The organism is Streptomyces sp. NBC_00178 (genome assembly GCF_036206005.1).
In the GTDB taxonomy this organism is placed as follows: Bacteria; Actinomycetota; Actinomycetes; order Streptomycetales; family Streptomycetaceae; genus Streptomyces.
Map to the genome: position 1 here is coordinate 4,218,335 of NZ_CP108143.1, position 56,791 is coordinate 4,275,125.

Sequence of the window (56,791 nt, forward strand, 5' to 3'; positions counted from 1 at the left end):
CTCCCCCGACGGCGAGGAGCTCGTGCTGCGCTCCTACTTCAGCGCCCGGCGCTACGCCTTCGACAAGGGCCGGCTCGGCGCCGACCACGCCGTGAGCGTGCCGCTCCAGGGACAGGCCGAGTCGGTGACCTACACGACGGACGGCTCGGCGATGATGTTCGGCTCCGAGGGCGAACGGAGCGAGGTGCTGCGCGTCGACGTGGAGGGCGGCGGCAAGGCCTCGCCGAACAGCGGTGGCGGCGGCACGTCCTCGGGTGACGGCGGCGAGGACGGCGGCCCGGGGAAGAGCACCGTGACCGGCGGGGCTGTGGCGGTCGTCGTCGTCGTGCTGGCCGTGCTCATGGCCAAGCGCAGGCGCGGTCACTGAGGTTTTCAAGCTCTGCGCACGAGTGACCGGACGGCCTCGACGGGATTGAGGTCCGGTGGATAGGGCGGGAGCCGGACGGTGGTGAGCCAGTCGTGTTCGGCCTGGGTGCCGGGTATCGGGGCTCCATGAGGTCGCGGCCTGGGCTCCGTCGTCGACGTCACACCCGAACTTCCCAAGCCTGACGCCTGACGCCCGACGCCCGACGCCTTGAGACGGTTGACGGTGCGTCCGGGTGTCTGTCCCGGGCCTCGTGGGGGACCTGTGGCGGAGAGCCGCGCAATCCGGAGCATTCACGCGTCGCGCCTGAAGCGCTCAGGCCGGCCTTCTGCGTGATGATTGCGGCCAGAGTCATCGCCGCGGCAGACATGAGCCGACGAGGCAGACACGAGCCGACGCGGCACAGCCGACTCGAAAGGGGACGGCAGTCATGCCCACCTCCAGAACGGAGCGGTCGGCCGCCGCCGTGCTCGCCGTGCTCACGCTCGTCATCACCGCGGCCTGTGGCAGCTCGGGCGGCGAGAAGGCAACAGCCCCACCACGGGCCGAGGTTCTCGCCGTAAAGATCGACAACGTGGCCGCAGCCCGGCCCCCGACCGGGCTCGAGAAGGCCGACATCGTCTATGTGGAGCAGGTGGAGGCGGGCCTCAGCCGCATACTCGCCGTCTACTCCTCTGGCCTGCCGCCCGTCATCGGCCCCGTCCGCAGCGCTCGCGAGACGGATCTGGAACTGCTCCGTCAGTTCGACGAGCCCACGCTCGCGTACTCAGGCGCCCAGTCCGCCCTCCGGCCGTTGATCGAAGCTGCTCCCCTCGACGCGCTACCGCCGTCGAAGGCACCGGACGCCTACTTCCGCAGCGGGGACCGCGCCGCGCCGCACAATCTGTACCTGCGCCCGGGGAAGATCCCGCACGCTTCCACAGGGGTGAACGCGGCCCAGGACATCGGGCTCCGCTTCGCCGCGCCGCCTGCGGGTGGCACCCCTGTCGGCGAGCGCACCGTGTCGTACCCATCTGCACGGTTCACCTTCACCTGGGCCACGGACCCGGGAAAGTGGCTGGTGGGCATGGACGGAACCCCCGCCCGTACGGCCTCAGGGGACCGGCTCGGAGCTGCCACGGTGGTCCTGCAGGACGTGGACGTGCAGCCCTCGCGTTTCCGGGACCGAGGAGGGAACGCCTCGCCGTTCAGCTCGACCGTGGGGTCCGGCTCGGCTGTGGTCCTGCGTGAGGGCAAGTCGTACGCCGCGGCATGGCGACGGAGCACCGCGGAGTCGGCGACACGCTTCACCACCGAGGATGGCGAGCCGATGACGTTCGCGACCGGTCAGGTCTGGATCGTGCTCGTACCGAACTGACGCGAGGGCGGTCGCCAATCCGGACCGGCGGTGATCCAGGGCCTGTCTGACACATGATCATGCTGCGGTGTCGCGGAGCCACAAGACGCGCGAGGCCAGGTGAGGTGAGGCCAGGTGCAGTCCGGAGTCGCCACCGCACCCCATCGATCGCCTCCCGAGGATCCCGCCACGGCCGCCCCCGACTATCCGACGCCCGCCGACTATGCGGGCATATTCGTCGCCGAGCCGTTCAGCGAGTACATCCTGGACGACTACGCGGCAGGCACCGGCATCGACCTGAGCGTCGCGCGAGGCGTCATCGCCGAACCGCGGTGACGGCGCCGGTTCGCGCAACACGAGAAGGACGAGAGGGCCCCCTCGTGTCACGAGGGGGCCCACCCGCGGTCGCCGGATCACTCCGTCCGCAGGCCCTCCGGCCTCATCATCCGCAGCAGCGGCGGGATGCTGAGCAGCGTGACTCCCGCGACGACCGCCGCGCCCGCGCCGACCATGGCCAGCACGGCTCCCAGGTCGACGGTCACGGGTACGGCCGTCATCTTCAGCAGGACCGCGCCCAGTGCCAGGCCGACCACCGTGGCCAGGGCCAGCCCCAGCAGGACGGGAATCGCGGTCTGCCAGAGCACCGACATGCTCAGTGTCCGGCGTCGGGTGCCGAAGGCGACCAAGGCCGACAGCAGCTTCTTGCGCTCACGCAGCTGCTCCAGCTGCGTGACCAGCAGGCTGAGTCCGATCAGGGCCAGCACACACGCCGCCCCGACCAGCAGACCCGACCGGATGCCGGCGTACGTTCCGTCGATTCCCGAGCCCCGGCGCACCGTGGTGACCGCCCGCGGATCGATGGTGGCCACGGTGTTCCGCACCAGTTCGCCCGCGTCCTTCACCGAACCGTCGACGCGGACGTAGGCGTGCCCGATCATGGTCGACACGGTGTCGTCCGGCAGTGCCGCGCGGGTGATCAGGATGCCGCCCGACTCCCATGTGCCTGCCAGACCGGACCGGGGCTGCCCGGTCTTGACGGTCCTGGGCAGGGACCAGGAGGCTGCCTTCGAGGTGTGCGGGGCGCCGGGGAAGGCCGGATCGAAGTACAGCCGCTTGCCCGGCCGGGCCAGCTCCGCCGCGTCGGGCGAGGCGAACTCGGTGTGCCCGGGTGCGAGGAGGAAGGCATCGCCGGGGCGGCACGAAGGGAGCGTGGCGATCTCCCGCAGGTCCGCGCAGTCGCCCACCGACACCTGTGCGTAGCGACGTGGGTTGTCGGCGCGGTCGCCGACGTTGCCCTCGTTGAAGGTGACCACGGCCTTGACGCCCTCGGTCGCGCGCAGCTTCTGCGTGGCCGGTGCGAGCGGCACGTCGCCGGGCACGGTGACTTCCATCTGCGCCCGCGAGGTGTCCAGCCCGGTCGAGTGCGTGTAGGAGGCTTCGACCCCGCCGAAGAGCATCTGCAGCGCGATCGCTCCGGCCACGGCCACGGCGATCCCGTTGACCATGCTGGTCGCCGCGCCGCTGTTCATCTGGAGGCGCCGTACGGCCAGTTGCTGTGCGACACCACCCCCGGAGCCGAGCCGGGCGACGACCGCACCCACGACCCACGGCAGCAGCGCTGTCACACCGATCAGCAGCAGGATGACACCGAACCCGGTCTGCGGTCCGCTGAACTGTCCGTTGTCCCTGCCCTTGCCCATCATCGGCGCCAGGAGGGCCAGACCGATCAGCGACGGCAGCAGCCGCCACCACAACCGGCCCTTCGCCTGCCGGCCCGAACGCACCACACCGAGCGGCTCGATGGCGACGTTGCGCAGGGCGAGCACCGTCACCGCGACGGCTGCCACCGGCACGGCCACCACCACCAGCAGCGCCAGGAAGGGCGAGGGGGACAGATAGTCCGGGAAGACACTGATGTTGCGGATCTCGAAGGAGCCTGCCGCCTGCCGGCCCGCCACGAAGAACCCGGCGCCGACGAGCAGCCCCAACAGCGCACCCACCAGCGCCTCTCCGGCCGCGACCCGCCGGACACTGCGACTGTCCGAGCCCACGAGCCGCAGGGCCGCGAGCCGCCGGTCACGTCGCTCGCTGCCGAAGCGCACGGCCGTGGCGATGAAGACCGCCACGGGCATGAGCAGGACCACGAGCATGACGAGAATCAGCAGTGCCTGGATCGGATCGAGCTTCTGCGCGTCCGGGGACGGGTCGCCGAACTCCTTGATCCGGTGGACGCCATCTCCGTCGATGTGAGAGGCCAGCCCCTCGGCACCACGGTAGAAGGCGAGTTCACGCGGACCGGCCAGACCGTTGTCGCCGATCGTGGCGACGATCCGGCCGGGCAGCCGCTTGCGCAGCAGCGCACCGGAGTCCGATGCCAGCAGGTCCTTCAGCGCGGGGGAGACCACCATCTCGCCCTGCGCCGGGAACTTCGCCACACCCGGCGGCAGAGGCGCGCCCGGCCCCTCGGCCTCCAGTTCACGGCCCCTGACGCCGTGACCGCGGAATTCGGTGTCGGCATGCGCGACCACCACCGTGGCATCCGACGTGTGCACCGTGGACGACGTGCTGATGTCGGCCCGCGCGTTCTCGTGCGCGTCCCGCAGTTCGAGCGCGTGCGGAATCGCGGTCGTGAGCAGCAGCATGGCCACACCCAGACCGACGCCGACAGCCGTCAGCAGAGCCCGTACCCAGCCCTCGCGCCCGCCGGACACGGCGAAGCGGACGCCCATGGTGAGATCCCGGGCCCACACGCGGGCGCTCATACGGCGTGCTCCATGTCCCGCGCCCGGCCGTCACGGACGACGACCTCCCGGTCGGAGTACGCGGCGACACGTGACTCATGGGTGACCAGCACGACGGCCGCGTTGGTGGATCGTGCGGCTTCCGTCAGCAGCTCCATCACGCGCTCGCCGTTGAGGGAGTCCAGTGCGCCGGTCGGCTCGTCGGCGAAGATGAGACGGGGGCCGGTGACCAGGGAGCGTGCCACCGCGACCCGCTGCCCCTGACCGCCGGAGACCTCGCCGGGACGCTTGCGGGCGAGACCTTCGACCTCCAGGCGCTCCATCCAGCTCAGTGCCGTCTGCTCGGCCGCCTTGCGCGGGGTGCCGTTCAGACGAAGGGGCAGCGCGACGTTCTCGACGCAGGTGAGTTCCGGCACGAGCTGGCCGAACTGGAACACGAACCCGAACTCGCTGCGCCGCAGTGCACTGCGCTGTGAGTCACTCATCGCGGACAGCTCGCGTCCGTCGTAGCGGATCGTTCCGGAGTCGGGGGTCACGATGCCCGCGAGGCAGTGCAGCAGCGTCGACTTGCCGGAGCCGGACGGGCCCATCACAGCGACGACCTCGCCGGGGTGGATGGAGAATTCGGCGCCGTCGAGCGCGAAGGTGGGACCGTAGGCCTTGCGGAGGTCCTCGGCGGAGAGGAGCGAGCCAGCGGGGGGAGTCATCGGGTTACCGTCTCTCGGAGCTTGTCGAGGCGGGCTGCGGTGAGTTCCAGCCATCGCAGGTCGGCCTCCATGTGGAACAGGGCGTGGTCGCAGATGAGCTGGTCGGCCAGGTCTCCGTCGCGCTTGCGACCGGTGAGCACGCGCATGCCGCGCAGGTGCTCCGAACGCTGTGTGTCGAGGACACCGGCGGCGTCGCGGTCGGTGAGAAGGGCGAGGACGACCTTGGCGTACAGCGTCGACTGCAGGTAGGTGGCGGGCGTCTCCGGTGTGGAGAGCCACTGCTCCACGTCGGTGATCCCGGAGTCGGTTATCGCGTACCGCTTCCGCTCCGGACCTGCGCCCGTCTCGACGCCGTCGACGACGACGAGGCCGTTCTTCAGCAGGCGGGACATCGTGGAGTAGACCTGGCCGTAGTGGAGCGGGCGGTCCTGGCCGAACTTCGCGTCGAAGGAACGCTTCAGGTCGTAGCCGTGGGAGGGCCCTGACTCCAGAAGTCCCAGGAGTGTGTGACTGATTGACATGATTTCAACTATACACGACGTGTATACGCGCTATGTATAGCTGGGCCGTGTGCGTGCGTCCGCACGGCACGGGTGGCGACGGCCCGTGCTCCGTCGCGGTCACGGCTTGTAGATCTTGCCGGGTTCGGCCTTGCCGGGGGCGAGCAGCTGGGGCACGGTGACGAAGGTGTAGCCCTTGGCCTTGAGCTGGTCGATGACGCCGGGCACCGCGGGCACGGTGTTCTTGTAGATGTCGTGCAGCAGGATGATGGAGTCCCGCTTCGCGTGCTGCACGGCGCGCTCGGTGATCGTCCTGCTCGGCGGCACCTTGTAGTCCTTCGTGGTGACGTCCCAGAGTATTTGGGCCAGGCCCTCCTCCTTGGCGAGTTCGCCGACGTGGTTGTCCGTGCGGCCCTGGGGCGGGCGCATGAGCGTGGGGCGCTTGCCCGTCAGCTTCTCCACCGCGTCGTCGGTGCGCTTGAACTCGTCGCGGACCTCCGCGTCGCTGATGTCGGTGAGGATCTTGTGGTCCCAGGTGTGGCTGGCCAGTTCGTGTCCCTCCCGGGCCATCCGCTTCACCAGGTCGGGGTGCTTGTCTATGTGGCCCTTGCCGAGCAGGAAGAACGTGGCGTGCACCTTCTCCGCCTTGAGGATGTCGAGCAGCCGGGGGCTGTTCTCGCTCGGCCCCGCGTCGAAGGTGAGGGCGATGCACTTGGCCTTGCGGCAGTCGACCGCGCCGGCGGCGAGGGCGCCGGACGCGCCGTGGGCGGCGGCGGCCTTGCGTACGTCGCCCGGCTTGCTGGTGTCGTAGTGCGTGCAGCCGCTGAGGCCCAGGAGCAGGGCCCCGGCCACCGACAGGGTCGCGACCGCGCGGACGCTCTTCGTGATCTTTGTTGACGCATCAAATATCGCAGGCATGGAGGGAACTATACATGCCGTGTATACACGACGCGTATGCCGATGCTCACACCGCGGGAAGTGAACCGCGCACGCCTCGCCGACCGTGCACCGGTCGCACCGTCACGACCTCGCGCGCCCCGGACTCCGATGCCCGCCCCGCCTCTTCAGTCGTCCGACGTGACCGGGCGCAACTCGTAGTGCAGGGTCCGGTCCCGCTTCAGGCGGTGGGTGAGGGGGACGACCACGCCGTGCAGGGCGGGGTACTTCCGGGACAGGGTCCGGGCGGCGTGCAGGTTCTCCTTCGACCCCTGCTGGAGGAGTCGGGCCCACGCCTTCACGGGCGGCCCGGTCGGTGCGCCGCGCACGGTGCACGGGGCGACCTCCACCACCGGGTGGTTGCGCATCCGGTCGACCTTCCAGGCCGACGAGAACGTACGGATGTAGGCGTGGTCCCCCTCGACGGCGATGCTGACGGGGGTGCGAGCGGCCGATCCGTCCGGCCTGCGGCTGCTGAGCAGGACGGTGTACTGCCTCACGAAGGGCTCCAGCTCGCGGATGGTGCTCATGCCTCCATGGTGCACCCCGCATGCCGTCGAACACACTCGGAACGGGCGCCGGTGCAGGGGTCCGCGGGTGGGGTGGCGCCGGGCCCGCCGCCCGCCGCCGGACGACCGGCGTAGGCTCCGCCGCATGCACGCCGACGGCGCACCCGAGCCCTACTCCACCCCCCGCCTGGACGCACTTCCGCTGGACGTGGCGCACGCGCGGGAGATGGCCGCGGTCCTCTCCGATCCCGCCCTGCACACCTGGACGGGAGGCGCCCCGGAGGACGCCGTCACCCTGCGCGCCCGCTACGCACGCCAGAGCGCCGGCTCCCCCGACCCTGCCGAGCTCTGGTGGAACTGGGTGCTCCGGGTGCGCGCCGACGGATGCCTGGCCGGCTACGCGCAGGCCACCCTGCGCGACGGCCGGGCGGAAGTGGCCTGGGTGATCGGCACCCCGTGGCAGGGCCGTGGCTATGCGAAGGAAGCGGCGGTGGGAATGGTCCGCCATCTGCTGACGCGGCAGACCGTCCGGAGCGTCGTCGCCCACATCCACCCGGACCACGCCGCGTCCGCCGCCGTGGCCGCCGCGGCGGGGCTGACCGCCACGGACGAGTGGGAGGACGGCGAGGTGAGGTGGCGGCGGGACGCACCGCGTGCCGCGTGAGGCGGTGAATCCTATCCCTGATCACGACATCAGCTGATTTGTCTTATACCTTCGAAGAGCGGCGTCTCCACGCCACGGCTCCGGCCGCCACCTCGACGAAAGGCCCCCGGGTGGGCGAACTGGGGAGGATGGAAGCCCTGCGGCTCGCAGGGCTCACAGCGGCGGCCGATCCCGGCATGGAGCGGTTCGCGCGACTCGTCACACGCTTCCTGCGCGTCCCCGTCTCCCTGGTCTCCCTGCTGGAGCCCGACCGGCAGGTCTTCCCCGGCATGGTCGGCCTCGCCGAACCCTGGGCCACCGAGCGCGGAACCCCGCTCAGCCACTCCTTCTGCCAGCACGTCGTCGCCACCGGCAGGCCGCTGATCCTGACCGACACCCGGCTGGACTCCCTCACCTGCGCCAGCCTCGCCATCCCCGACCTTCAGGTGATCGCCTACGCCGGGATGCCCCTGACCGACGCCGACGGCCACGTCCTCGGGTCGCTCTGCGCCATCGACCACCATGCCCGGGACTGGACGGCGGACGAACTGCAGGACCTGGAGGACCTCACCGCCGCCTGCTCGGTGGAACTGCGGCTCAGGATCGCCAGTGAGCGGACCCGCCGGGACCGCGACCACGCCCGCCTGCTGCTGCGCGCCTCGGTCGAACTGGGCCATTCCCACGACCTGACGGACCTGGCCCGTCGCCTGCGAAACCTGTTCCAGGGCCCCACCGAGCCGTCCTACGTCGGCCTGCTGCTCGCGGACGGCCGGGGCCTGTGGCGCGTGGTCGACCCGGAGGACGTCCGGCCGGTCGAAGTGGCCATCGACCGGCTGGACATGGACGCCGACTTCCCCAGCACGCAGGCGATGAGGGAACAGCGCACCGTCTTCGTCCCGGACCGCGACGCGCTCGTGGCGGGCTTCAGCCCGGACGCGGTCGCCGGATACGACGCGCTGAGCCTCCGCTCCGCCCTGTGCGTGCCGCTGATGCGGGGGCGCGGGGTGCTGATGTGGTGCTGGTCGGCCGCCCACCTCCTGGAGGTGACCGAGGAAGCGGTCCTCACGGCGGTCGGCGGATACGCGAGCCAGGCCGTCGAGCGCACCCTGTTCGTCGAGAACCGGCTGAGCACGGCCGAACAGCTCCAGGCCGCGATGCTGACCGAACTGCCGTCCGTGCCGGGCCTGGACATGGCGGCCCTCTACCTGCCGGCCACCGACCAGGACATGGTGGGCGGCGACTGGTACGACGCCTACCGGCTGCAGCACCCCCCGGCCTCCGGGCAGTGGTCCCTCATGCTGTCCATCGGTGACGTCATCGGACACGACGTCCAGGCCGCCACGGTCATGGGCCAGGTCCGCAGCATGCTCCGGCAGGCCACCCTCGCGCGCGCCGCCCACTCGCCCGCCGCCGCCCTGAAGGCGGTCGACAGCGCCTTCGAGGCACTGCCCCTGGGCCCCGGTGCCACGGCGGTGCACGCGCGCCTCGACCCGCACGACGGCCGGTGGCTGCTCACCTGGTCCAACGCGGGACACCCACCGCCGCTGGTGCGCTCCCCCGAGGGTGAGGTCACGGCGCTCCGCGCGCACGACCTTATGCTGCTCGGCACCCCCGACGGTGTCCCCCGCCACGACCGGGAACACCCGCTCCCCCGGGGCAGCGTGCTCCTGCTCTACACCGACGGGCTGGTCGAACGCCGCGACAACGACATCGACGAGAGCGTCCAGGAGACCGCCGCCACCCTCGCGGCCGTCGGCGACCGCCCGTTGCCGATGGTCCTGGAGACGCTCGCCCACCGCCTGGACGACATGCCCCAGCGCGACGACGTGGCGGTGCTCGTCGTCCGCGTCACCTGAGGAACCCGCCCCTGCACGTCGCGGCCCGGTTTCCTTCCGAAAGCCGCCCCCGCCCGGCGGCACCGCACTACAGTGCCGGACCGTGACCGACACGCTGGATTTCCTGCACACCACCCGGGCGTCGTACGACGCCATCGCCGACGACTACTCCTCGCTCTTCCGCGACGAGTTGGGGACCAAGCCGCTCGACCGCGCCCTGGTGACGGCCTTCGCCGAACTCGTCCTGGCCGACGGGGGAGGGCCCGTGGCCGACGTCGGCTGCGGCACCGGGCGGGTGACCGGATACCTGCACGGGCTCGGTGTCGACGTGTTCGGCATCGACCTCTCCCCGCAGATGCTGGCGGCGGCCCGGCGGGACCACCCGGACCTGCGGTTCGACGAGGGTTCCATGCTCGGGCTCGACCTCGCGGACGGGGATCTCGGCGGGTTGCTGGCCTGGTACTCGACGATCCACGTCCCCGACGAGCAACTTCCACTGGTGTTCGCCGAGTTCTTCCGCGTGCTGAGGCCCGGCGGCCACATCCTCCTGGGGTTCCAGGTGGGTGACGACGTGCTGCGCAGGGACGAGGCCTTCGGCAAGGACATCGCGCTCGACTTCCGCCGCCGGCGGCCCGAACGGGTCGCGGAGCTCCTGAAGGCGGCCGGGCTGGCCATGCTGGCCCGGACGGTGCGGGAGACCGACACCGAGGGCCCCTTCCCGGAGAAGACGCCCCAGGCGTTCCTGCTCGCCCGGAAGCCGACTGTCAGTGGTGGGCGGCAGGATGGGGACACCGGCTGAGGAAGGGGGTCCCGTGGGGACCTGGGGGATGGGCCATTTCGACAGCGACACCGCGGCGGACTTCGCCGGGCGCCTCGATGACGCGCGGCCCGGACGGCGTGAGGAGATCATCCGCGAGGCGCTCGCCCTCGCCGCCCGCACGGGCGCGGACGAGCACCTCGACGCCGACGACGGTGTGGTGGCCGTCGCCGCGGCGGCCCTGCTCGCCGCCCAGCGCCCGGGAGGCATACCCGTGGACTCGGTCTACGGCCCCGACGACCCCGTACCCCCGCTCGCACCCGAACTGTGCGGGCTCGCCGTCACCGCCCTCGACCGGGTGGTGGCGGGGGAGTCCGAGCTGCTGGAGCTGTGGGCGGACGCGGGCGAGGGGGAGCGGTGGAGTGCGGGGGTGCGGGAGCTCCGCGCCGTGCTGGGCGGGGCCATGGCCCCGCCCGCGGGTCAGGGAGCCGGGTAGGAACCCGTCGCCCCGTCGATCAGCTCACGGACGATGTCCATGTGTCCGGCGTGCCGCAGCACGTCCTCGATCATGTGGATGAGGACCCAGCGCATGGACACCGTGTTGCCGTTCCAGGAGGTCCCGGTGGTGTCCAGCCCGGTCTCCTCGATCGACCGGTCGGCGGCGGCGCGGGCGCGGGCGTAGAACGCGAGGATCCGTTCTGTCGACTCGTCGGGTGCGACGGTCATGTCGTCCTTGGAGGTGTCGAACCAGAAATCCTCGGTCGCGTGACCGAACGCGGCGCAGAACCAGCCGTACTCGACGGTGGCCAGGTGCTTCACGATGCCCAGCAGGTTCGTCCCCGTCGGGGTCATGGGGCGGCGCAGCTGCTCGTCGTCCAGGCCTTCGAGCTTCCAGAGCACCACGTCCCGGTGCCGGTCCAGGCTCGTGTGCAGGGACTCCTTCTCGCTCCCGGTGTACGGGACTTGGGCTGTCGAGGAGATCACGCCGCGAACGGTAGCGGCCCGCGCTCTCAGCGCTTGGGGCGGCCCGCCTTCACCAGCTCGGCGACGTCCAGGGACACCTCGGTGCCCAGGACGGAGGGGAGGGGAGCCTCCTGGCCGGGGGCGTACACCTCGTGCCGGTCGTAGCCGGAGGGCAGCGGCTCGGTCAGCACGTGGATCCGGCTGTGCTTTCGGTCGACGACGACGTAGACGGGGATCTTTGCCTGGGCGTACGCGGTGACCTTGTTGCGCATGTCGTTCTGGTAGTTCCCGGAGGTGACCTCCAGGACCAGGCGGAAGCAGGCGGGGTCGTAGCAGTTGTTCTCGATGAGGTGCTCGTCGAGGTCGGCGTCGACGATGGCCAGGTCCGGGATGGCGTAGTCCTCGGGGCCGGAGGGGAGCCACAGGCCGATTCCCTGGAGGACCTCCGTCTCGCCGTCGTCGAGTCCCGCGGCGATGAAGGGCCGCATCAGCTTGGTGAGCGCGCGGGCGTGCGGGCCGTCCGGGGGTGGTGCCACGGTGATGACGCCTCCGATGATCTCGACGCGATGACCCGGAAGCTGTTCCATCAGCCGGTTGGCCGTTTCGAGCTGCGTCTCCGGCTCATCGTCACAGGGGTGCTCGACTGCTGCTGCAGACATTGCGGTCCTCCTGGAATGGCTGGTGTCGAGAGCATCATCGTAGGCCGGGGCGTGCCCCCGTGCTCCGCAGGACCGTGCTTCACCCGGCCGGGTGACACGGAAGCGGCCCGGCACACAGGACGTGTGCCGGGCCGCTTCCGTGTGCCTGCCTACAGCTTGTCGATCACGTAGTCGATGCACGCCGTCAGCGCCTGGACGTCCGCCGGATCGATGGCCGGGAACATCGCCACGCGCAGCTGGTTGCGGCCCAGCTTGCGGTAGGGCTCCGTGTCGACGATGCCGTTGGCGCGGAGCACCTTGGCGACCGCGGCGGCGTCGACGCCGTCCTCGAAGTCGATCGTGCCGATGACCTGCGAGCGCTTCGCCGGGTCGGTGACGAACGGGGTGGCGTACTTGGAGTCCTCGGCCCAGCCGTACAGGTTCTGCGCGGAGGCGGCGGTGCGGCCCGTGGTGAAGTCCAGACCGCCCTGGGTGTTCATCCACTTGAGCTGCTCGTTCAGCAGGAAGAGGGTGGCCAGCGCCGGGGTGTTGTACGTCTGGTTCTTCAGGGAGTTGTCGATCGCGGTGGGCAGCGAGAAGAACTCGGGGATGTGCCGGCCCGAGGCGTGGACGCGGGCGGCCCGCTCCAGGGCCGCCGGGGAGAACACGCCGATCCACAGGCCGCCGTCGGAGGCGAAGGACTTCTGCGGGGCGAAGTAGTAGACGTCGGTCTCGGTGATGTCGACCGGCAGGCCGCCCGCACCGGACGTGGCGTCCACGAGGACGAGCGAACCCTCGTCGGCGCCCGCGACCCGCTTCACCGGGGCCGCGACACCGGTGGAGGTCTCGTTGTGGGTGAAGGCGTAGACGTCGACGCCGGCCTCGGCCCGCGGGTCCGGGTGGGTGCCCGGGTCCGAGGCGATGACGGTCGGGTCGGCCAGCCACGGCGCGAGCTTGGCGGCCTTCGCGAACTTCGACGAGAACTCGCCGAAGTTCAGGTGCTGCGACTTCGACTCGATCAGGCCGTGCGTCGCGACGTCCCAGAAGGCGGTGGAGCCGCCGTTGCCCAGGATGACCTCGTAACCCTCGGGGAGGGAGAAGAGGCTGCGCACACCGTCACGTACCTCGCCGACCAGGTTCTTGACCGGGGCCTGGCGGTGGGATGTTCCGAGCAGGGAGGTGCCGGTCGCGGCCAGCGCGTCGACCGCCTCCGTCCGCACCTTGGAGGGGCCGGCGCCGAAACGTCCGTCGGCGGGCTTGAGGTCAGCGGGAATCTGGATGTCAGCCACGATCCGGAGCGTAGTCCCTCGGGGAAGCGGTCAGGGAGCCCTGTCCGTCCGGTGAGACGCACACTCCGGATCGCGGACGGCCTGTTCGGCCGGAAAGCGACGCCGTGGATCAGCCGAGGTCGACCGGCAGTTCGTGGAGGTCGTTCTGGGTGACGATCGGCTTGTTCCGCAGCTCCGCGGCCGGTACCGCCAGGTCCAGGTCGGGGAAGCGCTCGTACAGCGCGGGCAGCGCGACCCCCGCCTCCAGACGGGACAGCGCGGCGCCCGGGCACACGTGCGGACCATGGCCGAAAGCGATGTGACGGTTGGGGGACCGGGTGATGTCGAACTCACCTGCGGTCGGCCCGTACTGCTTCTCGTCGCGGCCGAGCGCCCCGAAGGAGACGATCAGGGCCTCACCCTTGGGCAGGACCTTGTCACCGACCTCGATGTCCTCCGTCGCGAAACGGATCAGGACGTGCGAGGTGGGGGTGTTCCAGCGCAGGGTCTCCTCGATCACGTTCTCCCACGGCACCTCCCCGTTCAGCACGCGCTTGCGCTGCTCGGGGTGGGTCTGGAGGGCCTCGACCACGTTGACGACCAGGCTGATCGTCGTCTCGTGGCCCGCCGCGATGATCAGCTGCAGCGTGTTGACGATCTCCTCGTTGGTGAGGTGGTCGCCGTCCTCGGAGGCCGCGATGAGGGCGCTGGTCAGGTCGTCGCCCGGGTTCGCGCGCTTGCCGTCGACGATCTTCGTGAACAGCGCGCCGAGGTCCGCCATCATCTGCGGGACCTCCTCCGGCGGGGTCTGCGTCGAGAAGAACTTCTCGAACAGCTCCTTGAGCCGGGGATGGTCGGCCGCGTCCACGCCCATCAGCTCGCTGATGACGTTCATCGGCAGCGGATAGGCGAACTCCGCCTTCAGGTCGACCGCTTCGCCCCTGGGGTGCGCGGCCAGCCTGTCGAGGGACGCGTTCGTCAGCGCCTCGATACCGGACCGCAGCCGCTCCACCCGCTTCACCGTCAGGGCCTGCGCCACGAGGGTGCGCAGCCTGCGGTGGTCGGCGCCGTCGACCGTCAGCATCGAGCGGCCCGGGTTGGCGAGACCGATCAGCGGCCAGTCCATCGGGATCTCGCCGCGCTGCCACGCGTTCCAGACGTTGATGTCCTTCACGACACGGCTGTCGGTGAGCAGCTGGCGGGCCTCGGCGTGGTGCGTCACCGCGTAGCAGTGCACCCCGCCGGGGAGCTCCACCTCGGCCAGCGGTCCGGCGGCGCGCAGCGCCGCGCTCTCGCCGTCGAGGTCTGCGACGAGGGGATCGAGGACGATCCGGGTCATTTCTGCCCTCCAAGAGCGGGGGTGGGAGTGAAGGTCACCGGCAGGTCCGTCAGGCCGCGCAGCCACGGGGACGGACGCCGGGTCAGCTTTTCCGCGGGGACGGCGAGGTCGACGTCCGGGAGCCGGTCCAGGAGCACCTCGATCCCCGTACGTGCGATGACCTCCGCGGTCTCCTGGGCCGGGAACGGGCAGCGGTGCTCGCCGTGGCCGAAGGAGAGGAACGCGTTGTTGCCGCCGGTCAGGGCCGAGCCGTCGGTGCGTACCTGCGGGTCGCCGTTGGCGGCCGCGATGCCGAGGAGCAGCAGGTCCCCGGCGCGGACGTGCTGTCCGCCGAGGTGGGTGTCGCGGGACGCCCAGCGGCCGGCCACGTTCTGGGTGGGGGTGTCCTCCCAGAGCACCTCGTTCATCGCCTCGGCGACGCTGTGCCGGCCGCCGGAGAGCGACGCGGCGAAACGGTCGTCCGTCAGCATCAGCCGCAGGGAGTTGCCCATCCAGTCCGCGGTCGGCTGGTGGCCGGCGGCCATCATCACCATGAGGTCCTGGGCGACCTCCTCGTCGGTGAAGCCGCCGGGGTCCTGGAGCATCCTGGTCGCGACGTCGTCACCCGGCTCCGCGTGCTTGTCGGTCAGGAGCTGGAACATCGACGATCCCAGGTGCTGCTGCCCGGCCAGGGCCCGCTCCCGGCCGTCGATCATGTCGTTGAGCGCGCCGACGAGCGGCCCGCCGACCTCGTCGCTGAAGCCGTAGATCTTGGCCAGCACCCGGGCGGGCAGCAGCATCGCGTACTCGGCGATGATGTCGGTCCGGCCGGAGGAGCAGAAGCGGTCGATGAGGTCGTCCGCGAACTCCTCTGCGTACCGCTTGAGCGCGAACGGGTCCACGGCCTCCAGCGCGTCGCTGATCATGCCGGCGCGCACGGTGTGCCGCTCGCCCACCGTGTAGAGGATCGACGGCTGCTTGCGCCCGATCATCGGGAGCAGCGGCCAGTCGTCCGGGATGTTCTCCCACTGGTTCCACAGGTCGGAGTCCCGGCTGAAGAGCACCGGGTCGTTGGTGACCTGGTGCAGTTCCCGGTACCCGAGGATCAGCCACGCGGGTATGTCGCCGTCGAGCACCACCGGGGCCACGGAGCCCTGGTCGCGGCGCATCTCCCGGTACAGCTGCACGGGGTCCGTCTGGAAGCGCGGGCCGGACAGCGGGGTGGCGGTCCCGTTCATGGGGCACTTGGTCACAGCGTGGGCTCCGGGGTCATCGCCGGGGCGGCGGCGGGGCCGCCCGCCAGCGCCGCGTCGGCGTTCTTCTCGCGTGCCAGGGACAGCGCGTAGAGATGCTCGACGAGCGTGATCAGGACGTACTTGCTGGAGGACCGGTCCCGTGCGTCGCACTCCACGAGCGGGACGTCGGGGGCGAGGTCGAGGGCCTCGCGGATCTGCTGCTCGGTGTGCAGCGGGCCGCCGAAGTCGTTGCACGCCACGATGAACGGCGTGCCGTGGTGCTCCAGGCGGTCGATCGCGTACCAGGAGTCGGCCAGCCGCCGGGTGTCGACGAGGACGACGGCCCCCAGGGTGCCGGAGAACAGCCGGTCCCACAGGAACCAGAAGCGCTCCTGTCCGGGCGCGCCGAAGAGGTACAGGACGGAGCGCGCGTCGAGCGTGATCCGGCCGAAGTCGAAGGCGACCGTGGTCGACGTCTTGGAGTGCACACCTTCGAGGTCGTCGACGGCCTCGCCCGCGCGGGTCATGGTCTCTTCCGTGTTGAGCGGACGGATCTCGCTCACGGAACGGACCATGGTGGTCTTGCCGACCCCGAAGCCGCCGACGACGACGATCTTCAGTCCGTTGTCGGCCGTCGCCTGCAGGGCGGCACGGTCAGAGGTTGCGGAGTCCAACGAGCACCTGTTCCAGGGTGTCGGTGTCGGGGAGCCGGTCCTCGACACGTGCAGTACGGGGATGGCGGGCGCTGATCCGGCCGGTGTCGAGCAGATCGCACAGCATGATGCGCACGATGCTCACGGGCAGGTTCAGGGTGGCCGAGACCTCGACGACCGCGGTGGGAAGCTGGCACATCCGCAGGATCGCGACGTGCTCCGACTGCATGCCCGGAGTGGGATCGCACTCGGCGACGACGAGCGTCACCAGGTCGAACGCGGCCGAGTCCGACCGGCTGCGGCCACCCGTCAGGGTGTACAGCCGGTCCGGATCGTCGTCGCGTCCCGGGCGGGGACGCGGTACGGGCGTCGTCATACGTCCGCTGTTTCCGCGGCCGGGGCCGCCGCCTCACGCGGCGGGGCCACGAGGTACTCGCCCAGCTGCTCGACGAGTTCGCTCATGTTGTGGCCGACGAGACCGACGTCGGAGTCCTCGGCGGCCACGACCGCCAGGTGGGCGCCCGCGCCCGCCTCGACGATGAACAGCACGCCGCCGTAGAACTCGGTCATCGCGGACCGTACGCCGCCGGTGCCGTCGCCGAACTCGATGGACGCGCCGTGCGACAGGCTCTGGATGCCCGCCGAGATCGCGGCCAGCTGGTCCGCCTGGTCGACGGAGAGCTCCGGGGTCCGGCACAGCTTGAGCCCGTCCCTGGAGAGGACGAGGGCGTGCCGGGCGCCGGGCGTCCGGTCGAGCAGCCCCTCCAGCAGCCAGTTGAGCTTCTCGTCGGTGGTCGCGCTCATCGGGTGTTGCCTTCCGGGTGCGGGGAGTTGGCTCGTACCGCCTGGCTGAAGGTGCTGAAGCGGGCAGCCTGGACCTTCGGGTCGGTGGCACGGGGCCTGGGGGAATCGGCTCCGCCGGGTTCGGCATTGCCGGTACGGGCTTCGGCGGCGGCCAGGGTGCGGCCGCGGCGGCGCTTGGGGAGGCCGCTGTCACCGAACTGGGGGACGGAACCGGTTGTCTCCGCCTCGGACTCCGCCGTCTCCGGCTGGGTGCCGTCGCCGCGCGCGGGCGCGGAACCGTCCGTGCGCGCCGTCTCCGCGGTCGTCCGGTCGGTGCCGGGCGTCGAGTGGTCCGGCTCCGGCTCCGGCGGCGCCACGGGCTCGGGGACGGGTGCCGGGAGGAGGGCCGGCGTACGGGAGATGAGCTCCTGGGGAAGCATCATCAGCGCGCCCGTGCCCCCGCGTGCCGACGGCCGGAAGGAGACGGTGAGGCCGTGCTTGCGGGCCAGCCTGCCGACGACGGCCAGGCCCAGCCGGGTGCCCGAGATGGCGGTGAGGTCCTGGTTCTCCGCCGACACGGCCCGCTCGGCGCGGCGCAGCTGCACGTCGCTCATGACCAGGCCGCTGTCCTCGACGGTGACCACGATGCCCGCCGGGACCTCCTCGACGTACACATGGACCTCGGCCGTGGGCGGCGAGAAGTTGGCAGCGTTGTCAAGCAGCTCCGCCAGGGCGTGCATGACGCCCTCGGCGGCGTGGCCGGCGATCGCCACGTCGCTGGTGGAGTGGAGGCGGATGCGCTGGTAGCCGCCGATGCGGCCCATCGCGCCGCGCAGGATCGACTCCATCACGATCGGCTTGGCCCAGCGGCGCCCGGAACGCGCACCGGTCAGTACGGCGATGGAGTCGGCGAGCCGGCCCGCCTGGGCGGTGCGGTGATCCAGGTGGAGCAGGTCTCCGAGCACGTCCTCGGTGGTGTGACGGTGCTCCATCTCGCGCAGGTCGGCGAGCATGCTCGTGGACAGCGCCTGCATGCGGCCCGCCGCGTTGGCGCAGGCGGAGATCGCCGCGGAGCGCTCGGTCTCGCTGCGCCGGGCGCGCGCGGCGAGCCGCGCGGCCTCGGCGGTGAGGCGCTCGTGCTGCTCGGCCGCCTCGGAGGTGGTGCGCGCGACCCGCGCATCGGCCTCCGCGGTGGTCCGCGCGACCTCGGCGGCGGCGGTGGACCTGATCCGGGCGGTCTCGGCGGTGAAGCGCTGGGCCTCGGCGGCCGAGGTCGAGACGAGGCGTGAGGTCTCGGCCGTGAAGCGGTCGGCGTCCGCGACCCGCAGGGCCCGCAGGTTGCGTGCGGTGGCGAGGGTGTGGACGGTGACGGCGACCGCGATGCTCACCACCAGTGCGGCCGCGCCGGCTCCCCAGGACAGCGGGGTCCGTACCGAGGCGGGGGCGGCGGCGATCGCCCAGAGGCACAGGGCGCCGGTGGCGGCTGCCGAGACCAGCAGGGCGAGCGCGGTCGGCCGGAGTGAAGGGCGCAATCGGAGTCCTCGGGACGGACGGTGCAGGGAAAGGGACAATCCGGATTTTCCGGTGCGGTGGCGGTGAAAGAACCACAACTGGAGCTGATTGTTCCCGATCAAGTCGAGGCAACTATAGGAGAATTGGCGACTTGTTTGGGGATTCCTTGTGGCCACTTCTGTTTGAAATCTGGCTTGAAGTGATTCCTTCACTGGCTTGAGGGTGCCGCCAACTCCCCTGCGCGGCGCTGCGCGTGCGCAAGTCGAGGCGAATGAGGTGATATGTCCCGCATGGGGGCCGTGATTTGCCTCGATCGTCGCTCGTCGGCCGGTGGGCGGCTAGTGTGAGCGCTCCGGTGCAGACGGCCTCCCAGGTCGGCACTGCCGTAAGACACACCGCGCGCCTTGAAGGGGGAGGCGCTGCGGGGCCCCGACGGAGGACGCAGGCAACCGTGGACGCGCAAGGCCGTGGGCGGGACGAGGGCATCGACCCCGCAGACCAGTGGGTACTGAACCCGGACACCGGTGATTACGAACTGCGACTGACCCCCTCCTCAGGGCGATCAGCCGCACCCGCCGGGTCCAGCGCCCCCCGCTCCTCCGGAGCCAGAGCGGCGGCCCCGCGCCGGAAGCCGGAGCCCGAGACCTCGCCGCCGGGTGAACGGGCCTCGGTGCCCGGCCAGCGCGGCGGGCGCAGGGGCGCGGGCGGTGGCCGCGGCGGCAAGGACGAGCCGCGCCGGCAGGGCGGCCGGGCCGCGGCGCCGACGACCGGGCGCCGCAAGGTGAAGGCCAAGTCCGGCAAGAAGAAGGCGCTGGTCTGGACCGGCGGCGTGCTCGCCTTCCTCCTCGTCGGCGTCGGCACCGCGGGCTACGTCGCCTACCAGCACTTCAACGGCAACATCACCGCCGTCTCGACGGACGGCGCCGGTACCGGCGGGTTCAGCAAGGACCGGGCGATCAACGTCCTGGTGATCGGCACGGACAAGCGGACCGGCGAGGGCAACGAGGGCTACGGCGACAAGGGGAGCGTCGGCCACGCCGACACGAACATCCTCTTCCACGTCTCCAAGGACCGCACGAACGCCACCGCGCTGAGCATCCCGCGCGACCTGATAACGGACATCCCGGAGTGCCCGACCCAGCTGGAGGACGGCACCGAGAAGGACATCCCCGGGACGACCGGCGGGCGCTTCAACACCAGCCTGGGACAGTCGGAGCGCACCCCCAGCTGCACGATGCGGACCGTCACCGAGCTCACCGGCCTCAAGGTCGACCACTTCATGGTGGCCGACTTCAACGCCGTCAAGAGCCTGACCAGCGCCGTCGAGGGGGTGGAGGTCTGCCTGGCCAAGGACATCAACGACAAGGACTCGCACCTGAAGCTGTCCAAGGGCAAGCACACCATCGAGGGCGAGCAGGCACTCTCCTTCCTGCGCACCCGGCACTCCGTCGGCTTCGGCAGCGACCTGAGCCGGATCGAGATCCAGCAGCAGTTCCTGGGTTCGCTCATGCGGAAGCTGAAGTCCAACGACACGCTGACCAGCCCCACCAAGATGTTCAAGCTCGCGGACGCGGCGACCAAGGCACTCACCGTCGACGACAAGATCGACGACATCAACAAGCTGCGCAAGCTGGGCATGGAACTGGCGTCCGTCGACCCGAAGAACATCACGTTCACCACGGTGCCCGTGCTGGACAACCCGGACGACAAGGCGACCGTCATCCTCGACGAGTCCAAGGCGCCCCAGGTCTTCTCGATGATGCGTGAGGACGTCTCCTTCACCGCCGTGGCGAAGCAGGAGAAGGCCGAGGAGAAGGCCGCCGAGGCCGCGAAGCTGAAGGGCGCCAAGGCCGACCCGGCGGACGTCCGCGTCGACGTGTTCAACGGCGGCGCCCCGCCCGGTTCCGCCCAGGCCGCACTGGACTGGCTGCAGAACGAGAAGGGCGTGCTGAAGTCCACCAACAAGGCGAACGCCCCGCAGGACGTGAAGAAGACCCAGCTCGTCTACGGCCCCAACCAGGCCGACCAGGCGCGCAGCCTGGCCGAGATGATGGGCATGTCGGCCTCGGCCCTCAAGCCGACGACCACGGACGCCGCCGACATGGAGCCGATGGTGCTGACCCTGGGCCCGGACTTCAAGCAGGCGGGCAGCGCGCTCTCCGCCCCGCAGAAGGCGCCGGAGAACATCCAGCGCGTCGAGGCGGACAAGGCGGTCTGCGCCAAGTAGCCCCGGCGCCCGCGACTGCACGCGAGAGCCCCCGCACGCCGTCCGGCGCGCGGGGGCTCTCCGCGTACGGGGCCGGAACCGGGCGTTGCCCGACAGGGAGTGCGCGTTGCGCGACGGGCCGAGCGGGGCACCGGTCCGGCCGGGCCGGGCGTGGGCCCCGGGTACGCGCGTTGCGCGACGGGCCGAGCGGGGCACCGGTCCGGCATGCTGGCCCCATGCCCGCCCCGCACCCGCACCCCGATCTCGTCCGGGCCCTGGCCCGCGCCGTCCGCGGCGACGTGCGGTCCGACGCCACCGCCCGCGCGCTGACGACGATGGACGCGTCCAACTACCGCCGGGTTCCGGTGGCCGTCGTCGCCCCCCGCGACGCCGAGGACGTCGCCGGGACCCTGCGCGTCTGCCGGGAGCACGGGGTGCCGGTCGTGCCCCGCGGCGGTGGTACGTCCATCGCGGGCCAGGCCACCGGCACCGGAGTCGTCCTGGACTTCACCCGCCACATGCGCAGGATCACCGCGCTGGACCCGGCATCCCGCACCGCCGTCGTCGAACCGGGCGTCGTGCTGGACGACCTGCGGGCCGCCGCCGCCCCGCACGGGCTGACGTTCGGCCCCGACCCGTCCACCCACAGCCGCTGCACGCTCGGCGGGATGATCGGCAACAACTCCTGCGGCGCGCACTCCGTGGCCTGGGGAACCACCGCCGACAACGTGCGCAGCCTGCGCGTCCTGCGGTACGGCGGCGGACCGTCCCTGCACCTCGGGAGGGACCTGCCCGACACACCCCCCGGACTCGGGGACTTCGCCGGGGCCCATCTCGCGCTGCTGCGCACCGGCTTCCCCGAACTCCCGCGCCGCATCTCCGGATACGCCCTCGACGCCCTGCTCCCCGAGAACGGCCCGGACCACGCCCGCGCACTCTGCGGCAGCGAGGGCACCCTGGCCGTCGTCACCGAGGCGACCGTCCGCCTGGTCGCGACCCCCGCCGCCCGGGCCCTCGCCGTGCTCGGGTACCCCGACGAGTCCGCCGCCGCCGAAGCCGCCCCCGGCCTCCTCCCGTACGGGCCGCTCACCGTCGAGGGCATGGCCGCCGACCTCGTACGGGAGCCCGCCGGTCTGCCGCGCGGTGGTGCCTGGCTGTTCGTGGAGGCGGGCGGCGTGACCCCCGCCGAGGCCCGCGCGCACGCCGGACGGATCGTGCGGGCGGCCGACGCCCTGGACGGCACCGTCGTCACCGACCCCGCCGCCATGCGCGTCCTGTGGCGCGTCCGCGAGGACGCCGCGGGGACGGCGACCCGGATGCCGGACGGCGGGGGAGAGGCCTGGCCCGGCTGGGAGGACTGCGCCGTACCGCCGCCCCGGCTCGGGCCCTACCTGCGCGACTTCCGCGCCCTGCTCGCCGAACACGGCCTGCACGGCACCCCGTACGGGCACTTCGGCGACGGCTGCATCCACGTGCGCATCGACTTCGACCTGCTGACCGCGCGCGGCGTGGCCCGCTTCCGCCGCTTCTCCGAGGACCAGGCCGCCCTCGTCGTCGCGCACGGCGGGTCGCTGAGCGGTGAACACGGCGACGGACAGGCGAGGGCCGAACTGCTGCCCCGGATGTACGGGGACGAGATGGTGGGCCTGTTCACCCGGTTCAAGGATCTCTGGGACCCGGACGGCGGCCTGAACCCCGGCATCCTCGCCCGCCCCGCCCGCCTCGACGAGAACCTGCGCTTCGCCGTGCTCCCCGGCCGCCCGGTGGACGTGGCCTTCGGCTACCCGCACGACGACGGCGACTTCTCCGCCGCCGTACGCCGCTGCGTCGGGGTCGCCAAGTGCCGTACGGCCGGGCCGGGGACGGGCGCGGACGTCATGTGCCCGTCCTTCCGGGCGACGGGCGACGAGGCGCACTCCACGCGGGGCCGGGCCCGGCTGCTCCACGAGATGCTCGCCGGTGAGGTGGTCACGGACGGCTGGCGCTCCGCCGAGGTGAAGGACGCGCTCGACCTGTGCCTGTCCTGCAAGGGCTGCCGCACCGACTGCCCGGTCGGCGTCGACATGGCCACGTACAAGGCCGAGTTCCTCCACCACCACTACCGGGGCCGGCTGCGCCCCGCCTCCCACTACGCGATGGGCGGGCTGCCGCGCTGGCTGCGGGCGGCGGCACCCTTCGCCCGCGCGCTCAACGTCCTCGCCCGGACCGGCCCCGCCGCGGCCCTCGTCAAACGGCTCGGCGGCATCGCCCCGCAGCGTGCGCTCCCGGTACTGGCGCCGCTGACGTTCCGGGCCTGGGCCCGCGCGCGCAGGGCCCCGGCGGCGGGACCCGCCGTCACCCTGTGGCCCGACACCTTCACCGACCACCTCTCGCCCGAGGCGGGCCGGGCGGCGGTCCGGGTCCTGGAGGCGGCGGGCCGCACCCCGGTCCTGCCCGGCCGCGCGGTGTGCTGCGGGCTCACCTACGTGTCGACGGGGCGGCTCGGCGCCGCCCGCGCCGTCATGCGCCGCACCCTGGACCGGATGGGTCCGCTCCTCGGCGGCCCGGTCGTCGTCCTGGAACCGAGCTGCGCCGCCACACTCCGCACGGACCTGCCCGAACTCCTCCCCGACGACCCGCGCGCCGCCGCACTGGCCTCGTCCGTGCGCACCCTGGCCCAGTACCTGGAGGAGCACGCCCCGGAGTGGACTCCGCCCCGGCTCGACCGGACGGTCGCGGGCCAGACCCACTGCCACCAGCACGCGGTCCTCGGCGACGCGGCCGAGCGCCGACTGCGTCAGAAGGCGGGCCTGACCGGCGAGTTGAGCGGCGGCTGCTGCGGGCTGGCCGGCAACTTCGGCTTCGAGAGGGGGCACTGGGACGTCTCGGTGGCCTGCGCCGAGGACCGGCTGCTGCCCGCCGTGCGCGCGGCGCCGCCCGGCACGGAACTCCTGGCCGACGGCTTCTCCTGCCGCACCCAGCTGGACCAGCTCGCGGGCCGGCGGGCACGGCATCTGGCGGAGGTGCTGGCTGAGGGGCTGGACGGGCCGTAGTCCCGGGCGGCATCCCCCGGTAGCCGCCGCGGCCGGGGGCTCCTCAGCTGATCCGCACGAGAAGCCTCCGGCGGTCTCCCGCCCGGCCGCCGGACCGGGGGCCGGGCGGGACACGCGTCCGCGGAGGCCTCACATCTCCGCGACGGCCCTGCTCACGGCCGCTGAGAGGCGCTCGTTCTCCGGTGCGGCGCCGCCCGGAAGGGCGAAGCGGCGGCGGGTGTAGCCGTAGGCCACACCGTGAGCGGGGTCGGCGTACGCCTGCGATCCCGCGGCGCCCGCGTGGCCGAAGGCGCCGTCGCCCAGGGCCGGGTAGAGCGTTCCCACCGCCTCGAAGCCCTGCGCGAAGTTGTCGACCGCACCGGTGACCAGGTCCGTTCCCTTCCAGTGCACCCGCCCCACCTCGGCGAGCGTGTCCGGCCGGAGCAGGGGCGGCCTCCCGTCGACCTCGGAGATCGCCGCCGCGTACATCCCCGCGAGGCCACGCGCCGAGCCGACCCCGCCGACCGACGTGGGGCCGAGCGCGCGCACCACCCGGGTGTTGACGAAGGCGACCATGTCGAGCGGAGGGTCCTGCGCGAAGCCGAACGCGAGGGCCCTCGGGCTCGCCGGGTCCAGGGGCTCGGCCTCGACGGCCTGGCCGGGGGCGGGGACGCCCGGGCGGATGTCCACGTAGCGGGGTTCGAGTTCCTCGGGCAGGCCCAGGTGGAGATCGAGGCCGTAGGGCGCGCGCACCCGCTCCTCGAAGATCTCCTGGATCGACCTCCCGGTGACCCGGCGGACCACCTCGCCGGTGAGGGCGCCGATCACCAGGGCGTGGTAGCCGTACTCCGCTCCCGGCGTCCAGCGGGGCCGCGCGCCCGCCAGCCGCCGTGCGATGACCCGGTCGTCGGCGAGCTCGTCGACGGTGAACCCGCCGTCCGCCCAGATCAGGCCGGCGCGGTGCGCCAGCAGTTCACGTACCGTCAGCCCGCCCTTGCCCTCCGCGGCGAACTCGGGCCAGTAGGAGGCCACCGTGCGGTCCGGGTCGATGACCCCGTCCTGGATGAGCAGGGCGACCACGAGGTGGGCGGCGCCCTTGGTGGAGGAGTAGACGGCGGGCAGCGAGTCCCCGGCGACACCCTCCCCGGCCCACAGGTCCACCGCGAGGCGCCCGTGGCGGTACACGGCGAGCTGACTGCCGGGTTCGGTGTGGTCGTCGGCCAGTACGGCGGCGAACTCCTCCCGCACGCCCTCGAAACCGGGTGCGACCGTGCCGTGCACGGTGATGGTCCCGTTCGTTCCTGTCATGACGCTGACTCCCCCTGGAATGATCGGCGAACGGCCCGGTGCGTGACCGGCCCGATCGGTACACCTCCCCCAACTCCCGTACTCACGCGCGGCATTCCCGCTAACGGGCGGTGGTAGGGGGTGGCCGGTGCCCGTCCCCGACGATCTCCCGTGCGAGCGCCGCCAGACGGGGCAGCGCGGGATGGCCGGGGCCGTCCCGGCGGGCGAGCAGCACGGGCAGGGGCGGGGCGTCGTCGAGCGGCACGTAGGCGACTCCGGCGTGCGGGTGCATCCCGACGGTGGACGCCCCCGACACCCCGCTGCCGCGTCCGGCCGCGATGGCGGTCAGCCAGTCGTCGGTGTTGGCGACCGTCACGGTGGCCGCGGGCCGGACCCGCGGCGGCCACAGGCCGAGCGTGGTCGCCCCGGAGACGGTGTTCAGGACGACGGCGCCGTCCGCCAGATCGGCCAGCGCCAGGGAGGCGCGGGCCGCGAGCGGCCCGTCCGCGGCGACGGCCGCCACCCGCTCCTCCGTGAACAGCACCTCGGTGACGAGCCCCGGCGTGTCCACCGGCCCGCGCAGCAGTGCCGCGTCCACCTCGCCACGCGTGAGGCCTGCCGTGCGGTCGTCGATCCGCAGGAGTTCCAGCGGGGTGCCGGGATGGCGTTCCTGCCAGGTGCGCAGCAGCGGTGTGGTGTACGGGCCGAAGGCCGACCAGGCGTGCCCGAGCCGCAGCGGGCGGTGGTGCAGCCGTCCCGGGGCGAGTGCCTCGTCGAACGCGGCGACCGCGTGGGCGGCCTTGTCGCGGAAGGCGGCGCCCTCGGGGGTCAGGGCGAGGTGGTGGGTGGACCGGTCGACGAGCCGTACCCCCACGTGCCGCTCCAGGGCGGCCAGGGTGCGCGAGACGACGGGCTGGGTGACCCGGAGCGCGGCGGCAGCGCGGGTCACGCTGCCCTCCTCCGCGATGGCGAGGAAGGCGCGCAGATGCCGGATCTCGATTCCGCGCCCGCTGGTCCCGGCGCCCTGTCCAGTGCTCATGCCTTCGGAGCATAACGGGAGCACAATCGGCATTTCACGGGAGGCGCGCGGGTCTCTACCGTGGGAGCGGGTCCGGGCCTCTCGTGGTGCCGTACTCTAAACTCCGTAGTGCATTGCATTGCACTGATGTTCTGGACTGTGGCACTGAAGGAGAGGTTTCCCGGTGAACGACCCGCGCGCTGCAGCGGACTCGGCCGCGGCCGTCGCCCTGCCCGAGGCCGTGTCCGCGCTCGACGAGCCCGGCCGGGGTGCTCCCGGCGGACGGCGCTCACTGGGCCCGGTCGCGCTGGTGGTGGCGGGCGGGCTCTCCGTCCAGTTCGGTGCGGCCGTGGCCGTCCTGCTGATGCCGAGGGCGGGGGCGCTCGGTGTCGTCACCCTGCGTCTCACCGCGGCCGCGCTCGTCCTGCTCGTCGTGTGCCGGCCGAAGCTGCGGGGGCACTCGCGCGCCGACTGGGGCACCGTCGTGGCGTTCGGCATCGCGATGGGTGCGATGAACACGCTCTTCTACCAGGCCGCCGACCGCATCCCGCTGGGCGCCGCCGTCACCCTGGAGGTGCTGGGGCCGCTCGCGCTGTCCGTCGTCGCGTCCCGCCGCCTGGTCAACGTCGTCTGGGCGGGCCTGGCCCTCTGCGGCGTGGTCCTGCTCAGTGGCGGGGGCTTCGACCGGCTCGACCCGGCCGGAGCGGCGTACGCCCTGGGCGCGGGTGCCATGTGGGCGGCCTACATCATCTTCAGCGCCCGCACCGGCAGGCGCTTCCCGCAGGCGGACGGCCTGGCGCTGGCCATGGTCGTGGCGGCGGTCCTCTCGCTGCCCCTCGGCATCATGGAGGCCGGCTCGAAGCTCCTGGTCCCCAGCACCCTGGGGCTCGGTGCGGCGGTGGCCCTGCTGAGCTCGGTCCTCCCGTACACCCTCGAACTCATGGCGTTGCGCCGGCTGCCCGCGCCGACCTTCGCCATCCTGATGAGCCTGGAACCGGCCATCGCGGCCACGGCGGGCTTCCTGGTCCTGCACCAGGCGCTCTCCACGACCGACGCCCTGGCCATCGCGCTGGTCATCGGGGCGAGCATGGGCGCCGTGCGCAGCCAGACGGCCCGCACCGCGTCGCCGCGCCGGGAACGGGCGCGCGGGGCACGATGGAGGGGAGCCGAGGAAGGAGGCCCGCGCATGGGATCCGCCAAGGAAACCGACGGGTACGAGGGGCTGTACTCGCACACCCCCTCGCAGGCCGAGGGTGAACGCGAGGAGCCGGCCGTGCGCGGCAAGGCCCCCGAGACGCACCCCGACGTCCCCCGTACCGAACCCTCGCAGGCCGAGGGCGAGCGCGTGGAGTAGGGCCGGGTGCGCGGCTCAGCCGTCGACGGGCAGGATCCTGAACGCGGTGAGGCCGGGCGTCAGGGGTGTGACAGCCCGAAGTCCCGCTGGTCGGGGGTGAAGATGCGGTCGGTCCTGCGCCGGTCCGCGAGGACGACGCCCACCACGTCCGCGAGGTCCAGCCGGAGCCCTTCGCAGCCGCGGCGCACCTCGTGCGCCGCGCTCAGGCCGGCGGGCTTCAGGTCGGCCGGCCGGTACTGCCCGTCCACCCATCCGTGAGGTGAGCGCCTCCACGACCTGCGTGGCGGCCGGGAAGCCGAGGTCCCGGTGCACCAGGTCGTCGAGCTCGGTGACGGTGGAACGCCGGGGAGCCGCCGGCCGCCTGTTACGTTCGCTCCCATGATCGACGGCGTGTACGTGGGCCGCGCGGCAGCGGACGCGGCGCTGGACCACGGCTGGCTGCTGGGCCACTTCAAGGACCCGTCCGACCCGCGCCACAGCGAGGCCCTGGAGATCAAGTGGGGTGTCCATTCCCCGGGTGAGGAACGTGCGCGATGGGTGCGCGGCGAGGAGCGCACCGCCCTGCTCGTCCTGATCAGCGGCCGGTTCCGCCTGCGCTTCCCCCGGCGTGACGTGCTGCTGGAGCGCCAGGGCGACTACGCCGTGTGGGGCCCGGGCGTCGACCACTCCTGGTGCGCGGAGGAGGACTCCGTCGTGCTGACCGTCCGCTGGCCCTCCGTGCCCGGCCACCGGGCCGTCCCGCTCGACTGATCACGCTTCCGGATGCCCGCGGCACCCCGGGGCGGCGCCGGCGGGACGCACCGCGGGGCGTCGCGAAAAATCATGCAAGCACGCTTGCTTGTTTTCCGGGGCGCTGGCATGCTCCGGGGCACACCGCCACGCCCCGAGGGGAGCGCACCGTGCCCGACGCATCGGCCGTGACCGCCGCCGTGCTCGACGACCTGCGGCAGGAGGGCGACGAACTCGACCTGCTGGTAGCGGGGTTGAGCGCACAGGAATGGGCCTCGCCGACACCGGCCGAGGGGTGGACCGTCGCCCACCAGATCGCCCACCTCACCTGGACGGACGAGGTGGCCCTGACCGCGGCCACCGAGCCCGGCGCCTTCGCCGCGGAGGTCGAGAGGGCGCTCGCCGCCCCCGACACGTTCGTCGACGAGGCCGCCGCGGAAGCGGTGACCGCACTGGCGCCCGAAGCGCTCCTGGTGGAGTGGCGGGAGGGCCGGGCGCGACTCCAGGAAGCCCTGCGCGCCGCCCCGGCCGGGACGAAACTCCCCTGGTACGGACCGCCGATGAGCGTCACCTCGATGGGGACCGCACGGCTCATGGAGACCTGGGCGCACGGCCAGGACGTCGCCGACGCGCTCGGTGTGACGCGGAAGCCGACCGGACGCCTGCGGCACGTCGCCAGGATCGGCGTACGGGCCCGCGACTACGCCTACTTCGTACGGGGTCTGCAGCCCCCCGGCGAGCCGTTCCGGATCGAACTCCACGGTGAGGACGGCGAGTCGGTGGTCCACGGACCCGAGGACGCCGCCCAGCGCGTCACCGGTCCGCTCCTCGACTTCTGCCTCCTCGTCACCCGGCGCGCCCACCGCGACGACCTCGCCGTCGAGGCGACGGGCCCGGACGCCGACCGGTGGCTGGACATCGCGCAGGCCTTCGCCGGGCCTCCCGGAGCCGGACGGCCCCCGAAGGCGGACCGGTGACGCGCCCCCTGCGCGTCGGCAACGCCTCCGGCTTCTACGGCGACCGCTTCGACGCGGTGCGCGAGATGCTCACCGGCGGCCCGCTGGACGTCCTGACCGGGGACTACCTCGCCGAACTCACCATGCTGATCCTGGGCCGCAGCCGCCTCAAGGACCCGAAGCGCGGATACGCCACGACGTTCCTGCGGCAGCTGGAGGAGAACCTCGGGCTCGCCCACGAGCGCGGGGTGAAGATCGTCACCAACGCGGGCGGCCTCCACCCCGCCGGACTCGCCGACGCCGTACGCGAGGTGGCCGTCCGGACCGGTGTGCCGGTGCGGGTGGCGCACGTCGAGGGCGACAGCCGCCCCGTGCCGGACGGCCACCTCACCGCCAACGCCTACCTCGGCGGCGGGGGCATCGCCGCGTGCCTGCGGGCGGGTGCCGACATCGTCGTCACCGGCCGCGTCACCGACGCCGCACTCGTGGCCGGCCCCGCCGCCGCCCACTTCGGCTGGGGACCCGGCGACCACGACGCGCTCGCCGGGGCCGTCGTCGCCGGCCACGTCCTGGAGTGTGGGACCCAGGCCACCGGCGGGAACTACGCCTTCTTCCGGCAGCACGACGTCCGCCGGCCCGGCTTCCCCCTCGCGGAGATCCACGAGGACGGAAGCAGCGTCATCACCAAGCACGACGGCACGGGCGGCGTCGTCGACGTCGGAACGGTCACCGCGCAACTGCTCTACGAGACCGGCGGCGCCCGCTACGCAGGACCCGACGTCACCGCCCGCCTCGACACCGTGCGCCTGGCGCAGGACGGGCCCGACCGGGTGCGGATCAGCGGAGTGCGCGGCGAGGCCCCGCCCCCCACGCTGAAGGTCGGGCTCAACCGGCTCGGCGGGTGGCGCAACGAGGTCGTGTTCGTGCTGACCGGTCTCGACATCGAGGCCAAGTCCCGCCTCGTGCGGGAGCAGTTCGCCGACGCCCTGGACCGTGCGGGCACGAAGCCCGCCGAGGTGCGGTGGGAGCTCGCCCGCACGGACCGGGCCGACGCCAGCACTGAGGAGACCGCGAGCGCCCTGCTCCGGCTCGTCGTGCGCGACCCGGACGCGGAGGCCGTCGGCCGCGCGGTGTCCGGGGCCGCCGTCGAGCTGGCGCTCGGCAGCTATCCGGGCTTCCACGTGACCGCCCCGCCCGGGAAGGGCGCGCCGTACGGCGTGTTCGAAGCCGCGTACGTACCGGCCGGGGACGTCGCCCATGTGGCGGTGCTGCCCGACGGGACGCGGCAGGACGTCCCGGCCACCGGGCCGTACCGGGAGCTCGCCGGTGTGCCGGAGCCCGCGCTGCCGGAGCCGCTGCCCGCCGGGCCCACCCGCACCGTGCCCCTCGGACGCGTCGCCGGTGCCCGCAGCGGCGACAAGGGCGGGGACGCCAACGTGGGCGTGTGGGTCCGCACGGACGAGGCGTGGCGGTGGCTGGCGCACGAACTGACCGTGGAGCGGTTCAAGGAGCTGCTGCCGGAGACCGCCGGGCTCACCGTGGAGCGGCACGTCCTGCCCGGCCTGCGGTCCCTCAACTTCGTCGTCCGCGGACTCCTCGGTGAAGGGGTCGCCGCGCAGGCCCGCTTCGATCCGCAGGCCAAAGCGGTGGGGGAGTGGCTGCGCTCCCGCTCCGTCGACGTACCCGTGCAGCTGACGGACGAACCGGAGGTGGACGCATGACCGTCCTGCCCACCGCACTGGACACCGCGGGGCCCGAATACGCGTCGCACCGCGCGGCCATGCTCGCCAAGCTCGCCGAACTCGACGCCGAGCACGCCAAGGCCCTCGCGGGCGGCGGCGAGAAGTACGTGGCGCGTCACCGGGGGCGCGGCAAGCTCCTCGCCCGGGAGCGGATCGAGCTGCTGGTCGACCCGGACACGCCCTTTCTGGAACTGTCACCGCTGGCGGCCTGGGGCAGCGATTACGCAGTGGGTGCCTCGCTCGTCACCGGCATCGGGATCGTCTCCGGCGTGGAGTGCCTGATCACCGCCAACGACCCGACCGTGCGGGGCGGCGCCTCCAACCCGTGGACGCTGAAGAAGGCCCTGCGCGCCAACGAGATCGCCTTCGCCAACCGGCTGCCCTGCATCTCCCTGGTGGAGTCCGGCGGCGCCGACCTGCCGTCCCAGAAGGAGATCTTCATCCCGGGCGGCGCCCTGTTCCGCGACCTCACCCGGCTGTCCGCCGCCGGAATCCCGACCGTGGCCGTCGTGTTCGGGAACTCCACCGCGGGCGGCGCGTACGTCCCCGGCATGTCCGACCACACCGTGATGATCAAGGAACAGTCCAAGGTCTTCCTGGGCGGCCCGCCCCTCGTGAAGATGGCCACCGGTGAGGAGAGCGACGACGAGTCGCTCGGCGGCGCCGGGATGCACGCCCGCACCTCCGGACTCGCCGACCACTTCGCCGTCGACGAGCACGACGCGCTGCGCCAGGCCCGGCAGATCGTCGCGCGGTTCAACTGGCGCAAGGCGCACGCCGATCCGGAACCCGCCGAGCCGCCGAAGTACGACGAGGACGAGCTGATCGGGATCGTCCCCGGAGACCTGAAGACCCCCTTCGACCCCCGCGAGGTCATCGCCCGGCTCGTCGACGGATCGGACTTCGACGCCTTCAAGCCGCTGTACGGCACCAGCCTGGTCACCGGCTGGGCCCGGCTGCACGGCTATCCCGTCGGCATCCTCGCCAACGCCCAGGGCGTGCTGTTCAGCGAGGAGTCGCAGAAGGCCGCGCAGTTCATCCAGCTGGCCAACCAGCGCGACATCCCGCTGCTGTTCCTCCACAACACCACCGGCTACATGGTCGGCAAGGAGTACGAGCAGGGCGGCATCATCAAGCATGGCGCGATGATGATCAACGCGGTGTCGAACTCCCGGGTCCCGCACCTCTCCGTGCTGATGGGCGCCTCCTACGGGGCCGGGCACTACGGCATGTGCGGACGCGCCTACGACCCCCGCTTCCTCTTCGCCTGGCCCAGCAGCAAGTCCGCCGTCATGGGCCCGCAGCAGCTCGCCGGCGTCCTCTCGATCGTCGCCCGCGCCTCCTCCGCCGCGAGGGGCCTGCCCTACGACGACGAGGCCGACGCCGGGCTGCGCGCCATGGTCGAGCAGCAGATCGAGTCGGAGTCCCTGCCGATGTTCCTCTCGGGACGGCTCTACGACGACGGGGTCATCGACCCGCGCGACACCAGGACCGTCCTCGGGATGTGCCTGTCCGCGATCCATACGGCCCCGGTCGAAGGCGCCCGCGGCTTCGGCGTCTTCCGGATGTGAGGAATCGGATGATCACCGCACTGCTTGTCGCCAACCGGGGCGAGATCGCCTGCCGGATCTTCCGCACCTGCCGTGAGCTGGGCATCGCGACCGTCGCCGTGTATTCGGACGCCGACGCGGGGGCCCTGCACGTCCGGGAGGCCGACACCGCCGTACGCCTGCCGGGGGCCGCGCCCGGCGACACCTATCTGCGCGGCGACCTCGTCGTCGCCGCCGCGCTGGCCGCCGGGGCCGACGCCGTGCACCCGGGGTACGGCTTCCTCTCGGAGAACGCGGGCTTCGCCCGGGCCGTCCAGGACGCGGGCCTCCTCTGGGTGGGGCCCCCGCCGAAGGCCATCGAGCTGATGGCCTCCAAGACCCGCGCCAAGGAGCTGATGGCCGCCGCCGGCGTGCCTCTTCTGGCCCCCGTCGACCCGGACGCCGCCACCGCGGCCGACCTGCCCCTGCTGCTGAAGGCGGCAGCGGGCGGCGGCGGGCGCGGGATGCGGGTCGTGCGCGAACTGGACTCTCTGCCCGCGGAGCTGACCGCAGCCTCGGCCGAAGCTGCCGGTGCCTTCGGGGACGGCGAGGTCTTCGCCGAGCCGTACGTCGAGGGCGGCCGGCACGTCGAGGTCCAGGTCATGGCGGACGGGCAGGGCACCGTGTGGGCGCTCGGCACGCGCGACTGCTCCCTCCAGCGCCGCCACCAGAAGGTCATCGAGGAGGCCCCCGCGCCCGGACTCGGCGAGGCGCTGCGCGGACGGCTGCACGACGCCGCGGTCGCCGCGGCGCAGGCGGTCGGCTACCGGGGCGCGGGGACCGTCGAGTTCCTCGTGTCGGCCGACGGCCGCGCGTACTTCCTGGAGATGAACACCCGGCTCCAGGTCGAACACCCCGTCACGGAAGCCGTGTTCGGCCTCGACCTCGTCGCCCTGCAACTGCGCGTCGCGGAGGGCGAGCCCCTTCCCGCCGAGGCGCCCCCCGAGCCGTCCGGGCACGCCGTCGAGGCCCGGCTCTACGCCGAGGACCCGGCCCGTGACTGGCAGCCGCAGACCGGAGCACTGCTCGCGCTCGACGTGCCCGGCGCACCCGGTATCCGCCTCGACACCGGGTACACAGGCGGCGACACCATCGGGGTCCACTACGACCCCATGCTCGCCAAGGTCATCGCCCACGCCCCCACCCGCGCCGAGGCCGTCCGCCTCCTGGCCCGCACCCTCGAACGCGCCCGCGTCCACGGCCCCGTCACCAACCGGGACCTGCTCGTGCGCTCCCTGCGCCACCCGGACTTCACCGCCGGGCGCCTCGACACCGGCTTCTACGACCGGCACCTCGCCGGACTCACCACCCCCGGCGACCCGGCGGACCGGCACCTCGCCGCCACGGCCGCCGCCCTCGCAGCGGCGACGGGCGCCAGGGCCGGACGGGACGCGGCGGGCCCCGCCCGCTTCGGGGCCTGGCGCAACCTCGCCTCCGCGCCGCAGACCAGGCGCTATGTCGCCGAGCCCGACGGCACCGCATACGAGATCGCCTACCGCACCGGCCGCGACGGCACCCCGCTGCCCGAGTCGGGGGAGCGGACCATCACCGTCCGGCCTGACCTCGTGGTCCTCGAAACCGGCGGCGTGACCAGGCGCTTCACGGTCACCACGCACGGCGCCCGCACCTACGTGGACACGGCGTCCGGCGCGTACGCCTTCACCGCCCTGCCCCGCTTCACCGACCCCGCCGAACGCACCGAACCCGGCTCCCTGCTCGCCCCCATGCCCGGCACCGTCGTCCGGCTCGCCGACGGGCTCGCCCCCGGCGCGTCCGTCGAAGCCGGGCAGCCGCTGATCTGGCTGGAGGCGATGAAGATGGAGCACCGCATCCTCGCGCCGGCCTCCGGCACCCTCACCGCGCTCCACGCCGCCCCCGGCCTCCAGGTCGAGGTCGGTGCCCTGCTCGCCGTCGTACAGGACGCGGCCGTGCCCGCACCCGAGCAGGCACCCGTGCACGCATCCGCGCACCAGGAGGAGACGACCCCATGAGCACCGTCCTCGAAACCCAGGAGCACAAGGACCTCCGCGCCGCCGTCGCCGCCCTCGGCAGACGGTTCGGCCGCGACTACACCACCGCCCTCGCCCGCAAGGGCGAGCACCCCCGCGAACTGTGGGACGAGGCGGGCAAGCTCGGCTACCTCGGCGTCAACCTCCCCGAGGAGTACGGCGGCGGGGGTGGCGGCATGGCCGAACTCTCCATCGTCCTGGAGGAGCTGGGCGCGGCCGGCAGCCCGCTGCTGATGCTGGTCGTCTCCCCGGCGATCTGCGGCACCGTCATCGCCCGCTTCGGCACCGAGGCCCAGAAGCGCACCTGGCTGCCCGGGCTCTCCGACGGCAGCCTGACCATGTCCTTCGGCATCACCGAGCCCGACGCGGGCTCCAACTCCCACCGCATCACCACCACCGCCCGCCGCGACGGTGGGGAGTGGGTCCTCAGCGGCCGGAAGGTCTTCATATCCGGCGTCGACATCTCCGACGCGACGCTCGTCGTCGGACGCACCGAGGACGCCAGGTCCGGAAAGCTCAAGCCCTGCCTCTTCATCGTCCCCCGGGACACACCCGGCTTCACGCGCACCCGGATCGACATGGAACTCCAGGCGGCCGAGAAGCAGTTCGAGCTGGTCCTCGACGAGGTGCGGCTGCCCGCCGACGCGCTCGTCGGCGAGGAGGCGGACACCGGGCTGCTCCAGCTCTTCGCCGGGCTGAACCCGGAGCGCATCATGGGCGCCGCCTTCGCCATCGGCATGGGGCGTTACGCCCTCGAACGCGCCGTGGACTACGCGAAGACCCGCACCGTCTGGAAGGGCGTGCCCATCGGCGCCCACCAGGCCATCGCCCACCCGCTCGCCCAGGCGCACATCGAGCTGGAACTCGCCCGGCTCATGATGCAGAAGGCCGCGAGACTCGTCGACGACGGCGACGACATCGGCGCGGGCGAGGCCGCCAACATGGCGAAGTACGCCGCCGCCGAGGCCTGCGTCAGGGCCGTCGACCAGGCCGTCCACACCCTCGGCGGCAACGGCCTGACCCGCGAGTACGGCCTCGCCTCCCTGATCACCGCCGCGCGTGTCTCCCGTATCGCCCCCGTCAGCCGGGAAATGATCCTCAACTACGTCTCCCACCAGACCCTGGGCCTGCCGAAGTCGTACTGAGGCCTCAGGCCGCAGCGCCGATTCCGGTCGCTCCCGGGTCTCCCCATCCGCCCCCGCAGGGGCGATTCTGGCTCTCCACCCGCGTCGAAGGGGACCGCCATGGTGTTCCACAGCGAGTACGCAGACGTCCAGCCCCTCGAAAGACCCATCCACGAAGCAGTCCTCGGGAACGCCGCGGACTTCGGTGACACGCCCGCCCTGATCGACGGCACCAACGGCATGAGCGTGACGTACGCCCAGCTCGACACCTTCCACCGGCGCATCGCGGCGTACCTCGCCGCGGCCGGGCTGCGCAAGGGCGACGTGCTCGCCCTGCACAGCCCCAACACGATCGCCTACCCACCCGTCTTCTACGGGGCGACCCGGGCCGGCGCCACCGTCACCACGATCCACCCGCTGGCCACACCCGAGGAGTTCGCCAAGCAGCTCCAGGACTCCGCCGCGCGCTGGATCGTCACCGTCTCCCCGCTCCTGGACGTCGCCCGCCGTGCGGCCGAGATCGCCGGGGGCATCGAGCAGATCTACGTCTGCGACCAGGCCGAGGGGCACACGTCGGTCCTGGAGATGCTCGGCTCCACGGCACCCGAACCCGACGTGGCGTTCGACCCGGCACACGACATCGCCGTGCTCCCGTACTCCTCCGGGACCACCGGCACCCCCAAGGGCGTCATGCTCACGCACCGCTCCATCGCCACCAACCTGGAGCAGCTGCGGCCCTTCGTCCCCCTCGGGCAGCGCGACCGCATCCTGGCCGTGCTCCCCTTCTTCCACATCTACGGGCTGACCGCCCTCATGAACGGGCCGCTGCGCTACGGCGCCACGGTCGTCGTCCTGCCCCGCTTCGACCTCGCGCAGTTCCTGGAGACGATCCAGGACCAGCGGATCACCGGCCTGTACGTCGCACCGCCCATCGTGCTGGCCCTCGCGAAACACCCGCTGGTGGGCGACTACGACCTGTCGTCGCTGGAGTACATCGTCAGCGCCGCCGCCCCGCTGGACGCCGAACTCGCGGCGGCCTGCTCGGCGCGGCTCGGGCTGCCCGCCGTGCGGCAGGCGTACGGCATGACGGAACTCTCCCCCGGCACCCACGTCGTGCCGCTCGACGAGGAGAACCCGCCGCCCGGAGCCGTCGGAAAGCTGCTGCCCGGCACGGAGATGAGGATCGTCTCCCTCACCGACCCCGGCACCGACGTGGGCTCCGGCAGCGACGGCGAGATCCTGATCCGCGGACCCCAGGTGATGAAGGGCTACCTCGGCCGCCCCGACGCCACCGACGCCATGATCGACGCCGAGGGCTGGCTGCACACCGGGGACGTCGGCCGGGTCGACGCGAACGGCTGGCTGTACGTCGTCGACCGGGTGAAGGAACTCATCAAGTACAAGGGCTACCAGGTCGCGCCCGCCGACCTCGAAGCCCTCCTGCTGTCCCACGCCGGGATCGCCGACGCCGCCGTCATCGGGGTGTACGACGCCGAGGGCAACGAGGTCCCCAAGGCCTTCCTGGTCCGGCAGCCCGTGGCGGGAGGACTCACCGAGGACGACGTCATCGCGTACGTCGCCGAACGGGTCTCCCCGTACAAGAAGGTCAGACAGGTGGAGTTCATCGAGGCCGTGCCCCGCGCGGTGTCCGGCAAGATCCTGCGGCGCGAGCTGCGCGACCGGGAGAAGCAGCGATGACCCTGGCACCCGTGGCCCACGACCGTGGCGTCACCACGCTCACCCTCGACTCGCCGGCCAACCGCAACGCGCTCTCCGCGCGCCTGGTCGGCGAACTGTCCGAGGCGCTGGCGGCATGCGCGGACGACGACTCGGTCCGGGCCGTCGTCCTCACACACACCGGCAACACGTTCTGCGCGGGCGCCGACCTGACCGCACCCCCCGAACCGGCCGCGTTCGTCGGGCTGATGCGCGCGATCGTGGCGCTGCCCAAACCCGTCGTGGCCCGGGTCACCGGCCACGTGAGGGCCGGCGGACTCGGGCTCCTCGGCGCCTGCGACATCTCGGCGGCGGGACCGGACGCGACCTTCGCCCTCACCGAGTCACGGCTGGGCCTCGCCCCCGCCGTGATCTCCCTGCCCCTGCTGCCACGCCTCGACCCGCGGGCCGCCTCCCGCTACTACCTCACCGGGGAGCGGTTCGACGCGGCGGAGGCCGTGCGCATCGGCCTCGTGAGCATCGCCGGAGAGGATGTGGACAAGGCGCTCGTACCGGTACTGGACGGGCTCCGCAGAGCCTCGCCGCAGGGGCTGGCGGCCTCGAAGGAGCTGGTCACGGCTAGTGTGCTGAGGAGTTTCGACAGCCACGCCGAAGACCTCATCGCCCGCTCGGCCGCGCTCTTCGCCTCCGACGACGCGCGGGAGGGGATGACGGCCTTCCTGGAACGACGGGATCCCTCATGGGTGCTGTGACACCCCCCAGACCCCCCGCCGCGAAGTCCCCCAAGCAGGACCGCAGCCGCGCCACCCGTCAACGGCTGCTCGAAGCCGCGGTCGCCTGCCTCGCCGAACACGGCTGGGCGGGCTCCACGGTCTCCGTGGTCGCGGAACGCGCCGGGGTGTCCCGGGGCGCGGCGCAGCACCACTTCCCGACCCGCGAGGACCTGTTCACGGGCGCCGTCGAATACGTCGCCGAGGAACGCTCCGCCGCCCTGCGCGCCCTCCCCGTCCAGGGCCGCACGGCGGTGGTCGCCGCGCTGGTCGACCTCTACACGGGCCCGCTCTTCCGCGCGGCGCTCCAGCTCTGGGTCGCGGCCTCCAACGAGGACCAGCTCCGCCCCCGCGTCACCGAACTGGAGGCGCGGGTGGGCCGCGAGACCCACCGCATCGCCGTCGAACTCCTCGGCGCCGACGAGGAGAGCCCCGGCGTCCGCGAGACGGTCCAGGGCCTCCTCGACATGGCCCGCGGCCTGGGCCTCGCCAACGTGCTCACGGACGACCGGGCACGGCGGGAGAGGGTCGTCGCGCAATGGGCGCGGCTGCTGGACGAGACCCTGGGCTGAGCGGGGCGCACGGGGCGCGCTCAGCGGGACCTGAGCAGTTCCCGGACGTGGCCCGCGCGGGCGCGGACGTCGGATTCGCCGAGCGAACCGGCGGGAGAGCCGACGTGCTGCGACGCGTCGGGGCGGCCGCAGGGCCCGCAGAGCCCGTCGGGAAGGGCCTCGGGACGGCCGGGCACACCGCACTTGGTGCACTCCATCATCGCGCGGCGGACGGTCTCGCCGGGGGCGGGAGGTACTGCCGCCTCGGGGACGTACGGCGGGATCTTGTCGACGAGACGGCGGCGGACCAGCCCGACGGGCGACCCGACCCGAGCGGGCAGCCCCGAGGTGAGGGCGTGCGTCAGGTAGTCGACGGTCACGCCCCTGGCCAGCCACTCGGCGGCCCGCGCCTCCAGGACCGCGCAGTCGGCGGCCGACAGGGCCAGGCGCGGATCGGTACGACCGAGCTGCGCCAGGGCCAGATAGGCGGGCGAGGGGATGCCGTCCGCAACGGGTGCGGGCTCCGGGGCCCGCTGCTGCGGCACGACAGGCGATACGGGCGCTTCGGCCGCCGGGGCCGGGTCCTCCGAGGGTGTGCAGGACGGCGGCGGCTGTACGGCGGAGGACGGCGCCGCCTCTCGTCGCTCCGGGGCGAGGCGGGAGCTCCACCACTCGTTGTCGCGCGCGGTACGGGACCAGAACGTGCGGAAGACCCATCGGACCTGGTCGCCCTCACCGACCAGGCAGCGCACGCGACGCAGATACCCGGCGACGGACAGGGTCCGCAGGGCCGAACCGACCGCCTGCTGGCCGTAGAGCGGCAACTGCTTGGCAAGGCTCTTCACGTCCATGGACGCGCCGTCGGGAAGGTGGTCGATGAACCCGGCGATGCAGCGCTCACGCGGCGGCAGGAGGGTGAAGTCGTCGGCGCACGCGGGGGACTGGTCGGGCATGGACCGCTTGCCGTAACCGGGATTGGCCATCGGGTACGGGCGGGAGAGTGCGGGGGTGCTGAGGGCAGGACTAATGTGCTGGGTAGCCACGGGATCGCCTTTTCGATCGTGCGGTGAGACCCCGGCCGGTGCTGCTAACACCGCGTCGGGGTCGTTCGTTTGGTCGCACCGTAAGCAGTCGTGACGCTTCGCCGCAAGCTGGTCACGATTAGTCATACTTGCTGGCCGTGACGGGGAAGGGTGGTGGGGGAGGTTTCCCAAAACCCTTCTTTTCCCTACCGGTTACAAGAAGGCGCTCGAACCCCGGCGCCCGAGTCCCGTCCCTCGCATCCCGAAGCCCGAGCTTCGGGCGGGGCCTCGATCTCGTACACCCTCAAGAGTGAACCGGCCGTTCCCGGGGCTCGGGACGCGGGACGCGAGATCCGGGCATCGGGGGCGAGCGGACGGAGCAGTCACGCTCCGAAGGAGCCGGACCTGACGGCTTCGACGAAGGCCGACCAGCTCGCCACGGACATCACCATGGCCGGACCGTGGGCGACCTTGCTGTCCCGGACGGGGACGGCGTCGTGGCCGCGGGCGACTTCGAGGCATTCGCCTTGGTCGCCCCCGCTGTGTGTCGACTTGAACCAGCCGTCGAGGACGGATGCGTCGGCGACAGCGCGTTCACTGCTGACCATGATCGTGTTCCTCCGCTGCAGCCCGGACCAGGGCCAGTGATTCGTCCTGCGACAACGCGTCGCTCAGCGAAAGAGCGTAGGCCGTGTGACTGGCACTCACCAGTGCCGGGTCGTCCATCAAGTGCCCGGTCTTGAAGCCCTCGACGTAGGCCACGGGTGCGGAGTCGGCGAAGTTCAGCAGGGTGACCAGGCTCTGGAGCAGGGCGTGTGCGCCCACCTCGAACGGGACGATGTGAAGCCTGATGCGTCCGGCGTCGGCAAGCCTCGCGATGCTACGCAGTTGCTCCGCCATCACGGCCGGCCCTCCGATGCGGCGCTGCAGAACTGCCTCGTCGAGCAGCGTCCACACGACGGGGTTCAACGGGCCGTCGAGCACTCGGCCGCGCTCCGTTCGAATGACGACGTCCTCGTCAAGTTCTTCGCGTCGGTGGTTCGGCCGGTAGGCGCGGAAGAGCGCACGTGCGTAGTCCTCCGTCTGCAGGAGGCCGGGCACGAGAGCGAGGCCGAACTGCCGGATCTCCGTGGCCTGTCGTTCCAGTTCCGCCACCGCCGCGAAGTGGTCGACGAACTTGGTGTCCAGATCCTCCAGCCACCGCGCGAAGAAGCCGTCCGTGTCCAGCGCCCGGTCGATCCGCTGGGCGTCGTCCGGATTCGGCAGGCGGCGGCCCGCCTCGAAGTGGCTGATGAGCGTCGGCGAGCACACGATCTGCTCGCTCAGCGCCTCCTGGGTCAGGCCTGCCGAGGTGCGCCTGAGCCGCAGCTCCTCGCCGTACTTCGTTCGTGCCGTACGTGGCCTGTGATGCGACGCCATGCGACCAACTCCCCGGGATGACAGGCGCGCTGTCAGGTGCGAACACCTGGAAGCGTATCGACGAGCGGCCCCACGCTGTGAAGAGTTGAGGACGGAGCGTAGCCGCGCCCGAGGAAAGCAGGCAGACATGAGCAAGCGCCCGTATCAGGCACCCACGCACGGACGGGGTGCTGCGGCGTGAGGGCGAGTGCCGGAAGTGCGCGGTTGCTCCCGTGGACGACGGCGAGCGGCGATCCCTGCTATCTCCTCGGGGACGGGGCGGGCAAGGTGTCCCGGATGGCCGACCGGGTCGAGGGCGCACAGCTGTCCATGGCCGACGAACTGCTCGGCCACGCGGCGGACATGCTCGCCGACCGGCGGTCGACGAGTGCCCAGGTGCACTATCTCGCCTGCCGTCTGGCCGAGTCGCTGCACGACGTGCGGCGCGTGGCCGAGAGCCGGGGCCGACGGCTGGATGCCACTGTGAAGGATCAATAGCCGTGTCGTGACCGGTGGTTCGGGGCCGGCCGCCCCTTCAGCGGTCGGCAGGTGTCCCGTGTACCACCGGCATGCGCCGCTGCACGCCCGAAGCGCTCCGCCAAAGGGTTGATACCGCGTCAATTCGCTTGGTGGGAGCTCACTCCGATGGGTCAATTCAGGTATCCGCCCCCACGGGCGACGGCCCGTCGAGGCCCTGCGGGAAGTCGCGCTCCCGGGCTGACTCATCGCGTCCGAACGGGCCTTCACGGATCACATCTGCCGTCGGCCGAACGCGTCGGCCTGGGCCGGTTCGGGACGTCCGCGCATCCGAACACCCGGTCGCCGCTCGGAGTAGGCGTCCGAGTGAGAGGAAACCGTCATGCCCATCAGCCCCAACCAAGGCTCCACCGGCGGTGGAACGACCATCACCATCACCGGCGTGAATCTGTCCGGTGCCACCGCCGTCCACTTCGGGTCCCGGACGGCCACGATCACCGCGAACACCCCGACCTCGATCACCGTCATCACCCCCGCGGGCTGCGGCGTCGTCGATGTCAGCGTGACGACCGCGGGAGGGACCAGCAACTCGCTCGCCTTCTTCTACATCAGCCCGCCGATCGCGGTGTCCATCAGCCCGGATTCCGGTCCCACCGCAGGCGGCAACACGGTCACCGTCGACGGCTACGGCCTCTCCACTGCCGCCACCGTGTCCTTCGGCTCCAACAGCGCGACCCCGACGGTCGTCTCGGACAGCCGGCTGTCGGTGGTCGTTCCGGCCGGCAGCTCCAGCGGCTCCGTCGCCGTCACCGTCACCACCACGGGTGGCACGACCGCTCCGCTCACCTACGCCTATGCCGACGCGCCGACACAGAGCTCGCTCACACCCGCCTCCGGACCGGCGTCCGGCGGCACCTCGGTGACCGTCACCGGCACCGGGCTGGCATCGACCACGGCTGTCACCTTCGACGGCGCCACCGCGTCCTTCGCGGTGCTGAACAGCGCCACGCTGGTGGCTGTCGCACCGCCCGGCACCGTGGGCTCCGTCGATGTCGTCGTGACCACCGACGGTGGCAGTGCCACGGCCGTCGCAGGCTTCACCTATGTGTCCGGCCCCGGCATCTGACGGCGGCTCGCAGGCACAGCCCCGCACGGCTCGGTGTCCTCCCGGTCCACCGGCCCGTGCCCAGCGGAAGCGGTGGGAGCCCGCGTACGCCCGCCCTCATCGCTTCCGTGCCCCAGCCCGCGGCCCAGTCAGGCCGATTACACCCCCTGGAGTCACCGTGGCCCCTCCCGTCCTCACCTCGGTCGCACCCAACACGGGTCCGGCAGCGGGCACCAATCCCGTGACCCTCAACGGAAGCCAGTTCACGGGCGCCATCGCCGTCATGTTCGGATCCGCGGCCGCCCTGTCGTACACGGTCAGCACCCCGTCGACGATCACGGCGACCGTCCCGCCCGGAAGCGGCACGGTGAACGTCACCGTGCGCACACCGGCCGGGCTCAGCAACACGATCGCCTACACCTACGCGCCCACGCCCTCTCTCAGCGCGATCGCGCCGAACCAGGGCCCGACGTCAGGCGGTACCGGCGTGGTCCTCACGGGTACGGGCCTGACGGGGGCCACCGCCGTGACCTTCGGCAGCACCCCAGCGACCTCCTACACCGTCAACTCGGCCACCCAGATCACCGCCGTCACCCCGGCGGGCACCGGCACGGTGGCGGTCACCGCGACCACCCTCGGCGGCACCTCGGGGCCGGTGTTCTTCTCCTACGTCAACGCGCCCTCGCTGCTTTCCGTCTCACCCGCCGCGGGCCCGACGTCAGGCGGTACCGGCGTGGTCCTCACCGGTGCGGGCCTGACGGGGGCCACCGCCGTGACCTTCGGCAGCACCCCAGCGACCTCCTACACCGTCGACTCGGCCACCCGGATCACCGCCGTCACCCCGCCCGGCACCGGCTCCGTCGCGTGTACCGTCACCGGTCCCGGCGGCACCAGCAACTCCGTGATCTACACCTATCTGGCGGCGCCCACACTCACCGTGCTCTCTCCCGCGCAGGGGCCGACGGATGCCGGCACCTCGGTGACCTTGACGGGCACCGGGCTGAGCACGGCATTCGCGGTCCGGTTCGGCAGCGCACCGGCGGCCTTCACCGTGGTGTCGGACACGACCGCGGTCGCGATCGCGCCGGCGGGTTTGGCGGGTCCGGTGCCGGTGAGCGTGACGACATCCGGGGGCACCAGCAACTCGCTCGCCTACCAGCGCGTCGCGCCTCCCTCGATCTAGCCTTCTGCACCCGGCCCAACCGGCCTCGCCGGCCCCCGCCGCCGGCCCGCTCCGGTCCATTCGGGGGAGCCGGTGACTCGGGTGGGTCCGCCGGTACCCGCGCCTCCCGCCCGAGCCGTCGGAAGTGACCTAGGGTCACGGTCCGAAACGTCGGGCGAACCCCCGCCCGACGATCAGACCGGGGAGGCACTCTCAGTGAAATCGTGTCTTGCGCGCAAAGTCGGAGTCGTGATCGCCGTGGCGGCGGCCACGGTGCTGTCCCTCGCTCCCTCGGCCGCGGCCGCCGATCCGTCGTCGACCACGGTCCAGGCCACGCCCTCCTCGGCGGCGACCGGGCAGCTGGTGACCCTCGACGCGACGGTGACCTGCGGCTCCGACCCGAGCGGCGGCCTCGGCGTGTCGTTCTTCGACGGTCCGGACCTCCTGGCGACGGCGCCCGTCTCCGCCGACGGACACTCGACACTGACCACCGGTTTCACGACCACCGGCACACACACCATCACCGCCGCCTACAACGGCGACGACAGTTGCGACGCTTCCAACGGCACCACCACCGTCACCGTGTCACAGGCGCCGTCTCCCCCGTCGGGCAACCCGGGCTGCCTGCTGTGCGGGCTGATCGGCTTCCAGGTCGGTGACGTCCACAACGAGGTCAACGTCAACAGCCGGAACGTGACGCGCATCCACAAGTGAGCCCGGCCCACCGGGCGCCGAAGGGGCGGGGGACGCCACGTGCCGTGGTGCCCCCGCCGCGAAGTCCCCCAAGCAGGACCGCAGCCGCGCCACCCGCCAACGGCTGCTCGAAGCCGCGGTCGCCTGTCTCGCCGAACACGGCTGGGCGGGCTCCACTGGACGAGACCCTGGGGCGAGCGGGGGCCGGTCACGCATCCCGCCGGGCGGGCGCGGCCGATCCATGACGGCCCGGCACCGAAGTGCCCTAGAGTCGCCGCATGCGGCGGAGGACGGGACTCGCGGCGGCCGGGATCGCGGCCCTGGTCTGGGGCGAGTGGCTGAACCGGCGCTGGTCCCGCGCTCTCGTGGGGAACAGCGAGGGCGAGTCCGAGGCAGTGGTGGTCCTGGGGTACCGGAATCCGCAGACGACGGCGAACGTGATCAACCGCTGGCGCGTCCGTGCGGGCGTCCGTTCCCTCACACGTGACGGTGCGCGGAAGGCCCGACTGATCTTCAGCGGGGGCGCGGTCGGCAGCGACGCCGCGGAGGCCCGGCTGATGGCCGACTACGCGACGTCGGTGCTCGGGTTCGACGGCACGGTGCTCATCGAGGACCGGAGCAGGACGACGTGGGAGAACATCACGAACGTGATCCCCATGGTCGAGGACGTCGACCGCATCAAGATCGTCTCTCAGCCGGCCCACGCGCTCAAGGCACGCGCGTATCTGCGGCGGCAGCGCCCCGACCTCGCGGCGCGGCTGGTGCGCGGCGAGGACCACCGGCCCGGCGAGTGGATGCTCGTCAAGCCGCTGCTGGCCCTGTACGGACTTCGGACACTGCGCGGTCTCACCGCCGATGAGCGGAAGGTCTCACGGGCCCCGCGACGGGGCCCGTGAAGTGCCGGTCACCGGAGGGAGGGAGGGAGGGCGAGGCGCGCGTGCCGTGGCGCCTCGCCCTCCTCGTGGAACGACCCCCGTCAGTTCCCCAGGTCCGCCAGCTGGTCGTAGCCCGGGATCGAGCGCGGGTCGCGGGTGCCCGGGCCGACGTACGTCGCCGAGGGGCGTACCAGGCGGCCCGTGCGCTTCTGCTCCAGGATGTGCGCCGACCAGCCCGCGGTGCGGGCGCAGCTGAACATCGACGTGAACATGTGCGCCGGGACCTCGGCGAAGTCCAGGACGATCGCCGCCCAGAACTCCACGTTCGTCGCCAGCACCCGGTCCGGGCGGCGGGCGTGCAGTTCCTCCAGGGCGGCCTTCTCCAGCGCCTCCGCCACCTCGAAGCGCGGGGCGGCCAGCTCGCGCGCCGTGCGCCGCAGCACGCGGGCGCGCGGGTCCTCGGCCCGGTAGACGCGGTGGCCGAAGCCCATCAGACGCTCGCCCTTGTCCAGGGCCTGCTTCACGTACGCCGTGGCGTCGCCGGTCCGCTCGATCTCCTCGATCATGCCGAGGACCCGGGACGGGGCGCCGCCGTGCAGCGGACCGGACATCGCGCCCACCGCGCCGGAGAGCGCGGCCGACACGTCCGCGCCCGTGGAGGCGATGACCCGGGCGGTGAAGGTCGAGGCGTTCATGCCGTGCTCGGCGGCCGAGGTCCAGTAGGCGTCGACGGCCTTCACGTGCTTCGGGTCCGGCTCCCCGCGCCAGCGGATCATGAACCGTTCGACCACGGACTCCGCCTTGTCGATCTCGCTCTGCGGAACCATCGGCAGGCCCTGGCCGCGGGCCGACTGCGCCACGTACGACAGGGCCATCACGGCGGCCCGCGCCAGGTCGTCGCGCGCGGTCCGCTCGTCGATGTCCAGCAGCGGTTTCAGACCCCACACCGGGGCCAGCATGGCGAGCGCGGACTGGACGTCGACGCGGATGTCGCCGGAGTGCACCGGGATCGGGAACGGCTCGGCGGGCGGCAGGCCGGGGTTGAACGCCCCGTCGACCAGCAGACCCCAGACGTTGCCGAACGAGACGTGTCCGACGAGGTCTTCGATGTCGACGCCGCGGTAACGGAGCGAGCCGCCCTCCTTGTCGGGCTCGGCGATCTCCGTCTCGAACGCGACGACTCCTTCAAGTCCGGGTACGAAGTCGGACATCGGGCGGCTCCCTCGGATCGGCGGCTGGATGACGGCCACGAAGGCCTGTGCACGATACTGGCGGGTACCCACGACGCGGGGAAGGGTGACGTCCGGCACAGCCTCCCGGCCCGCCCTCCGGCGATCTCGCCCTGTCCGCCGGGAACAACGGCCCGCTGCGGCAGGATGGCCCCGTGCCCACAGCTGATGCCACTCCGTCCTCCGCTTCCGCCTCCTCTCACGCCTCTGCATCCGATTGCACCACCGATCCGGCCGTGATGCGCGAGCAGTACCGTTCCGAGGACTTCACCGAGAAGGACCTCGCGGCCGACCCCATGGACCAGTTCGCCCGCTGGTTCGGCGAGGTCGCCCGGGGCGGTGTGCTCCACGAGCCGAACGCGATGGTCGTCTCGACCGCGGCCCCCGACGGCAGGCCGTCCTCCCGCACGGTGCTCCTGAAGCAGTACGACGGCCGCGGTTTCGTCTTCTTCACCAACTACGGGTCCCGCAAGGGCCGCGAACTGACCGCGAACCCGTACGTATCGCTGCTCTTCCCCTGGCACCCGCTGGCCCGCCAGGTCGTCGTCACCGGCACCGCGGCCCGGGTCGGCCGCGAGGAGACCGTCGCGTACTTCCGCACCCGCCCGCACGGCTCGCAGCTCGGCGCCTGGGCGAGCGAGCAGTCGTCGGTGATCGGCTCCCGTCAGGAGCTCGTCGAGCGGTACGACGAGCTGGCGGCGCGCTACCCCGAGGGCGAGAAGGTCCCGGCGCCGCCGCAGTGGGGCGGTTTCCGCGTCGTACCGGACTCGATCGAGTTCTGGCAGGGCCACACGAACCGGCTCCACGACCGGCTGCGGTACGTGCGTGAGGACGCGGGATGGCGGGTGGAGCGCCTCAGCCCCTGAGCTGCGCTCCCGGTCCGTGGGCCCGCTCCCGCCCCGGAGCGGGCCGGGAGCGGCAACGCAGAAACCCGCAGGCTCTGGTCCCTCCTTGCGGAGGAGCCGGCCGGACTTACCGGCGAGCCTGCGGGTCGGTGACTGCTTGGGTTTCGGCAGACAGCCTGCCGAGGTGCACAGTGTGCGACGACGGGCTGTCAGCCCGCAGCCACCTCACGAATCCGATAAGACTGCACTTTTCGGATCACCTCCTTTCAACGTGTACGCACAGCCTAGGAACCGCCCCGCGGCCGCACAAGCGATTTATCCGGGGCCTCGTCCGTACACCCCCCGTCGCGCGTGGACACCGGATTTCCGGGAAGTGGCCGTGCGGTGGCCCACGTTCGAGTTCAATGGTCTGACGTGCGGCAATGCGGAACACGGCGCGGAACACGCCCTGTGGGAGGTGCGGAGTGAGTGCTTCCAGGAGCACCGGGACCACCGACGCGCTCGGTCCCGACGAGGACCCGGAGCGGGAGCCCGTCGCGGCGCCGATCCCGGGGTCGAGACTGCTCGCCGCGCTCCTCGACGGCATGGACGCGGCCCTGTGCGCCTTCGACGCGCAGGGTGCCGTCACCCACTGGAACCGTGAGGCCGAGCGCATCCTCGGCTGGTCCGCCGCCGAGGCCGTCGGGCGGCGGGGCTTCGCCGGCTGGGCGGTGCGGAGCGCGGACGCGGGCGACGTGCAGAAGCGGCTGATGTCGGCCATGGACGCCCCCGGACGGCAGGTCCACGAGTTCGCCCTGCTGCGCAAGGACGGCGGGCGGGTCCTCGTGCGGACCCAGTCGTCGCGGGTGCGCGGCGAGGACGGCCGGCCGGCCGGGGTCTACTGCGCGTTCAGCGAGGTGCACGCGCAGATCGATCTGGAGCGGTCCATCGCGCTCAGCGAGGCCCTCTTCGAGGACGCGTCCTGGGGCGTGGTCCTGGTCGACGTGGACCTGCGGCCCACCGTGGTCAACGCCTACGCGGCCCGGGCGCTGGGCGGCGGGCGCATCACCCCGCTGGGGCGTCCGCTGGGCGAGCTGGTCGTCCAGGGCGTCGAGGACCTGGAGGGCGCCCTGCAGCACGTCCTCGCCGAGGGCGCCCCGTCCGCCCCGGCCGAACTCTGGGTGACCCTGCGGACCGCGGAGGGCGACCGGCGGCGCTGCTGGCGCAGCGGGTTCCTGCGCCTTGCCTCGCCGCTGGCGGAGGAGCCCGTGCCGCTCGGCGTCGGCTGGCTGTTCCGGGACGTCACCGCGTCGAAGCTCGCGGCGCAGGAGGCGGACCGGGTGCGGTTCCGGGCGAACCAACTGCACCGGGCCGCCCGCCAGGCGGCCGAGTGCGAGGACCCGATGGAGGCGGCGACGACGTCGCTGGACTACGCGCTGGCGGGATTCGCCGACCACGTGGTCGTGGACCTGCTGAAGGACCTCGCGACGGGGGAGCGGCTCGTGCGGGCCGCCGCCACACCGTCCGACGCCCCGGGTCCCTGCCTGCCCGTCTCCGGCGGGTCGATCCCGGTGCGCTACGGGACGGGGCACCCGGCCCTGCAGGCGGTGGAGCGCACGGGGTCGGTCCGCGCCGCGGCGCCGGCCGGGTCGGGCGAGTCGTGGGCGGCGGAGCACCGCTGGCCCAGCGACGCGGTGCACGCCCTGTGCGCGGTGCTGCGGAGCCGGGGGCGGACGCTCGGCGTGGTGACGTTCCTGCGCGCCGCGAACCGCAGCGCCTTCGAGCGCCCGGACGTGATGTACGCGGAGAGCGTGGCCATGCGGGTCGCCTCGGCCGTGGACCTGGCGCTGCTGACGGCCGGGCCCGAAGGGGCCCCGGAGGAGCCGTAGGCCGTACGTACCCCGGGGCCCGGCGGCCTGCCGTCTCAGTGGCGGTAGAAGATCCGGTCCCCGTACTCCCGCATCACGCGGCCGTTCCACTCGTGTCCGCCGTCGACGTTGCCGGAGCGGAGCAGCGGCGGCTCGATCCCCCGGGCGACCAGCTCCTCGGCAGCCGTGGCCATCATCGCCTGCATGAGCGCGCTGGTGACGACCGTCGACGCGGGTGCGAAGGGGGCCTCGACGCCGTCCGCCGTCAGCTCCGCGTCACCGACGGCGATCTTGCTGTCCAGGACGATGTCGCAGTGGTCCCGCAGGAACCCGCCCGAGACGTGCCGCGACTTCGTGCCCGTCGTGTAGGCGACGGAGGTGACCCCGACGACCGTGAGCCCCAGCGCGCGGGCGTTCTGCGCCATCTCCACGGGAAGGGCGTTGCGGCCGGACAGGGAGATGATCACGAGGAGGTCGCCGGACCGGGCGGGGCTGGAGTCGAGCACCGCGCTCGCCAGTCCGTCGACCCGCTCCAGCGCGGAGCCCAGGGTGGCCGGCATGACGTCGACCCCCACCGTGCCCGGCACGGCGAGCAGGTTCATCAGGGCGAGTCCGCCCGCCCGGTAGACGACGTCCTGCGCGGCGAGCGAGGAGTGGCCGGCACCGAAGGCGAAGAGCCGGCCGCCCGAGGCGACGGTCTCGGCGATCGCGGCACCGGCGGCCGCGACGGCTCCGGCCTCCTCGTCACGCACCCGCTCCAGCAGGCCGATCGCTGCGTCGAAGAACTGACCGGCGAGCTTGCTGTCGCTCATCGAGGAGGCCTTTCCAGCGGGGGGTGGGGTCCGTGCGGTGCCCGTGTCGCGGATCACGTTGCGGTCTGGACCAGTGGGCTGTCAATAGCGCTCGGGGGCCCGTCCGCCGCACGGGCTTGCGACGGCGGGGCACGGTTGTCGGCCGTATGCGTCAGAATTGGTAAGGGCCATCGCACGACGACTTCATGTCACAGCATCGAGGGGCACGTATGTCCGGACTGATCGACACAACGGAGATGTATCTCCGCACCATCCTCGAGCTCGAAGAGGAAGGCGTGGTCCCGATGCGCGCCCGGATCGCCGAACGGCTGGACCAGAGCGGTCCGACGGTCAGCCAGACGGTGGCGCGCATGGAGCGGGACGGCCTGGTCCAGGTCGCGGGCGACCGCCACCTGGAGCTGACGGAGGAGGGGCGCCGCCTGGCGACGCGGGTCATGCGCAAGCACCGTCTCGCCGAGTGCCTGCTCGTCGACGTGATCGGCCTCGAGTGGGAGCAGGTCCACGCCGAGGCGTGCCGCTGGGAGCACGTGATGAGCGAGGCGGTGGAGCGGCGCGTGCTGGAGCTGCTGCGCCACCCGACGGAGTCTCCGTACGGCAACCCCATCCCGGGGCTGGAGGAGCTGGGCGAGAAGGCCGAGGCGGATCCGTTCCTGGACGAGGGCATGGTCAGCCTGTCCGAGCTCGACCCGGGCGCGGAGGGCAAGACCGTGGTCGTGCGCCGGATCGGCGAGCCGATCCAGACGGACGCCCAGCTGATGTACACGCTGCGGAGGGCGGGCGTGCAGCCCGGTTCCGTCGTCAGCGTCACCGAGTCGGCCGGCGGTGTGCTGGTCGGGTCGAGCGGTGAAGCGGCCGAACTGAATGCCGAAGTCGCCTCGCACGTCTTCGTCGCAAAGCGCTGAACAGCGACGACGTATGCCCCGGCGGGGTGTCGGCACATGCAGGCGCCGGTGCGGATGCACGTGCAGATGTGAGCCGGTAAGCCCGCTTTCTGTTTTCCGCCCGGAATCGCAGCGCCCGGGCGAAACGCGTGCCAGGCTGTGGCCAGGCATATGACCTGAGGGTGCCGGCGGAGTCTGCCGCGCGGTCGGGGAGGGAGCAGGGAATGCGCCCGTCACACTGGCATGTGCGCCGCGGGGCGCCTGCCGGACTTCCCGGTGCCCACGCGGTCGCACGGCGCGTTCCCGCTGCTCCGCACGGCCGCCGGACCCGCCCGCATGATGTCCGGCCCGTGTCCGGCGCCGTCGCGCCGGGCGCGTCCGGCGTCCCGGGCGCGCCCCCGGGGCCACCGCGCTCCTCCTCGCGCCCCCCGGCGTCCTCCCGGCGGCCGGGCCCTCCCGTGAACCCGTTGGTCGCCGCGCACCGGCCCGGCGCCCTTCCGGGCGGCCCGTGGGGGCCGCGCCCCGGGTGTTCGGCAACAGCGGAAGGCCCCGGCGCCCATGGGCGCCGGGGCCGGTCCTCCCCCGCGCTGACCTGGAGCCCCGAGCTCTCGAGGTCAGTCCCCGCGAACCCCTGTCCCCGAGTGGTCCGCTTCCCGCTGAAGGTCTCCCCGGGGCGGCGTGCGTCAATCCTGAACCGCTGTCACTCAAACGTGGGATGTTGCGAGCCGAACACGAGTTTTCGAATAAAGGTTCGATAGCCTGGCGCACACGACCACACGGTGATCGAGGACCAGAAGGGGGTGCCAGAGCCTATGGTGCGGCGCATCGACGTGACCGGAGCCGACGGCGTACGCCTCGCGGCCTGGGAGTTCGCGGATCAGCCCAAGAGCCGTGCCGAGGCCGGTCACGGCGCCGGGATCTTAATGCTGCACGGCCTGATGGGCCGGGCCGCCCACTGGGCCTCCACCGCCCGCTGGCTGTCCGAACGCCACCGCCCCGTCGGTCTCGACCAGCGGGGCCACGGCCGCAGCGACAAGCCGGCGGACGGCCCGTACACCCGGGACGCCTACGTCGCCGACGCCGAGGCTGCGATCGAACAGCTCGGTCTCGCCCCCGTCACCCTGATCGGGCACTCGATGGGCGCGCTCACCGCCTGGCAGCTCGCCGCGAAGCGCCCCGACCTGGTCAAGGCCCTGATCATCTGCGACATGCGGGCCTCCGCGCTCGGGGCCGCCTCGCAGCGTGAGTGGGAGGACTGGTTCGACGCCTGGCCGCTGCCCTTCGCGACCCTCGCCGAGGTGCGGAAGTGGTTCGGCGAGGACGATCCCTGGGTGGAGCGGCCCAACCCCTCGCGGGGCGCGTTCTTCGCCGAGGTCATGGCGGAGAGCGAGGACGGCTGGCGGCCGGTGTTCTCGCAGGAGCAGATGCTCACGTCCCGGGCCACGTGGGTCCACGACGCCCACTGGGAGGAGCTCGCCCAGGTGCGCTGCCCCACCCTGGTCCTGCGCGGCATCGACGGAGAGCTGGGCAGGGCCGAGGCCCAGGAGATGGTCCGCGTCCTGCCGCGCGGACAGTACGCGGAGGTCGCGGACGCGGGCCACCTCGTCCACTACGACCAGCCCGAGGGCTGGCGGAGCGCGGTGGAGCCGTTCCTGGAGCAGCTGGCCGAGGACGTCCGGGAGCACGTCAGTCCCTGACGGCCCCGGCCCCCGAGCGCGTGCGCGAGGCCCGGACTCAGCCCTTGCTGACCGCCGTCAGGATCTCCGGGAGGCGGTCCGCCGTGCGCGGCGCGGCCAGCCGCAGGCCCAGCCACCCGATGAACGTCCCGTACGCCGCGCCCACCGGCAGCAGCAGCCAGAGCCAGTCGTGACGGCCGCCGAGGTGCAGCCAGACCGTCAGCCCGATCACGGGTGCGCTCAGCACGGCCGCCGACACCACGCCCCCCAGGATGGAGATCCAGGCCAGACCCGCCTGACCGGGTGCGACGTTCTTGAACGCGCCGTCCTGCGGGATCGAGTACGGGAACAGTGCCGAGGCCACCGCGCCCGTCGCCAGCATCGCCCCGAGCAGGGCGAACGACAGTCCCATGACCCCGGGCAGCGCCGCCCAGTCACCGAGCACGGCCGCCGTCACCACCGTCACCAGGACCGTGTACGGCAGGGTGATCAGCAACAACGCCAGGGCCCGCGCCCGCAGTTCGGCGTACGCGTCCCTGGTGGACGAGATCGTCTGCGCCACCATCCAGAAGGCCGAGGTGTCCTGGCCGAACTGGTTGTACATCTGCATACCGAGCATCCCGGCCGCGAAACAGGCGACGTAGAGCGACCCGGCCCCCTGCGCCGCGTTGAGCACCGGCACGATCAGCCCGATCGCCAGCGCCGTCACCCAGGACGCCTTGGTCTTCGGGTCCCGCACGACGTACCGGAGACTGCGCTCGACGACCGTGCCCGCGCGCCCGTCCGGAAGCCGCGCGAAGAGCCCCGTACGGCCGGTGCCGGAGCCCGCCCCGGACGGTTCCGCCGCCGCGATGGTCGAGCCGTCCGGCGCGGTCATCAGCTTCACCAGGCTCCGCTGCCACAGCCCCATGAGCAGGCCCAGGGCGAGCAGCGAGACGAGCAGCTGTGCCAGGGCCGTGCCGTACGCCCCGTCGGACGCCGACCCCACCGCGCCCAGTGCCGAGGCCGGGGGCAGCCAGCGCACCAGGTCCGCCGCCGGCTCCAGCGAGGAGAGCCCGCCGGCGCTGCCCAGGCGCTGGGCGCCGTAGTTGACGAACTGGATGCCCACCGCGATCACCAGACCGCTCAGCACGGCGAGGTCCCGGCCCTTGCGCGAGGTCAGCAACCGGACGTTGGCCGTGGCGACGGACCGCGCCAGCGCCACGCACACCAGCAGCGTCACCGGGACGGCGACCACCCCGAACAGGGCGGCCACCGCCCCGTGCGCGACCGCGATCACGGAACCCACGGCCAGGGCGAGCGTGAAGAGCGGCCCGATGCCGATCAGCGAGGCCGCGAGCAGCGCCCCGATCAGCGGCCGGGGGCGCAGCGGAAGCATGACCAGCCGGCTCGGGTCCAGGGTCTCGTCACCGCTCGGGAAGAACAGGGGCATCACCGCCCAGCCCAGGGCGACCACGGCGGTCAGCAGCACCACGAGCGTGCCCGCCTGCGCGTGGCCGCGCAGCAGGACGAGGCCGGTCACCTGGCCCGCCGCGATCAGCAGCGCGGCGACGAGCGACGCGATGTACGCCGCCCGGCGGCCGGACGACTGGCGCAGCCCGTTGCGCAGCAGCGACAGCTTCAGCCGTACGAAGACGGGGACGAGGCCCTGGCCGCGTACCGCCGGGACGGTGGTTCCCGCAGGGGCGTCCAGCACGGTCATCGGGCACCGCCCAGCCAGTCCAGGGACTCGCCCGTGTCCCGCGTGCCCGCCCCGACCAGCTCCAGGAAGGCGTCCTGCAGCGAGTCGGCGTCCCCGCGCACCTCGGCGAGCGTGCCGTGGGCGCGGATCCGGCCGCCGGCCATCACGGCCACCCAGTCGCACAGCGACTCGACCAGCTCCATCACGTGGCTGGAGAAGACCACGGTCGCCCCGGAGCGGGTGTAGCGCTCCAGCACGCCGCGGATCGTCTGCGCCGACACCGGGTCGACCCCCTCGAACGGCTCGTCCAGGAAGAGGACTTCGGGATTGTGCAGCAGGGCCGACGCCAGCCCGATCTTCTTGCGCATCCCGGTCGAGTAGTCCACGACCAGCTTGTGCTGGGACCCCGCCAGGTCGAGGACGTCGAGGAGCTGGGTGGCCCGCTTGTCCACCTCGGCGCCCGGAAGTCCCCGCAGCCGGCCCGTGTACGCCAGGAGTTCACGGCCCGAGAGGCGCTCGAACAGCCGCAGCCCCTCGGGCAGCACGCCGATCCGGGACTTCACCTCGACCGGGTCGCGCCACACGTCGTGCCCGCCGACCTCGATGCGTCCCATGTCCGGCCGCAGGAGCCCGGTCACCATCGACAGGGTGGTGGTCTTCCCCGCGCCGTTGGGGCCCACCAGGCCGATGAACCGCCCGGCGGGCAGCTCCAGATCGATCCCGCCGACCGCGACCTGCTCCCCGAACCGCTTCCACAGTCCCTCGACCCGAACGGCGGGCGGTGGCGTGGGAGCCCCGTCAGCCGTGTCCGTCCCGCTCGCGATGTCCACCTGGTCCGGCATGGCACTGCCTTTCGCTATCCCCGCGTGTGGGGACCAGCCTACGAAAGGCGCGTCCTGGCGTCCGCCGCCTCGCGTGCACAGGCGTAGGCGAGCGGGCTGATCAGCTCCTCCGCCTCGGGCAGCCACATGTTGGCGCGGGACGGGCGGCGGGCCCACTGCACGACGCCGCGGGCCGTCCGGGTCGGCGGGCCCGCGATGTACTCGCCCTCGCCGCGCCCCACCAGGCCGACCCCCCGGGCGTCCCAGCCCAGTTGGCGCACCAGCTCCGGCGCCTTCGCGGCACCGCCCGGGAGGACCAGGAACAGCATCCGCCGGTCGGGCGTGCGGGTCACCGGGCCGAGGGTGAGCTCCATCCGCTCCATCCTGGCCAGCGCGAGGAATCCGGCGGCCTCCGGCACGTCGAGGGCGTCGAAGGTCCGGCCGGCCGGCAGGAGCACCGACGACCCGGGCTGCCGCGCCCACATCCGGCGGGCCGCCGCCGCGCTGCCCGTCGCCTGGCCCGCCCAGTCGGCCCGGGTGGGATGGGCCCCGGGCGCTCCGCAGCCGGCGTCCCCGCACGAGCACCGTTCCGTCGCGCCGACGGGCTCGAGCCAGGTGCCGGGGAACACGTCCCAGTGCCGCTCCTGTGCGTACCAGGCAGCGGCCTCCAGTAGCTGTTCACCCCGCTGCTTGGGTACCTCTGCGGCTTCCGTCACTCCGATGGGCTCTTCCACGCACCACTCAACTACCGGCGCGACCTGGGGTTACGGGCGCACGGGCACCCTTCGCGACGGATCGATCCTGCACGCGGGGCGCACAGAGGCATGGGCAGGGGCGCGCGTGGGGCTGCGCACCGATCGGCGGGTAACCACTCGCAGGACTGTGCCAACTCGCCACCGCCCGTACCCAATACAGATGAATATGCGCATTTCTTGTGTCGTGCCGGGCAGTGATCCCAATCACCGGTCACTGCGGTCCCAGGGGGAAAACATGGCAGCCAGGCCTCTCGTCGCCCGCCAGCCGAACGAACGGCTCCAGACGCTCATCCAGGAGGCGGCCTGCTCCAACGCCGGTCTCGCCCGGCGCGTGAACATGGTGGGGGCCGAGCGCGGCCTGGACCTCCGGTACGACAAGACGTCGGTGGCCCGGTGGCTGCGCGGCCAGCAGCCGCGCGGCAGGGCGCCGGGCATCATCGCGGAGGCGATCGGCCGCAAACTCGGCCGCACCGTCACGATCGACGAGATCGGCATGGCCAACGGCAAGAGCCTGGCCTCGGGCGTGGGACTGCAGTTCGCCCCCACCGTCCTCGGCGCGATCGAGCAGGTCTGCGAACTGTGGCGCAGCGACGTGGGCCGCCGTGACCTGCTGTCCGGGTCGGCGGTGGCCGCCTCCGCCCTGGTCGAGCCCAGCCGCGACTGGCTGATCACCGGTGCGGACCCGCAGGTGGCGAGATCGGCCGGGAGCCGGGTGGGCATGCCGGACGTGGAGGCGGTGCGCGCCATGACCGCCGCGCTGGTCGACCTGGACCACCGCTTCGGCAGCGGAC

53 protein-coding genes and 3 pseudogenes (2 of these 56 cut by a window edge) are annotated in these 56,791 nt (G+C 72.4%); 30 read left to right on the top strand and 26 right to left on the bottom strand.

The window, feature by feature from the left end:
* A protein-coding gene (locus OHT61_RS18445) for a WD40 repeat domain-containing protein (RefSeq protein ID WP_329039864.1) crosses the window boundary here: on the top strand, positions 1–367 show its final stretch. Its footprint begins 617 nt before the window's first position; the window shows 367 of its 984 coding nt (coding positions 618–984); the start codon falls outside the window, past its left edge; its stop codon occupies positions 365–367.
* Positions 368–375: 8 nt separating this feature from the next.
* Here the strand turns inward: OHT61_RS18445 and OHT61_RS32535 are convergent.
* A pseudogene (locus tag OHT61_RS32535) lies at positions 376–471 on the bottom strand (transposase); the annotation flags it as partial.
* A gap of 323 nt (positions 472–794) precedes the next feature.
* Here OHT61_RS32535 and OHT61_RS18450 point away from each other — a divergent pair.
* Together OHT61_RS18450 and OHT61_RS18455 are read left to right on the top strand one after the other, a co-directional pair.
* Complete coding sequence (locus OHT61_RS18450; RefSeq protein WP_329039866.1) at positions 795–1,721, top strand: DUF3048 domain-containing protein; 927 nt, start codon at positions 795–797, stop codon at positions 1,719–1,721.
* A 114-nt stretch (positions 1,722–1,835) separates the two neighbouring features.
* Positions 1,836–2,036, top strand: a complete 201-nt coding sequence (locus OHT61_RS18455; protein WP_329039868.1) for a hypothetical protein — start codon at positions 1,836–1,838, stop codon at positions 2,034–2,036.
* A 77-nt stretch (positions 2,037–2,113) separates the two neighbouring features.
* Here the strand turns inward: OHT61_RS18455 and OHT61_RS18460 are convergent, their stop codons facing one another.
* The 5 genes from OHT61_RS18460 to OHT61_RS18480 form a co-directional block, all read right to left on the bottom strand.
* Positions 2,114–4,462 (bottom strand): ABC transporter permease, encoded by a 2,349-nt coding sequence (locus tag OHT61_RS18460; protein ID WP_329039869.1) that lies wholly within the window; start codon positions 4,460–4,462, stop codon positions 2,114–2,116.
* Positions 4,459–5,148, bottom strand: coding sequence for an ABC transporter ATP-binding protein (locus OHT61_RS18465; RefSeq protein WP_329039870.1), 690 nt, complete (start codon positions 5,146–5,148; stop codon positions 4,459–4,461). Before OHT61_RS18465 ends, OHT61_RS18460 begins: the two co-directional genes overlap by 4 nt.
* Positions 5,145–5,669 carry a PadR family transcriptional regulator gene (locus OHT61_RS18470; RefSeq protein WP_329039871.1) on the bottom strand — a complete coding sequence of 175 codons (525 nt, stop codon included), beginning with the start codon at positions 5,667–5,669 and terminating at the stop codon, positions 5,145–5,147. The genes OHT61_RS18465 and OHT61_RS18470 overlap by 4 nt, the downstream gene beginning before the upstream one ends.
* A gap of 99 nt (positions 5,670–5,768) precedes the next feature.
* Positions 5,769–6,566: a polysaccharide deacetylase family protein gene (locus OHT61_RS18475; RefSeq protein WP_329039873.1), complete on the bottom strand. Its 798-nt coding sequence runs from the start codon at positions 6,564–6,566 to the stop codon at positions 5,769–5,771.
* A gap of 146 nt (positions 6,567–6,712) precedes the next feature.
* The gene (locus OHT61_RS18480; RefSeq protein WP_329039874.1) at positions 6,713–7,114 is read right to left on the bottom strand and encodes a PPOX class F420-dependent oxidoreductase; all 402 of its coding nucleotides are present in this window, start codon (positions 7,112–7,114) and stop codon (positions 6,713–6,715) included.
* Between the two features lie 124 nt (positions 7,115–7,238).
* On the opposite strand from OHT61_RS18480, the gene OHT61_RS18485 reads away from it, so the two are divergent.
* The 4 genes from OHT61_RS18485 to OHT61_RS18500 all read left to right on the top strand — a co-directional run bounded on the left by OHT61_RS18485 (position 7,239) and on the right by OHT61_RS18500 (position 10,824).
* The gene (locus tag OHT61_RS18485; RefSeq protein WP_329039875.1) at positions 7,239–7,757 is read left to right on the top strand and encodes a GNAT family N-acetyltransferase; all 519 of its coding nucleotides are present in this window, start codon (positions 7,239–7,241) and stop codon (positions 7,755–7,757) included.
* 110 nt (positions 7,758–7,867) lie between these two features.
* Complete coding sequence (locus OHT61_RS18490) at positions 7,868–9,592, top strand: GAF domain-containing SpoIIE family protein phosphatase (protein ID WP_329043311.1); 1,725 nt, start codon at positions 7,868–7,870, stop codon at positions 9,590–9,592.
* Positions 9,593–9,674: 82 nt separating this feature from the next.
* Positions 9,675–10,370 (top strand): class I SAM-dependent DNA methyltransferase, encoded by a 696-nt coding sequence (locus tag OHT61_RS18495; protein WP_329039876.1) that lies wholly within the window; start codon positions 9,675–9,677, stop codon positions 10,368–10,370.
* 13 nt (positions 10,371–10,383) lie between these two features.
* Positions 10,384–10,824 (top strand): DUF4259 domain-containing protein, encoded by a 441-nt coding sequence (locus tag OHT61_RS18500; protein WP_329039877.1) that lies wholly within the window; start codon positions 10,384–10,386, stop codon positions 10,822–10,824.
* Here OHT61_RS18500 and OHT61_RS18505 read toward each other — a convergent pair.
* From OHT61_RS18505 to OHT61_RS18545, 9 genes are all read right to left on the bottom strand, one after another.
* The gene (locus OHT61_RS18505; RefSeq protein ID WP_388737172.1) at positions 10,809–11,312 is read right to left on the bottom strand and encodes a DinB family protein; all 504 of its coding nucleotides are present in this window, start codon (positions 11,310–11,312) and stop codon (positions 10,809–10,811) included. The two genes, OHT61_RS18500 and OHT61_RS18505, sit on opposite strands and share 16 nt — an antisense overlap.
* 26 nt (positions 11,313–11,338) lie before the next feature.
* Positions 11,339–11,950 carry a Uma2 family endonuclease gene (locus tag OHT61_RS18510; protein ID WP_329039878.1) on the bottom strand — a complete coding sequence of 204 codons (612 nt, stop codon included), beginning with the start codon at positions 11,948–11,950 and terminating at the stop codon, positions 11,339–11,341.
* A 149-nt stretch (positions 11,951–12,099) separates the two neighbouring features.
* Positions 12,100–13,218 (bottom strand): phosphoserine transaminase, encoded by a 1,119-nt coding sequence (gene serC, locus OHT61_RS18515; RefSeq protein WP_329039879.1) that lies wholly within the window; start codon positions 13,216–13,218, stop codon positions 12,100–12,102.
* Between the two features lie 109 nt (positions 13,219–13,327).
* Positions 13,328–14,536, bottom strand: coding sequence for a cytochrome P450 family protein (locus tag OHT61_RS18520; protein WP_329039880.1), 1,209 nt, complete (start codon positions 14,534–14,536; stop codon positions 13,328–13,330).
* Positions 14,533–15,753 (bottom strand): cytochrome P450, encoded by a 1,221-nt coding sequence (locus OHT61_RS18525; protein WP_329039881.1) that lies wholly within the window; start codon positions 15,751–15,753, stop codon positions 14,533–14,535. The genes OHT61_RS18520 and OHT61_RS18525 overlap by 4 nt, the downstream gene beginning before the upstream one ends.
* A gap of 11 nt (positions 15,754–15,764) precedes the next feature.
* Positions 15,765–16,424 (bottom strand): GTP-binding protein, encoded by a 660-nt coding sequence (locus tag OHT61_RS18530; protein WP_329039882.1) that lies wholly within the window; start codon positions 16,422–16,424, stop codon positions 15,765–15,767.
* Complete coding sequence (locus OHT61_RS18535; protein WP_329039883.1) at positions 16,405–16,779, bottom strand: DUF742 domain-containing protein; 375 nt, start codon at positions 16,777–16,779, stop codon at positions 16,405–16,407. Before OHT61_RS18535 ends, OHT61_RS18530 begins: the two co-directional genes overlap by 20 nt.
* Positions 16,776–17,207 carry a roadblock/LC7 domain-containing protein gene (locus tag OHT61_RS18540; RefSeq protein ID WP_329039884.1) on the bottom strand — a complete coding sequence of 144 codons (432 nt, stop codon included), beginning with the start codon at positions 17,205–17,207 and terminating at the stop codon, positions 16,776–16,778. The genes OHT61_RS18535 and OHT61_RS18540 overlap by 4 nt, the downstream gene beginning before the upstream one ends.
* On the bottom strand, positions 17,204–18,718 hold the full coding sequence (locus OHT61_RS18545) for a sensor histidine kinase (protein WP_329039885.1): 1,515 nt from the start codon (positions 18,716–18,718) through the stop codon (positions 17,204–17,206). Before OHT61_RS18545 ends, OHT61_RS18540 begins: the two co-directional genes overlap by 4 nt.
* 431 nt (positions 18,719–19,149) lie before the next feature.
* Here OHT61_RS18545 and OHT61_RS18550 point away from each other — a divergent pair, with 431 nt between their 5' ends.
* Complete coding sequence (locus OHT61_RS18550) at positions 19,150–20,925, top strand: LCP family protein (protein WP_329039886.1); 1,776 nt, start codon at positions 19,150–19,152, stop codon at positions 20,923–20,925.
* A 215-nt stretch (positions 20,926–21,140) separates the two neighbouring features.
* Positions 21,141–23,936 carry an FAD-binding and (Fe-S)-binding domain-containing protein gene (locus tag OHT61_RS18555; protein WP_329039887.1) on the top strand — a complete coding sequence of 932 codons (2,796 nt, stop codon included), beginning with the start codon at positions 21,141–21,143 and terminating at the stop codon, positions 23,934–23,936.
* 129 nt (positions 23,937–24,065) lie between these two features.
* On the opposite strand, the gene OHT61_RS18560 is transcribed toward OHT61_RS18555, so the two are convergent.
* On the bottom strand, positions 24,066–25,223 hold the full coding sequence (locus OHT61_RS18560) for a serine hydrolase domain-containing protein (protein WP_329039888.1): 1,158 nt from the start codon (positions 25,221–25,223) through the stop codon (positions 24,066–24,068).
* 100 nt (positions 25,224–25,323) lie between these two features.
* Positions 25,324–26,241, bottom strand: a complete 918-nt coding sequence (locus OHT61_RS18565; protein WP_329039889.1) for a LysR family transcriptional regulator — start codon at positions 26,239–26,241, stop codon at positions 25,324–25,326.
* 163 nt (positions 26,242–26,404) lie between these two features.
* On the opposite strand from OHT61_RS18565, the pseudogene OHT61_RS18570 reads away from it, so the two are divergent.
* Positions 26,405–27,343 (top strand): annotated as a pseudogene (locus tag OHT61_RS18570) (EamA family transporter); the annotation flags it as partial.
* A 290-nt stretch (positions 27,344–27,633) separates the two neighbouring features.
* Here the strand turns inward: OHT61_RS18570 and OHT61_RS32540 are convergent.
* Positions 27,634–27,822 (bottom strand): hypothetical protein, encoded by a 189-nt coding sequence (locus tag OHT61_RS32540; protein WP_443049473.1) that lies wholly within the window; start codon positions 27,820–27,822, stop codon positions 27,634–27,636.
* Positions 27,823–27,952: 130 nt separating this feature from the next.
* Between OHT61_RS32540 and OHT61_RS18580 the strand changes: the two genes are divergently transcribed.
* The 9 genes from OHT61_RS18580 (at position 27,953) to OHT61_RS18620 (ending at position 38,742) form a co-directional block, all read left to right on the top strand.
* Entirely contained in the window at positions 27,953–28,324 is a 372-nt protein-coding gene (locus OHT61_RS18580) for a signal peptidase I (RefSeq protein ID WP_329039890.1), read from the top strand.
* Between the two features lie 149 nt (positions 28,325–28,473).
* Entirely contained in the window at positions 28,474–29,280 is an 807-nt protein-coding gene (locus tag OHT61_RS18585) for a TIGR03084 family metal-binding protein (protein ID WP_329039892.1), read from the top strand.
* Positions 29,277–30,980, top strand: a complete 1,704-nt coding sequence (locus OHT61_RS18590) for an acyclic terpene utilization AtuA family protein (protein WP_329039894.1) — start codon at positions 29,277–29,279, stop codon at positions 30,978–30,980. Before OHT61_RS18585 ends, OHT61_RS18590 begins: the two co-directional genes overlap by 4 nt.
* The gene (locus OHT61_RS18595; RefSeq protein WP_329039896.1) at positions 30,977–32,572 is read left to right on the top strand and encodes an acyl-CoA carboxylase subunit beta; all 1,596 of its coding nucleotides are present in this window, start codon (positions 30,977–30,979) and stop codon (positions 32,570–32,572) included. Before OHT61_RS18590 ends, OHT61_RS18595 begins: the two co-directional genes overlap by 4 nt.
* A gap of 8 nt (positions 32,573–32,580) precedes the next feature.
* Complete coding sequence (locus OHT61_RS18600) at positions 32,581–34,581, top strand: ATP-binding protein (RefSeq protein ID WP_329039898.1); 2,001 nt, start codon at positions 32,581–32,583, stop codon at positions 34,579–34,581.
* Positions 34,578–35,744 (top strand): acyl-CoA dehydrogenase family protein, encoded by a 1,167-nt coding sequence (locus tag OHT61_RS18605; protein ID WP_329039901.1) that lies wholly within the window; start codon positions 34,578–34,580, stop codon positions 35,742–35,744. The genes OHT61_RS18600 and OHT61_RS18605 overlap by 4 nt, the downstream gene beginning before the upstream one ends.
* Positions 35,745–35,843: 99 nt before the next feature.
* Positions 35,844–37,421, top strand: a complete 1,578-nt coding sequence (locus OHT61_RS18610; RefSeq protein ID WP_329039903.1) for a 4-coumarate--CoA ligase family protein — start codon at positions 35,844–35,846, stop codon at positions 37,419–37,421.
* Positions 37,418–38,152, top strand: a complete 735-nt coding sequence (locus tag OHT61_RS18615; RefSeq protein WP_329039905.1) for an enoyl-CoA hydratase family protein — start codon at positions 37,418–37,420, stop codon at positions 38,150–38,152. The genes OHT61_RS18610 and OHT61_RS18615 overlap by 4 nt, the downstream gene beginning before the upstream one ends.
* On the top strand, positions 38,140–38,742 hold the full coding sequence (locus OHT61_RS18620; protein ID WP_329039908.1) for a TetR/AcrR family transcriptional regulator: 603 nt from the start codon (positions 38,140–38,142) through the stop codon (positions 38,740–38,742). The genes OHT61_RS18615 and OHT61_RS18620 overlap by 13 nt, the downstream gene beginning before the upstream one ends.
* 20 nt (positions 38,743–38,762) lie before the next feature.
* Here OHT61_RS18620 and OHT61_RS18625 read toward each other — a convergent pair whose 3' ends face one another.
* From OHT61_RS18625 to OHT61_RS18635, 3 genes are all read right to left on the bottom strand, one after another.
* Positions 38,763–39,704: a MarR family transcriptional regulator gene (locus OHT61_RS18625; protein ID WP_329039909.1), complete on the bottom strand. Its 942-nt coding sequence runs from the start codon at positions 39,702–39,704 to the stop codon at positions 38,763–38,765.
* A gap of 422 nt (positions 39,705–40,126) precedes the next feature.
* Positions 40,127–40,351 carry a DUF397 domain-containing protein gene (locus OHT61_RS18630; protein WP_329039911.1) on the bottom strand — a complete coding sequence of 75 codons (225 nt, stop codon included), beginning with the start codon at positions 40,349–40,351 and terminating at the stop codon, positions 40,127–40,129.
* Positions 40,338–41,162 (bottom strand): helix-turn-helix domain-containing protein, encoded by an 825-nt coding sequence (locus tag OHT61_RS18635; protein WP_329039913.1) that lies wholly within the window; start codon positions 41,160–41,162, stop codon positions 40,338–40,340. The genes OHT61_RS18630 and OHT61_RS18635 overlap by 14 nt, the downstream gene beginning before the upstream one ends.
* 177 nt (positions 41,163–41,339) lie before the next feature.
* Here OHT61_RS18635 and OHT61_RS18640 point away from each other — a divergent pair, with 177 nt between their 5' ends.
* From OHT61_RS18640 to OHT61_RS18665, 6 genes and pseudogenes are all read left to right on the top strand, one after another.
* On the top strand, positions 41,340–41,639 hold the full coding sequence (locus OHT61_RS18640) for a hypothetical protein (RefSeq protein WP_329039915.1): 300 nt from the start codon (positions 41,340–41,342) through the stop codon (positions 41,637–41,639).
* 361 nt (positions 41,640–42,000) lie between these two features.
* Positions 42,001–42,744 carry an IPT/TIG domain-containing protein gene (locus tag OHT61_RS18645; protein ID WP_329039917.1) on the top strand — a complete coding sequence of 248 codons (744 nt, stop codon included), beginning with the start codon at positions 42,001–42,003 and terminating at the stop codon, positions 42,742–42,744.
* 157 nt (positions 42,745–42,901) lie between these two features.
* Positions 42,902–43,906, top strand: a complete 1,005-nt coding sequence (locus tag OHT61_RS18650) for an IPT/TIG domain-containing protein (RefSeq protein WP_329039919.1) — start codon at positions 42,902–42,904, stop codon at positions 43,904–43,906.
* 228 nt (positions 43,907–44,134) lie between these two features.
* Positions 44,135–44,599 (top strand): Ig-like domain repeat protein, encoded by a 465-nt coding sequence (locus OHT61_RS18655; protein WP_329039921.1) that lies wholly within the window; start codon positions 44,135–44,137, stop codon positions 44,597–44,599.
* Between the two features lie 49 nt (positions 44,600–44,648).
* Positions 44,649–44,792 (top strand): annotated as a pseudogene (locus OHT61_RS18660) (TetR/AcrR family transcriptional regulator); the annotation flags it as partial.
* Between the two features lie 64 nt (positions 44,793–44,856).
* Positions 44,857–45,474, top strand: coding sequence for a YdcF family protein (locus OHT61_RS18665; RefSeq protein WP_329039923.1), 618 nt, complete (start codon positions 44,857–44,859; stop codon positions 45,472–45,474).
* Between the two features lie 80 nt (positions 45,475–45,554).
* On the opposite strand, the gene OHT61_RS18670 is transcribed toward OHT61_RS18665, so the two are convergent.
* Entirely contained in the window at positions 45,555–46,664 is a 1,110-nt protein-coding gene (locus OHT61_RS18670; RefSeq protein WP_329039925.1) for a citrate synthase 2, read from the bottom strand.
* A gap of 257 nt (positions 46,665–46,921) precedes the next feature.
* Here OHT61_RS18670 and pdxH point away from each other — a divergent pair, with 257 nt between their 5' ends.
* Entirely contained in the window at positions 46,922–47,548 is a 627-nt protein-coding gene (gene pdxH, locus OHT61_RS18675; RefSeq protein ID WP_329039927.1) for a pyridoxamine 5'-phosphate oxidase, read from the top strand.
* 443 nt (positions 47,549–47,991) lie between these two features.
* Positions 47,992–49,395: a PAS domain-containing protein gene (locus OHT61_RS18680; RefSeq protein WP_329039929.1), complete on the top strand. Its 1,404-nt coding sequence runs from the start codon at positions 47,992–47,994 to the stop codon at positions 49,393–49,395.
* 35 nt (positions 49,396–49,430) lie between these two features.
* On the opposite strand, the gene OHT61_RS18685 is transcribed toward OHT61_RS18680, so the two are convergent.
* Positions 49,431–50,186: an SIS domain-containing protein gene (locus OHT61_RS18685; RefSeq protein WP_329039931.1), complete on the bottom strand. Its 756-nt coding sequence runs from the start codon at positions 50,184–50,186 to the stop codon at positions 49,431–49,433.
* A gap of 209 nt (positions 50,187–50,395) precedes the next feature.
* Here OHT61_RS18685 and OHT61_RS18690 point away from each other — a divergent pair, with 209 nt between their 5' ends.
* Entirely contained in the window at positions 50,396–51,088 is a 693-nt protein-coding gene (locus tag OHT61_RS18690) for a metal-dependent transcriptional regulator (protein ID WP_327115894.1), read from the top strand.
* Positions 51,089–51,879: 791 nt separating this feature from the next.
* Positions 51,880–52,764: an alpha/beta fold hydrolase gene (locus OHT61_RS18695; protein ID WP_329043314.1), complete on the top strand. Its 885-nt coding sequence runs from the start codon at positions 51,880–51,882 to the stop codon at positions 52,762–52,764.
* 37 nt (positions 52,765–52,801) lie between these two features.
* Here OHT61_RS18695 and OHT61_RS18700 read toward each other — a convergent pair whose 3' ends face one another.
* From OHT61_RS18700 to OHT61_RS18710, 3 genes are read right to left on the bottom strand one after another with little or no spacing between them, the layout of a single operon-like run.
* Positions 52,802–54,445 carry a transporter gene (locus OHT61_RS18700; RefSeq protein WP_329039933.1) on the bottom strand — a complete coding sequence of 548 codons (1,644 nt, stop codon included), beginning with the start codon at positions 54,443–54,445 and terminating at the stop codon, positions 52,802–52,804.
* Positions 54,442–55,266 (bottom strand): ABC transporter ATP-binding protein, encoded by an 825-nt coding sequence (locus OHT61_RS18705; protein WP_329039934.1) that lies wholly within the window; start codon positions 55,264–55,266, stop codon positions 54,442–54,444. Before OHT61_RS18705 ends, OHT61_RS18700 begins: the two co-directional genes overlap by 4 nt.
* 38 nt (positions 55,267–55,304) lie before the next feature.
* Entirely contained in the window at positions 55,305–55,979 is a 675-nt protein-coding gene (locus OHT61_RS18710; RefSeq protein ID WP_329039935.1) for a bifunctional DNA primase/polymerase, read from the bottom strand.
* 256 nt (positions 55,980–56,235) lie between these two features.
* Here OHT61_RS18710 and OHT61_RS18715 point away from each other — a divergent pair, with 256 nt between their 5' ends.
* Positions 56,236–56,791 carry the 5' portion of a transcriptional regulator gene (locus tag OHT61_RS18715; RefSeq protein ID WP_329039936.1) on the top strand. 827 nt of this gene lie beyond the right edge of the window, so 556 of the gene's 1,383 nt are visible here — the first part of the coding sequence; its start codon is at positions 56,236–56,238; its stop codon lies off the right edge, out of view.

Coding starts and splice junctions, on each gene's coding strand:
- OHT61_RS18450 (WP_329039866.1), top strand. CDS start 795: ATGCCCACCTCCAGAACGGAGCGGTCGGCCGCCGCCGTGCTCGCCGTG.
- OHT61_RS18460 (WP_329039869.1), bottom strand. CDS start 4,462: ATGAGCGCCCGCGTGTGGGCCCGGGATCTCACCATGGGCGTCCGCTTC.
- OHT61_RS18465 (WP_329039870.1), bottom strand. CDS start 5,148: ATGACTCCCCCCGCTGGCTCGCTCCTCTCCGCCGAGGACCTCCGCAAG.
- OHT61_RS18470 (WP_329039871.1), bottom strand. CDS start 5,669: ATGTCAATCAGTCACACACTCCTGGGACTTCTGGAGTCAGGGCCCTCC.
- OHT61_RS18475 (WP_329039873.1), bottom strand. CDS start 6,566: ATGCCTGCGATATTTGATGCGTCAACAAAGATCACGAAGAGCGTCCGC.
- OHT61_RS18480 (WP_329039874.1), bottom strand. CDS start 7,114: ATGAGCACCATCCGCGAGCTGGAGCCCTTCGTGAGGCAGTACACCGTC.
- OHT61_RS18485 (WP_329039875.1), top strand. CDS start 7,239: ATGCACGCCGACGGCGCACCCGAGCCCTACTCCACCCCCCGCCTGGAC.
- OHT61_RS18510 (WP_329039878.1), bottom strand. CDS start 11,950: ATGTCTGCAGCAGCAGTCGAGCACCCCTGTGACGATGAGCCGGAGACG.
- OHT61_RS18520 (WP_329039880.1), bottom strand. CDS start 14,536: ATGACCCGGATCGTCCTCGATCCCCTCGTCGCAGACCTCGACGGCGAG.
- OHT61_RS18525 (WP_329039881.1), bottom strand. CDS start 15,753: ATGAACGGGACCGCCACCCCGCTGTCCGGCCCGCGCTTCCAGACGGAC.
- OHT61_RS18535 (WP_329039883.1), bottom strand. CDS start 16,779: ATGACGACGCCCGTACCGCGTCCCCGCCCGGGACGCGACGACGATCCG.
- OHT61_RS18540 (WP_329039884.1), bottom strand. CDS start 17,207: ATGAGCGCGACCACCGACGAGAAGCTCAACTGGCTGCTGGAGGGGCTG.
- OHT61_RS18555 (WP_329039887.1), top strand. CDS start 21,141: ATGCCCGCCCCGCACCCGCACCCCGATCTCGTCCGGGCCCTGGCCCGC.
- OHT61_RS18560 (WP_329039888.1), bottom strand. CDS start 25,223: ATGACAGGAACGAACGGGACCATCACCGTGCACGGCACGGTCGCACCC.
- OHT61_RS18565 (WP_329039889.1), bottom strand. CDS start 26,241: ATGAGCACTGGACAGGGCGCCGGGACCAGCGGGCGCGGAATCGAGATC.
- OHT61_RS18580 (WP_329039890.1), top strand. CDS start 27,953: ATGATCGACGGCGTGTACGTGGGCCGCGCGGCAGCGGACGCGGCGCTG.
- OHT61_RS18595 (WP_329039896.1), top strand. CDS start 30,977: ATGACCGTCCTGCCCACCGCACTGGACACCGCGGGGCCCGAATACGCG.
- OHT61_RS18600 (WP_329039898.1), top strand. CDS start 32,581: ATGATCACCGCACTGCTTGTCGCCAACCGGGGCGAGATCGCCTGCCGG.
- OHT61_RS18605 (WP_329039901.1), top strand. CDS start 34,578: ATGAGCACCGTCCTCGAAACCCAGGAGCACAAGGACCTCCGCGCCGCC.
- OHT61_RS18610 (WP_329039903.1), top strand. CDS start 35,844: ATGGTGTTCCACAGCGAGTACGCAGACGTCCAGCCCCTCGAAAGACCC.
- OHT61_RS18615 (WP_329039905.1), top strand. CDS start 37,418: ATGACCCTGGCACCCGTGGCCCACGACCGTGGCGTCACCACGCTCACC.
- OHT61_RS18620 (WP_329039908.1), top strand. CDS start 38,140: ATGGGTGCTGTGACACCCCCCAGACCCCCCGCCGCGAAGTCCCCCAAG.
- OHT61_RS18625 (WP_329039909.1), bottom strand. CDS start 39,704: ATGGCCAATCCCGGTTACGGCAAGCGGTCCATGCCCGACCAGTCCCCC.
- OHT61_RS18630 (WP_329039911.1), bottom strand. CDS start 40,351: ATGGTCAGCAGTGAACGCGCTGTCGCCGACGCATCCGTCCTCGACGGC.
- OHT61_RS18635 (WP_329039913.1), bottom strand. CDS start 41,162: ATGGCGTCGCATCACAGGCCACGTACGGCACGAACGAAGTACGGCGAG.
- OHT61_RS18645 (WP_329039917.1), top strand. CDS start 42,001: ATGCCCATCAGCCCCAACCAAGGCTCCACCGGCGGTGGAACGACCATC.
- OHT61_RS18665 (WP_329039923.1), top strand. CDS start 44,857: ATGCGGCGGAGGACGGGACTCGCGGCGGCCGGGATCGCGGCCCTGGTC.
- OHT61_RS18670 (WP_329039925.1), bottom strand. CDS start 46,664: ATGTCCGACTTCGTACCCGGACTTGAAGGAGTCGTCGCGTTCGAGACG.
- pdxH (WP_329039927.1), top strand. CDS start 46,922: ATGCGCGAGCAGTACCGTTCCGAGGACTTCACCGAGAAGGACCTCGCG.
- OHT61_RS18685 (WP_329039931.1), bottom strand. CDS start 50,186: ATGAGCGACAGCAAGCTCGCCGGTCAGTTCTTCGACGCAGCGATCGGC.
- OHT61_RS18690 (WP_327115894.1), top strand. CDS start 50,396: ATGTCCGGACTGATCGACACAACGGAGATGTATCTCCGCACCATCCTC.
- OHT61_RS18695 (WP_329043314.1), top strand. CDS start 51,880: ATGGTGCGGCGCATCGACGTGACCGGAGCCGACGGCGTACGCCTCGCG.
- OHT61_RS18700 (WP_329039933.1), bottom strand. CDS start 54,445: ATGACCGTGCTGGACGCCCCTGCGGGAACCACCGTCCCGGCGGTACGC.
- OHT61_RS18705 (WP_329039934.1), bottom strand. CDS start 55,266: ATGCCGGACCAGGTGGACATCGCGAGCGGGACGGACACGGCTGACGGG.